The following is a 57671-nucleotide window of genomic DNA, read 5'->3' on the forward strand; positions in this document are numbered from 1 at the left end:
GGCCTGTATCGTCATTCGCAGGGTCTATCGAGCGGGAGGGGCGTTGCCCTCCCGCTTTTTTACACCGGTAGGTCGGGAATGGCGGGTGGCTGTGATGGGCAAGCCTTGGCAAGCAACGTCGAAAAGCATGCGGTATGCGATGTAGCAGACAACAAGTTACCGGAACTGGGATCTCGATCGGGACAACAGGACTTTTGTCCTGCAAGGGGCGAGGGGGCGGGGGCTAGGATGCCCTCATCCACACGAGTCAAACTGGAGCACAACAATAATGACCGCTCATATCAATGCCAACCCGGGCGATTTCGCCGAGACCGTCATCATGCCGGGGGACCCGCTGCGGGCCCGCTATATCGCCGAGACCTTTCTGACCGATGCGCGCGAGGTGACCAATGTGCGCAATATGCTGGGCTACACCGGCTACTACAACGGCCAGCGCATCTCGGTGATGGGCCACGGCATGGGGATCCCCTCCATGGTGCTCTACGCCCACGAGCTGGTGAACGACTTCGGGGTCAAGCGGATCATCCGCATCGGCAGTCTGGGGGCGACCCAGCGCCACGTGCAGATGCGTGACGTCATTCTGGCGCAGGCGGCGGGCACCGACTCCCCGACCAACGCCAAGCGCAGCGCCGGTTACCAGATGGCCACCTCGGCCGACTTCGCCCTGCTGCACAAGGCGTTTACCAAGGCGCAGGAGAAGGCGATTCCGGTCAAGGTGGGCAATATCTTCACCGGCGATCTCTATTACGATCCGGACGAAAACCTCATTCCTGCGCTGGAAAAGTTCGGCGTGCTCGGCATTGACATGGAGGTGGCCGGTCTCTACGGGCTGGCCCATCAGCAGGGGATCGAGGCGCTCGCCATCCTGACGGTCTCCGACCACTGCCTGACCGGTGAAGAGACCACGGCCGAAGAGCGGCAGCTCTCCTTCAACCAGATGATCGAGCTGGCGCTGCACACCGCGCTGTAAGCGCCTCAGCCCGCTCAACCCTGCACGCACCCTGACCCCAAGAGAGATCCAATATGAACAATAAGCTCTCCCTCACTGCCATCAGCTTCCTGGCCAACTTCGTGATGGCCGGTTTTGCGACCCAGTTCGGCATGCTGATCGACCCCATCGCCGCCAAGTTCGGCGCCGACGTCAATCAGGTGGCCTCCATCTTCTCCCTGCTCAACGGCGGGGCGCTGGCGGGCACCATTGCCGCCTTCTTCCTCATCGAGAAGGTGGGGCTCAAGCGGATGACGCTGATCTGCTACGGCTTGATCGCGCTGGCGGCGGCCTCGCTCCATCTGACCGGCTCGCTCTATGTGGTGATGGCGGCCATGACGGTGATTGGCCTGTGCGGCGGGGTGGGGCTCTGCATTGCTGGGACCCTGGTGGTGAGCGTCTGGCAGGCGCGGATGCAGAGCACCATGCTGGTGGTGCAGGATGCCACCTTCAACGTGGCCGGGGTGGTCTTCCCGCTTATCACTACCTACACCCTGACTCACGCCATGGCGTGGAGCTGGAGCTATCTGGCGGTGGGTGTGGTGGCGCTGGTGACCATGCTGGTGGCGGTGCTGACCAACTTCCGCAGCTGCGAGGCGGGCGGCGAGAGCGCCGGCAACGAGCACTCGGAGTGGAACCTCGGCATCATCAGCGGCGGGCTGGGGCTCTTTCTCGGCATGCTGGCGCTCTACACCTTCCTCACCTGGGCGCCCATGTTCGTGAAGAACAAGTTCGGTATCCCCTTCGAGGAGGCGGGCAACATCATCACCCAGTACTGGACGGCGGCCCTGCTCGGCGCGCTGGTCTCGACCGCCATCGTGACCCGCGTTGCGATCCGCACCTTCCTGTTGGTGATCATCACGCTGGCGATGGGGATGACGGCACTGATCGTCACCACCGACAACCTGAGCCAGTTGCCATACCTCACCTACGGTTACGGCTTTGTTTGCGCCGCGCTCTACAACGCCTTTATCGCCTACGGGGTGTCGTTTGTGCGGCAGGCATCGAGCAAGAACGTCTCCTACATCCTCATCAGCGGCAGCGCGGGGGCCATGTTCAGCCCGGCCATCAGCGCCCTGTTCGAGCAGGTGATCGGCTTGCAGGCGGTGATGTACGCCATCCCGCTTATCTACGGCGTGATCCTCGCCATGCTGGTGGCGTCGCTGCGTATGGCACGCCCTCAGCCTTGTCTGGCCTGAGCGGGGGAGTAAACAGCAAGAGGGGCGGTATCGACCGCCCCTCTTTTTTGTTGCTGTTCCACTTGTTGCTGTTCAGGCGGCAACTGATGCCTGCGACTTATGGCTGCTCCAGAAAGGCCTTGAGCCCTGCCAGATCGCGGATCTGCAACCCCTCCTCACCGCGCTCCACCAATCCTTTATCCATCAGCTCCTTCACCGCTCGCCGGTAGACCCGGTCGGTCGTGCCGAAGCGTTCCGCCTCCTGATACCCCTTGCGAAAGCCGCTCACCGGGTTGTCGTGGCAGTGGCTGTGATAGAGGTCGAGGGCGATGTTGTAGCTGATGGGGTAGAGCATGCGGCAGGTGAAGATATCTACCGTGTCCTGATAGTCGATGGCAATGGCGGTGGCAAAGAAGAGCGCCACCTTGGGGTGGGCGACCAGCGCCTGCTCCAGCTGCTCGCCGTCGATGCGGGCCACTTCCAGCGGCTCCTCGGCGATGATGTCGAGCTGGCAGCGGTAGCCGGTGAAGAACTCCATCTCGCCAAACAGCTGGTTGTCGCACTCAAGGGTGCCGAGCTGAAAGCGGCGGCCATTCATGGCGGTGTGGCCCATGGCGATGCGGCCACTGGGCACCAGCACCAGATCCCGCAATAGCTCCCCCTGACGCATCAGGGGCTCCCCCTCGGGGATCAGGCGCCGCTCCGTGATGCAGGAGATGACCACCTGTTCAATGAGATCGTGGCTGGCCTGCCAGTGGGGCTGAAAGCGCCCCTTGAGAAGGGGTTTGAGTTGCATGGGGTTTCGAGTCGTCGCCAAACACAAACGACTATTACACACCCTTGCATACGGATATGCCAGTTTTGTACCGCAAAGTGGGGCTTACAGGTGTAGAAGTACAATTTGGAAGCATAAAAAAGCGCCCGAAGGCGCTTTTTCATTGAGCGGTGGTCAGCAACGATTAGCCAATCAGGCTGGCCCACAGATCATATTCGTCGGATTCGTCGATCCGCACCTTGACCATGTCGCCCGGCTTGAGGCCGGTTTCGCCGTTGAGGTAGACCAGACCGTCGATCTCCGGCGCATCGGCGAAGGAGCGGCCAGTGGCACCCTCTTCGTCCACTTCGTCGATGATAACGGTCATCTCCTGGCCCACTTTGCGGGCCAGCTTGCGGATGGAGACCTGCTGTTGCAGCTCCATAAAGCGCTGGAAGCGCTCTTCCTGAATCTCTTCCGGCACCGGGTCCGGCAGCTCGTTGGCCAGCGCCCCTTCGACCGGGCTGTATTTGAAGCAGCCGACCCGATCCAGCTCCGCCTTGTCGATAAAGTCCAGCAGCATCTGGAAATCTTCCTCGGTCTCGCCCGGGAAGCCAACGATAAAGGTGGAGCGCAGGGTGATCTGCGGGCAGATTTCGCGCCACTTCTGGATCCGCTCCAGGGTGCGCTCGACCGAACCCGGGCGCTTCATCAGTTTGAGGATGCGCGGGCTGGCGTGCTGCAGCGGGATGTCGAGGTAGGGCAGGATCTTGCCATCACGCATCAGCGGGATGACGTCATCCACGTGCGGGTAGGGGTAGACGTAGTGCAGTCGCACCCAGATATCGAGCTTGGCCAGCTCTTCGCACAGGGCGACCATGCTGGTCTTGACCGGCATGCCGTCGTAGAAACCGGTGCGGTGCTTCACATCGACGCCGTAGGCGGAGGTGTCCTGGGAGATCACCAGCAGCTCCTTCACGCCGGCCTCTTTCAGACGCTTGGCTTCGGCCAGCACGTCGCCGATGGGGCGGCTCACCAAATCCCCGCGCATGGAGGGGATGATGCAGAAGGTGCAGCGGTGGTTGCAGCCTTCGGAAATCTTCAGATAGGCGTAGTGGCGCGGGGTCAGCTTGACGCCGTGGGCCGGAACCAGACTGGTGAAGGGGTTGTGCTGCGGCTTCTCCACATATTTGTGGACGTGACCCAGCACCTCTTCATAGGCGTGGGGGCCGGTGATCTCGAGCACCTTGGGGTGGATCTCGCGGATCTGATTCTCTTTGGCGCCAAGGCAGCCGGTGACGATCACCTTGCCGTTCTCGGCCAGCGCTTCGCCGATCGCTTCCAGCGACTCTTGCACCGCGCTGTCGATAAAGCCGCAGGTGTTGACGACGACCAGCTCGGCATCGTCATAGCTGGGCACCACATCGTACCCTTCGGTACGCAGCTGGGTCAGGATGCGTTCTGAATCGACCAGGTTTTTGGGGCAACCCAAGGAGACGAATCCTACTTTGGGGGCCTGTTTTGTGTTGGACATCGCTCAATCACTCTTAGGTGGCTCTTCTTTAAGGGCGCGGATTTTACCGGAATGGTTAACCAAAAACTATACAGCCAGCATGGCAGAACCTAACAATATCTCCGAGTGGGCAGGATTGGGCCGTGCGAATAGCGGCTGATGGTGGAGCCCTGACTGGCGCGCAGTCCCTGCTGCACAGGTTTGTGGCTGGCAATATGCATTGCTGACTTATTAGTCAATTTCGCGGTCTGTGGCTGGGAACCCTGTCACGGGTGCCCCTATACTCCCATCATGGTGATCCGGTGGAGAAGGCAATGGAAAGTTCATTTGGCGAAAGAATGCAGAATCTGCACGCTACGCTACGCGAGCGTTTTGACAAGCTGAGTCGGGTGGCCATTGCGATTTACGATCCCCATACCGATCAGCTCAAGACCTTCGCCCACAGCACCGAGGGGCCCTCGCCGCTGGTGCAGTATGAGGTGAAGCTGAGCGATGTTCCCTCCTTGCGCTATCTGGCGGAGCACAAGCACCCCCGGGTGCTTGGCAATCTCGATGCCCTGCGTGGTTCCGCGTCGGAACACAGCCGCAAGCTGCTGGAGGCGGGCTATGCCTCCAGCTATACCGAGCCGCTGTTGTTCAACAGCAAGCTGTTTGGTTTTCTGTTTTGCGATGCCATGGAGCCGGGATACTTCGATGAGTCGATCCAAAGCGAGCTGTCGGCCTATGCCCAGATGTTGTCCGCCATCATTGCGGTGGAGTTCTTCTCTATTCAGACCCTCGGCGGCGCGCTGACCACGGCACGGGAGTTCAGTCACTATCGGGATGAGGAGACCGCCAACCATCTGCATCGGATGTCGGCCTACTCCCGACTGATCGCCAAGACGCTGGCCCCGACTTGCGGGCTGAGCGACGAGGAGGTGGAGTTTGTCTACCTCTTCTCCGAGCTGCACGACATCGGCAAGATCGCGGTGCCGGATGCCATTTTGCTCAAGCCGGGCAAGCTGACCCCGGAAGAGTTCGAGATCATGAAGATCCACCCCGGCAAGGGACGGGAGATGATCAGCCTGATGATCAACGAGTTTGGTCTCGATGGCATTCATCACACCGATATGCTGACCAATATCATCGCCAGCCATCACGAACGCTTTGACGGCACCGGCTATCCGCTGGGGCTGGCGGGGGAGGCGATCCCGCTGGCGGCGCGCATCGTGGCGGTGGCCGATGTGTTTGATGCCCTGACCAGCGAGCGCCCCTACAAGCAGCCCTGGCCGTTCGAGACGGCCTTTGCCTATCTGGAGGAGCATGCCGGCAGCCAGTTCGATCCCGCTTGTGTCGCCGCGGCCCTGCGCAACAAGGCCGAGTTTTATGCCATCTATCAGCAGTATCAGGATCCAGCCTGCTCTGCGAGTGTGCCGGCCAGCGGCGCAGAGCCGGGTTGAGCGTGTGTGATGAGCGTAAGGGCAAAGTGGCGGAACAAGCATGAATGAAAAGCGTAACAAGAGAGGGGGCACCAGCAGGTGCCCCCTCTCTTTTATGCGCCTCTCGATTCCACGCGCCCTTAATTTTTGCCGACCTTCTATCTGCGGCTATGGCGTTTGCGCTCAGGTTACTTTTTGGGCGTCGGCTCGCTGATTTGATAGAGGTGATCCGCGCAGGCGCTGGAGCAGCCACAGGGGCGCACCTCTTTATCTTCCCGCTTCTGGGCAAGCTGATATTGGCGCCACCAGATGATGGTGCCCATGGCCAGGATCAGTACGAACGAGGCAAGCATGCTCAACAACCAGATGGACATGATCTCTTCTCCTTGATGGTGATGACATGCACTGTGATGACATCAGTGATGATGGCAGCAACCGCCCTGCTGGTTGGCTCCTTCACTGCCGTGGCAACAAGTATGGCCTTGTCGTGAGCTCTCTGCCTGATTGCCACTACTGGCGCAACAGTGATTGGAGCCACTGTTGCAACCACCGTGACAATTCGCATGGCTGTGGCCTGCGCCGACGGGCTGGATGGCACGGATAGTCGCCTTGCTCTGATGACGACGAGATGGGCGGCCCTGACTGGCCTCGGTGAGAGGTTGCAGATTGGCGGGGGCCAGCAGCGCTGGCAGCGGCAGGCGGGCAGAGCGGCACTGCAGTACCCGGATATTGGCCGCCAGCAGGCGACTCAGCATCCGCTCGCCGATATTGCGCACCACCACCTGACCCACCTGATGATGGGCGAGGGCGTCGAGCAGCGCTTGCTTGCCGTGGCAGCCTTCGGCGGCGGCCGGGTTAGCCAGGGTGGCGATAACGTTCCCTTCGGGGTTAAGAATTTGCAGCTGCTCGGCACGGGTAAAGTGGCCAGCCAGCAACCCCTGACTCAGCATCAGGGCGCTGTTGCAGAGGGTGGTGGTCATGGTTGTGACAGCATTCATGTCGGCTCTTCTCCACTGGTTGGGTGGTCGGGCTCGGCGGGTTGCATCATCAATGCCTTGCCCAGACTCAGACACTCCACCACCTTGTAGCGCCCTTTTTTCAGGATATTGGCCAGGGTCTGGCGGGAGACCCCCATCACCAGGGCGGCCTCCTGCTGCTGCATTCCTTGAAGGTCGACGAGGCGCAGTGCCTCGAACTCGTCAGGGGCCAGCGTGACCTGTTCCAGCTGATGCATGGGGCGGCCGTTGGGTTTGAAGCAGCTGTTGGCGGGGCGGCCACAGATCTGGCGGGCAATCTTGGGTCTTGGCATGGTGGCTCCTAATTGGCATAAGCCATTTATACGCTCATATGTGGCATATGCCAATAATTTTGTCTGATGCAGAGGGTAGCGCCAGTGCTGTTTACGGCAGAGGGGGGTAAAGAGGGGGAGGAGGAATACTAACAAAAGCAGGGAAGGTGGCTGAAACGAATCAGGCCCGAACATGGTTCGGGCCTGCGGTTTTGCAGAGGATGGTCGGGCTATCCGGCGAGCTTACGCCTGTTCGGCCTCGGCCACGGGGGCTGCGCTCTCGCTACCGTTGGCGAAGCGATCCGCCCACAGGGCAATCACGCCGTCACCGGTGACGTTGCAGGCGGTGCCGAAGCTGTCCTGGGCCAGGTAGAGGGCGATCATCAGGGCGATGGAGGCTTCACCGAAACCGAGCATGGAGGTGAGCAGGCCCAGCGCCGACATCACGCCACCACCCGGTGCGCCCGGGGCGGCGATCATGATCACCCCCAGCATCATGATGAAGGGGAGCATGGTCTCGATGCCCGGAATGGCCAGATGCTCGGAGAGGAACATCACCGCGGTGGCGCAGGTCACTAGGGTAATGGTGGAGCCACACAGGTGAATGGTGGCGCACAGCGGTACGGTGAAGTTGGCGATGCTGTCGCTCACCCCGTTGTTCTTGCTCGATTGCAGGGCGACCGGAATGGTGGCGGCGCTCGACATGGTCCCCAGTGCGGTGAAGTAGGCGGGCAGCATGTTCTTGATGAGCTGGGCCGGTGAGCGGCCAAGAGCCAGACCTGTGCCGATAAACAGTACGGAGAGCCAGATCCAGTGCATCAGGATCGCCATCACCAGCACCACGCCGAAGGTTTTCAGGGTGGCGAATACGGTGCCTTCTACCGTCATCTCGACAAAGACACCCGCGATATAGAACGGCAGCAGCGGGATGATCACCTTGGCCAGCAGGCGGTCGATGATGTCACGGCCCTGATCGGCGACACGGCGCAGATCGGTGGCCTGGGTGGCGCTGATGCCGATGCCGAACACGAAGGCGGCAGCCAGTGCCGACATCACGCCAAACAGCGGCGGGATCTCGAGATTGACATAGGAGGCGAGCTTGATGGCTGTGGCCGTGGTGGGCTCGGCGGCGGTGGTGAACTGCGGGATCAGGTGGCTCGCCACGGTAAAGGCGAACAGCCCCGCCAGAATGGTAGAGCAGTAGGAGAGGGCCACGGTTTTGCCCAGCAGCTTGCCGGAGTTTTTCGGCAGGCTGGCGATGCCGCTCATGATGAAGAACAGAATGATGAGCGGAATCGTGAAGGTGATCAGCTGACCTATCACTGTCTTGGCCGTAAACAGCACGCGCGCCACCCACTCAGGGGCGTAGAGACCGAGCAAGAGACCGGCAAGGATGCCAGCAATGAGTTTCAGGACAAGTTTCATAAGGAAATCCGGAGTTGGTTGTATTGTCTGTTTTGTTATTAAATTTTGATATTAATCGAGCTTTTTAACACGTAAGCCGTGTTATGTCTGCCTTTTATGCGTTAATGCCGAGTTAAATATTGTCGATAGCCAAGATCGCCGACTAGCAGCCGGCTTGGCATTGAATGGGAAAATCCGTGATGAATTAGCCCGTTAGGTGGCCTGATGATCGCCGCGCAGCAACATGACGTACTGGTTGGCGTGTTGACTTGTGCATGATGGCGTGTTGGTCGAGGCGGTTTCCATCGGCGCCAGTTGCAGCGCTATCCCGGATGTGGTGACCAGTTGCTGTAGCTGAGCGTGACTTATTTTGCCGCTTGGCGGCAGGGGGAAGCAAATCGGAGCGCCCGCTTTGAGCAGGGTCGCCAGCTGTTGCAACTGGGGAACAAGGGCGGCCACGTGGCTATCAAGCGGGCGGCTCAGCCAGATGCCATCGTAAGGGAGCACCGAGTGCATCTTCGCCAGCGGGCAGACCCGCACAGCTTGCCCGGATTGCTGTGAGGCTACTTTGGCGTCAGCCAGTACCGCTTCACAGGCGGTGACCACATACCCTTCTGCACGCAGCCAGCACAGATCCTCCCCCATACCGCACTGACCATTGAGCAGGTGAGCGCCGGGTTTGAGGTGCGCCACAAAGGCAGCTCGAACGTGGGCGTGCTGGTCGTTAAATGGCCGGGAAGCGGGGATGGCGTCAGAGTGTGGCACAGGGGTTACCTCAAGCAGGGGGCGCACAGGGTAACAAATCGGGGCCTGACTGCCAAAACGCGCGGTCAGTCCCCGATTTGGATGTGAGGACGTTGCCGGAGCCTGTTAGCGGCCGCAGGCAGGTCCGTGGGGGTGGGCCAGCATGGTAAACATGCTCTCTATCAGGAAGGTTGATTCGCTCTGCAGGTCGATCCGCTCCGGAAAGTGGAGCCAGTTTATGATGTAGCCATCCAGGGTACAGTGGAGCAGCGTGGCTGCACGCTGCAGGTTGAGGTTGGCAGGCAGCTGCCCCCGGCGTACCGCGTTGGCCAGGGTGGTCTCCAGATCCCGGAAGAAGTTGGCGGACTGGCTGCGGATATGCTCGCGCAGTGAGATGGCCTCCCCCTCCAGCGATTCGAGATTGAACAGGATGGTGAACATCTGCCGTTGGGCCGGATTGTGAATGAAGCTGTGGAGCACCCCTTCGAAGAAGAGGCGCAATTGCCCGAGCGGATCCGGCTCATCTGGATTGAGGCAGGCATCGAGCTGGTGGGCGAGGGGGCTGCAGAGCTCCTGCCAGAGCGAAATGAAGAGTTCATCCTTGTTCTTGAAGTGCCAATAGATGGCCCCGCGGGTCAGGTCTGCCGCCCTGGCGATGTCGGTCAGGCTGGTCTTGGCCAGGCCCTGAGAGCAGAACAGATCCAGCGCCGTGCTCATGATGTGGCAGCGGGTTTGCTGCGCCTCTTCTTTGGTTCGTCTGGCCATCGAAATTTGTGCCTCATGCAAGCAAAAAGTCACTTACATACATTTATGAATGTATGTATATTGCCTCATCTTTCGACTATTTACCAACAGGGCCCATGCGGCCCTGATTGTTCATTGACTGGCAAAGGCTCAGGTGTTTCATGCATAAACATATTCTTGCTCGTTCAGTTGGTCTTGCCTTGCTGGCTACAGGCTTGCTGGCAGGTTGTGGTGACAAGGGGGGCGCCCCCCAGGGACAGGGCGGCATGCCCCCCGCGGCGGTCAACGTGGTGACCCTGCAGAGCGGCCCGTTGATGTTGACCACCGAGTTGACCGGCCGCAGCGCCCCGTTGCGGGTGGCCGAAGTGCGTCCGCAGGTGAGCGGCATCATCCTCAAGCGCCTCTTTACCGAGGGGAGCGATGTGAAGGCGGGCGACCTGCTCTATCAGATCGATCCGGCTGTCTATCAGGCGGCGGTTGCCAGCGCCAAGGCCAATCTGGCCAAGGCAGAGGCCAACGAGCAGAGTGCCCGTCTCAAGGCACAGCGCTATCAGGAGCTGCTAAAGGTCAAATCCATTAGCCGTCAGGACTATGACGACGCCGACGCCAGCTGGAAGCAGGCCAAGGCCGAGATCATGGCGAGCAAGGCGGCCCTGCGCACTGCCGAGATCAATCTAGGTTACACCCGCATCACCGCCCCCATCAGTGGCCGCATCGGTAAATCCGCGGTGACCGAGGGGGCGCTGGTGACAGCCCAGCAGGCTGACAGCCTGACCGCCATCCAGCAGCTCGATCCCATGTATGTGGATGTGCGTCAATCCACCGCCGATCTGCTGCGCCTCAAGCGACTGGTCGCCGAGGGCAAGTTGACCCAGGACGAGCAGAAGGGAGCCAAGGTGACCTTCCAGTTGGAAGATGGCAGCACCTATGGCGAAGAGGGCTCGCTGCAGTTCTCCGATGTGACCGTGGATGAGACCTCCGGCATGGTGACCCTGCGGGTGATTGTGCCCAACCCTCACCAGCTGCTGCTGCCCGGCATGTTTATGCGCGCCACCCTGCAAGAGGGAGAGCGGGCACAAGGACTGCTGGTGCCGCAAACTGCGGTGACTCGCACCCCCAATGGCGGCGCCACCGTGATGGTGGTAACCGCTGACAACAAGGTGGAGCTGCGCAACGTGCAGCTGAGCCGTGTCGTCGGCAGCAACTGGGTGGTGGAGTCAGGGCTCACCTCCGGCGAGCGGGTGATCGTGGCTGGCTTGCAGAAAGTGCGACCGGGCGCCGTGGTCAATCCCGCCGAGCAGGGTGCTGATGCACAGTCTGCTCAAGCTGCGTCCAACACCCCGGCCAACAAGTAGGATGGAGTAGTCGCCTCATGGCTCGATTTTTTATAGACAGACCCATTTTTGCCTGGGTGATCGCGCTGGTGATCATGCTGGCGGGCAGCCTGGCCATCATCAAATTGCCGGTCGCCCAGTATCCGAGCATTGCGCCGCCCGCGGTCGGTATTTCCGCCAGCTATCCAGGGGCCTCTGCCAAAACGGTGGAAGACTCGGTCACCCAGATCATCGAACAGAACATGACCGGGCTGGATCACCTGCTCTACATGTCTTCCCAGTCTGACTCTGCGGGACGGGTGTCGGTGACCCTCACCTTCCAGCCGGGGACCGATCCCGACATCGCCCAGGTGCAGGTGCAGAACAAGCTGCAGCAAGCGATGTCGTTGCTGCCGCAAGAGGTGCAGCAGCAAGGGGTTCGGGTACAGAAGACCTCCAGCAGCTTCCTGATGGTCGCGGCGTTCATCTCCAACGATGGCTCGATGAACAACGACGATCTGGCGGACTATGTGGTCTCCAACATCAAGGAGCCCCTGAGTCGTCTGGACGGGGTAGGGGATATCACCTTGTTCGGCAGCCAGTACTCCATGCGGGTCTGGCTCGATCCCAACAAGCTCAACCGGGTGCAGATGACCCCGGGGGATGTGCAGGCGGCCATCAAGGCGCAGAACGCCCAGGTAGCGTTCGGCAAGCTGGGTGGTACTCCGTCGGTGGAAGATCAGCAGTTCACCGCCACCATCATGGGGCAGACCCGTCTCTCTACCGTGGAGCAGTTCAACGATATCCTGCTGCGGGTGAATCAGGATGGCTCCAAGGTACGGCTCAAAGACGTGGCCCGGGTCGAGCTAGCAGGCGAAAGCTATGACGCAGATGCGCTCTACAACGGTCAGTCCACCGCCGCGGTCGCCATCAAGCTGGCTACCGGCGCCAACGCGCTGGATACCGCCGAGAAGGTACGTGCCAAGCTCAATGAGCTGTCGGATTACTTCCCGGCCAACATGGAGATCGTCTACCCCTACGACACCACGCCGTTTGTGAAGATCTCCATCGAGGAGGTGGTGCAGACCCTGATCGAGGCGATCTTCCTGGTGTTCTGCGTCATGTATCTGTTCCTGCAGAACTTCCGCGCCACCCTGATCCCGACCATTGCGGTGCCTGTGGTACTGCTCGGTACCTTCGGGGTGATGGCGGCGTTCGGCTTCTCCATCAACACCCTCACCATGTTTGGTATGGTGCTGGCCATCGGGTTGCTGGTGGATGACGCCATCGTGGTAGTTGAGAACGTGGAGCGGCTGATGAGCGAGGAGGATCTCTCCCCGCTGGAAGCGACCCGCAAGTCGATGACCCAGATCACCGGCGCGCTGGTGGGGATCGCGTTGGTGCTCTCCGCCGTGTTCGTGCCGATGGCCTTCTTCGGAGGCTCGACTGGTGCCATCTATCGCCAGTTCTCGCTGACCATCGTCTCGGCAATGGTGCTGTCGGTGCTGGTGGCGTTGATCCTGACCCCGGCCCTCTGTGCCACTCTGCTCAAGCCGATGAAACACGGCGAGTTTGGCGCCCAGCGTGGCTTCTTTGGCTGGTTCAACCGCGCCTTTGATGCTGGTACCCAGCGCTATCAGCGCGGTGTGCGCAAGGTGATCAAGCAGGGCGTGCGTTACAGCATTATCTACGGCGCCATGCTGGCGGTGCTGGCAGTGCTCTTTATGCGGATGCCCACCTCCTTCCTGCCGGAAGAGGATCAGGGGGTCATCATGTCCATGGTGCAACTGCCGGTCGGAGCTACCAAGCAGCGTACCGAGGTGGTGCTGGCCCAGATGCGTGACTACTTCCTGGAGAACGAGAAGGATAACGTGGATGCCGTATTGACTGTATCGGGCTTCAGTTTTGCCGGTAGCGGTCAAAATACCGGTATGGCGTTTATCAAACTCAGGGACTGGAGCGAACGCAAGAGTCCTGATCGTAGTGCCAACGCCATTATCGGTCGCGCCATGGGCTATCTGTTCAGCATCAAGGAGGCGCAAGTGTTCGCCTTCAACTTGCCATCAATTCCTGAATTGGGGACGGCGACCGGTTTTGACTTCTTCCTGCAGGATCGCGGCGGTATCGGCCACGACAAGCTGATGGCTGCGCGTAATCAGCTGCTCGGTATGGCGGCGCAGGATCCCACTCTGGTGCGGGTGCGCCCGAACGGGATGGAAGATACGCCGCAACTCGATATCAAGATCGACTATGAGAAGGCGCTGGCGCAGGGGCTATCCATCGCGGATATCAACAACACCCTGGCTACTGCCTGGGGTTCTTCCTACGTCAATGACTTCGTTGACCGTGGCCGGGTCAAGAAGGTTTACATGCAGGCGGATGCCCCCTTCCGGATGAACCCGGAAGATCTGAAACTCTGGTATGTGCGCAACAGCGCCGGTCAGATGGTGCCCTTCTCCGCCTTTGCCAGCACCGAGTGGAGCTTCGGTTCGCCGCGTCTTGAGCGTTACAACGGTGTGCCAGCGATGGAGATCGTCGGTGAAGCTGCGCCCGGCAAGAGTACCGGTGATGCAATGGCTGCCATCGAACAGATGGTGAAACAGCTGCCGGAAGGGGTGGGCATCGAGTGGACCGGGCTCTCCTTCCAGGAGCGTCAGGCCGGTTCACAGGCACCAGCGCTCTACGCCATCTCCTTGCTGGTGGTGTTCCTCTGTCTGGCGGCCCTCTACGAGAGCTGGAGCATTCCGTTCTCGGTGATGCTAGTGGTGCCGCTCGGGGTACTGGGAGCCATTGTGGCCGCAACCCTGCGTGGGCTGGAGAACGACGTCTACTTCCAGGTAGGCCTGCTCACCACCATAGGCTTGTCGGCCAAGAACGCGATTCTGATCGTGGAATTTGCCAAAGAGCTCTATGACAAGGGGATGGGACTGGGTGAAGCCGTAGTGGAGGCGGCGCGCCTGCGCCTGCGTCCGATCCTGATGACTTCGCTCGCCTTTATCCTCGGGGTGTTGCCGCTGGTGATCAGCTCCGGTGCCGGTGCCAGCAGCCGTAACGCCATCGGTACCGGCGTAATGGGGGGAATGATCAGTGCCACCGTGCTGGCCATCTTCTTCGTTCCGCTCTTCTTCGTGCTGGTGATGCGCTACTTCACCAGCCACCAGAGCAAAGAGGCGCGTATGGTTGCAGCAGTTGAGTCAAAAGGTGACTGAGCAAAGTGACCCCTTGAGTTCTGGGGGCAGATCACAATAAGACAAATAAATCAGGTATGAGTGAGTAATAAATAGAGCGACTTGGAATGTCGCTCTATTTTTTTGTTGTAAAAACGGTAACTTGGTCTTGATTATCTGGCTGCGCCCAGATGTGTATGAGGAGTTATTCGCTCTTCCGTCGCCCCTTATCGAATCCTTATCTATGGTAGTTGGCGAACGACTTTTGCGGTGCAGGTTTGTAGGAAACGAGATAGAATCTGCGTCTTATCGGGCTGGTAAGTGGTGAGTCGTCGGACATTGACCTTTTTGGTCTTGAGCCTTGTATGTCTTTGCCAAACACAATCAATACAGAAAAATGCTGGAGGACATGATGACCAACAGCAAACACAATCAGGTCAAAAGCAGCATGGTGGGAGCTGTAACCCAGGGGCGGTAGCCTTGGGGTTATTTGGTGATTTGTGTGAATAATGTTCACTCAGTGTTTTGTTGCTGTTTGAGATGGTTAAATTGCCGTCTATTTAGGTGTTTCAACAGTGCACCAGTGAACAGCCAGCCTCTATCCGATGTCACATCAACGCCTCGCAAGAGATACATATCTATGAAAATCCTCGTGACCGGCGGTGCCGGCTTTATCGGCTCTGCCGTGGTGCGCCATATCATCCGTGATACCCAAGATTCTGTTATCAATCTCGATAAACTCACCTATGCCGGCAATCTGGAATCCCTGGCCGATGTATCGACAAGCGAGCGTTATGCGTTTGAGCAGGTGGATATCTGCAACCGTGCCGAGCTGGATCGGGTGTTTGCCCTGCACCAGCCGGATGCGGTGATGCACCTGGCCGCCGAGAGCCATGTTGATCGCTCCATTACAGGGCCGGCTGACTTTATCGAGACCAATATCGTCGGCACCTATATGTTGCTGGAAGCGGCTCGCGCTTACTGGAATGGTCTTCATGATCAGCGCAAGGCGGCCTTCCGCTTCCACCATATCTCCACTGACGAGGTATATGGGGATCTGCCCCATCCGGATGAAGTGGCTGCCGGTGAGCCATTGCCGCTCTTTACCGAAACCACCCCCTACGCCCCCAGCAGCCCCTATTCTGCCTCCAAGGCTTCCAGTGACCATCTGGTGCGTGCCTGGCGCCGTACCTACGGCCTGCCGACTATCGTCACCAACTGCTCCAATAACTACGGCCCGTACCACTTCCCCGAGAAGCTGATCCCGCTGGTCATTCTTAACGCGCTTGATGGCAAGCCGCTGCCGGTCTATGGCAAGGGCGACCAGATCCGTGACTGGCTCTATGTGGAAGATCACGCGCGTGCGCTCTACAAGGTAGTGACCACAGGCGTGGTCGGGGAGACCTACAACATCGGCGGCCATAACGAGAAACAGAATCTGGAGGTGGTCCACACCATCTGCGATCTGCTGGACGAGATGGTGCCGAAGGCGGGCTCTTATCGTGAGCAAATCACCTATGTGGCGGATCGCCCCGGCCACGATCGCCGCTATGCCATCGATGCCAGCAAGATGAGCAGTGAGCTTGCCTGGCAACCGCAAGAAACGTTCGAGTCGGGTATTCGCAAAACCGTACAGTGGTATCTGGATAACCAGCAGTGGGTCAACAACGTGAAGAGTGGCTCCTATCAGTCCTGGATCGAACAGAACTACGGGGAGCGTGCCTGATGCATATTCTGCTGTTTGGCAAAAACGGTCAGGTAGGCTGGGAGCTACAACGCGCACTGGCGCCGCTGGGGCGTATCACGGCCGTTGATTTTGACTCCACTGACTATTGCGGTGATTTCAGCAACCCGGCCGGGGTGGCCGACACGGTACGTCTGGTCAAGCCGGACGTGATTGTCAATGCCGCAGCCCACACCGCAGTCGACAAGGCCGAAAGCGAGCGGGCGTTTGCCGAGCTGCTCAACGCGACCAGCGTGGCTGCGATTGCCAAAGAAGCGGAAGCCTTGGGTGCCTGGCTGGTGCATTACTCCACCGACTATGTGTTCGATGGCAGCGGCGAGTGTCCCTGGGTGGAAACCGATGCCACCGCCCCGCTCAACGTCTATGGCGAAACTAAGCTGGTTGGGGAACAGGGGGCGGCTCTCTGCGCTCGTCACCTAATTTTTCGCACCAGCTGGGTCTATGCCGCTCGGGGTGCCAACTTTGCCAAGACCATGCTGCGCTTTGGCAAAGAGCGTAGCGAGATGTCGGTCATCAATGACCAGTTTGGCGCTCCGACCGGCGCCGAGTTGCTGGCTGATTGCACCGCCCATGCGATCCGCGTGGCGCAGCGCAACCCCGAGGTCGCCGGGCTGTATCATCTGATTGCCTCCGGCACCACCACCTGGTTTGACTACGCCCAGCTGGTGTTTGCCAAAGCCAGAGAGGCCGGGGTTGAACTGGCTGTGACACAGCTCAATGCGGTGCCGACCAGCGCCTTCCCGACCCCGGCCAAACGCCCTCATAACTCCCGCCTTGATACTGGCAAATTCCAGCGCACCTTCGAGCTGGTGCTGCCGGACTGGACCGTCGGTGTAGAGCGGATGTTGACCGAGATCCTGGGCAAATAAATCACTGGTCAGGGATGTGTTGAACGCCTCTCTGGCTGGCAGGGATAAAACAGAAAGGTGTGGCCGCAAGCCACCCTTTTCTTTTGCAATTTCAAAATAAGAAACAAGCATCATGACCAAACGTAAAGGCATTATTCTGGCCGGTGGCTCTGGCACTCGTCTCTATCCGGTCACCATGGCAGTGAGCAAGCAGCTGCTGCCCATCTATGACAAGCCGATGATTTACTACCCGCTCAGCACCCTGATGCTGGCGGGAATTCGCGATATTTTGATCATCAGCACGCCGCAAGATACCCCCCGTTTTGAGCAACTGCTGGGGGACGGCAGTCAGTGGGGCCTGAATTTGCAGTACAAGGTGCAGCCAAGTCCGGACGGGTTGGCACAAGCCTTTATTCTGGGTGAAGAGTTTATCGGGTCAGACCCCTGTGCGCTGGTGCTGGGGGACAACATCTTCTACGGCCACGACCTGCAGAAACAGTTGGCGGCCGCAGCGGCCAAAGAGAGTGGCGCGACCGTCTTTGCCTACCATGTGCATGACCCCGAGCGTTATGGGGTGGTGGAATTTGATAAGGCGGGCACTGCTATCTCTCTGGAAGAGAAGCCGTTGGAGCCCAAGAGCAACTATGCGGTGACCGGCCTCTATTTCTATGACAACAGCGTGGTGGAGATCGCCAAGAGCCTGAAGCCGTCGCCCCGAGGTGAGCTGGAAATTACCGATGTGAACCGTATCTATCTGGAGCAAGGCAATCTGTCGGTGGCCATGATGGGCCGTGGTTATGCCTGGCTGGATACCGGTACCCATGAAAGCATGATTGAAGCGAGCAACTTTATTCAAACTATCGAGACCCGTCAGGGGTTGAAAGTGGCGTGCCCGGAAGAGATTGCGTATCGCCAGAAGTTTATCAATGCCGACCAGGTGCGTGAACTTGCAGCGCCGTTGGCAAAGAATGCGTATGGGCAGTATCTGTTTAAAATGATCGCAAAGGTTTAAAGGTAACTTGGGAGTGATAAATAGTATTATGCTCCCGAATCTCGGTACTACATATGAATGTAATCAAGACAGCAATTCCAGATGTGCTTATCTTTGAGCCAAAAGTGTTTGGTGATGAGCGAGGTTTTTTCTTTGAAAGTTTCAACCACAAGTTGTTTGAAGAGGCGGTAGGGTATCCGGTGACGTTTGTGCAGGATAATCACTCCAAATCATCGAAAGGGGTGTTGCGTGGATTGCACTATCAATTACCGCCCCATGCCCAGGGCAAGCTGGTGCGTTGTGTGGCCGGTGAAGTGTTTGATGTAGCGGTAGATATTCGTAAAAGCTCCCCGACCTTCGGGCAATGGGTAGGCGTTCACCTTTCTGGAGAAAACAAGCGACAGCTGTGGATCCCGGAAGGATTTGCGCATGGATTTGTAACCTTGACCGAAACAGCAGATTTTTTATATAAGACAACAAATTATTATTGCAGAGATAGCGATAGAGGTATTCTCTGGAACGATGGGCAACTAGCCATAACATGGTCTGATCAATATATAGATTATCGTCTATCAGACAAAGACCAACAGCAACCTTCATTTATTGATGCTGATCCATTTTTGTAGACATTTGTCATTTTAGTAATTTGGTTAAATGATAAAAATATAAGATTTTTGTATTTTTTATATCTTTCCATAAAACAGCCTTTCGGTAGCTATATATCATTTTGAGGAGATGGGAATTTAAATGGCATTCTTAACAGAAGATCAGCTTAAAAACATTGGATTCAAACATATTGGTGCTAATGTTAAGATAAGTGATAAATGTTCTATTTATAATCCAGAAGAGATCACTATTGATGATAATTCTAGAATAGATGATTTTTGTCTTATTTCTGGTGTAATAAGAATAGGTAAGAATGTTCATATAGCAGCCTATTGTAATTTGGCTGGTGGAATATCAGGTATCACCATGGATGATTTTTCTGGACTTGCATATGGTTGTCATGTTTTCACTCAAAGTGATGACTATTCAGGTGAGACAATGACTAATCCAACTATTCCCAAAAAATTCAAAAAGGAAACATTCAAGGCTGTCTCAATAGGAAAGCATGTAATTGTGGGAACCAAAAGTACTATATTACCAGGTGTTGTTATATCTGAAGGGTGTTCTGTTGGTGCTATGTCGATGGTAACGAAAAGTACTAAGCCATGGGGTATATATTTTGGTATCCCAGCTAAGCGAATCAAAGAGCGAAAAATGGATCTTTTAGAGTTAGAAGAGAAATACATTACTGAGTTGAATAGTAAGTAAAAGGGATTTTTATGAATGTGCTTGTTACTGGTGGTAGTCGAGGGATTGGATTATCCATTGTAAAAAAGATGGCGGCACTAAATCATCGTGTTGTGTACACATATAAAAATACACCTGCACCAGTTGAATTGCCAAATGTGACATCGTATCAGTTGGATCTGACAGAAAAAAAGAGCTGTGATGATCTATATTCATATTTGTCAGATAATGAGTTGATGCCGAATGTGTTGGTAAATAATGCAGGAGTAACTTGCGACAAGCCTTTTCATAAAATGACCAATGATGAATGGCTATCAGTAATTAATGTAAATCTTATATCTTTATTTAATATTACTCAGCCTGTATTTTCTCATATGAGGCTTAACGGATTTGGTAGAATAATAAATATATCTTCTGTTAATGCACATAAAGGACAGTTTGGACAGGTTAATTATTGCGCATCAAAGGCTGGTGTTTTAGGTTTTACAAAAGCCTTAGCTTTAGAAGGTGCCGCTAAAGGGGTAACCGTAAATTCCATATCGCCAGGATATACAGAAACAGATATGATAAATTGTATTAGTGTGGATATCCTTAATAAAATAAAAAAAGATATACCAACTGGACGATTTGCAACACCAGATGAGATTGCAACATTAGTTTGTTTTTTATCTTCAAAAGATGCATCATATATTAATGGCGCTGATTACTCTATTAATGGTGCATTATATTAAATTTATATGACGGTGAGCTAATTATGATTCCATTTAATAAGCCATATTTACATGGTCGAGAAGTAGTTTATATCGCTCAAGCTGTTGCAGCCGGAAAAATTTCTGGCGATGGAGCGTTTACCAAAAAATGTCATGATTTTTTTGAGACGCGTTATGGTTTTAAAAAAGTTTTGATGACTACATCGTGCACAGACGCTTTAGAAATGGCTGCCCTATTGTTAGACATCCAGCCTGGTGATGAAGTTATTGCTCCGTCTTATACGTTTGTCTCGACAGTCAATGCATTCGCGTTGCGAGGAGCGAAAATCATCTTTGCTGATAGCTATGCAGACCACCCAAATATTGATCCTGAACAGCTTGTTAAGCTAATTACTTCCAAAACAAAAGCTATTGTAGTGGTACATTATGCAGGTGTTGCATGTGATATGGATGCAATCATGGCAATTTCTAAGAAATATAATGTTCCTGTGGTGGAAGATGCGGCACAAGCGATAGATAGCTATTACAAAGGGAAACCACTCGGCAGTATTGGTACTTTTGGTACCTTTTCCTTCCATGAAACCAAGAACATAATATCGGGTGAAGGCGGGCTATTAGCTATTAATGATGAGCGGTATATACATCGTGCAGAAATTATCCGTGAGAAAGGAACTAATCGTTCTTCATTCTTTCGTGGTGAAGTTGCTAAATATGGTTGGGTAGACATTGGCTCATCCTTTCTTCCATCTGATATCATTGCTGCTTATCTCTATGCTCAGCTTGAAAATATTGACGCTATTCAGGCAAGGCGAAAAGCGATATGGCAACATTATTATAATAACTTGTCAGTTAAATTGACAAATACTAATATTAAGCTACCTAAAGTGGCTGAGTATGCTACTAATAATGCACATATGTTTTATTTAGTATGTGAAAGCCTTGAGCAACGTACGGCCTTGATAAATCATCTAAAAGATAATGATATACATGCAGTTTTTCATTATTTATCTTTGCATAAAAGTGAATTTTACCAAGACCAATATATAGGCAATGAATTGCCCCATTCGGATTTTTTCACTGACACGTTAGTTCGTCTGCCATTATTCTATGAGTTAACTGATGAACAAGTGACGTATATTTGCAATCAGATTGGTCTTTTTATTGAGCTGAAATGAGAAAAAAAATATTACATCTTGCCTGCTTAGATAAGTTTATCCCCGGATTTATAGATATTCTTAAGCGTAATTTCACTGACGAAACCCATACAGTCATAACTTTTGGCGATATAAGCCAATATCACTATGAACAAACACAGACAATGTTTAATTGTCGAAGAGTTAATAGTTTTAGATCTATATTTAAAATAATAAAGTGTTTGCATAATAGTGATAAGGTCATATTACATGGACTTTTTTCCCCCCATTTAGTTGCAATGCTGTGCTTCATGCCTTGGTTACATCATAAGTGTTTATGGGTAATTTGGGGGGGCGATTTATATTATCATGAGTTACCAGTTAAAAATGCTCGTTATCGTGTTATGGAATTGTTTCGGTATTTTTTGATAAGTCGATTAGATGGGTTTATTACTTATATAGAAGGAGATTACCATAAAGCTCAGCAGTGGTATAATGCTAAGGGTCACCGCTATGACTGCATTATGTATAAGAGTAATATTTACAATGGTGGGTACTTAGATTTATCTCGATTAACAAGGAAATATGCAGAAAATACCACTAAGGTAAGTCTGTTAGTGGGAAACTCTGCAGACGTTACTAATAATCATCAACGAATTTTTGATAAACTAGTAAAGCTTGATGTAAATAATCATGTTGACAAGATATATTGCCCATTATCTTATGGTGATTTCGCTTACGCTGAGCAAGTTAAGCAACAGGGCGAGGCGATGTTTGGCGACAAGTTTCATGCTCTGATGGATTTTATGTCGTTGGATGAATACAATAAAATACTGGATGAAGTTGACATTGCCGTATTTGCTCATAATCGGCAACAGGCAATGGGTAATGCGATTAATCTGCTGGGACGGGGTAAAACTCTTTATATGTGCGCTGATACCAGTTCTTATGATTTATTCACCAAGCTGGATATAAAAGTTTTTTCACTAGATAACTTGGAGCTAAAGCCTCAAGAACCTAAAATATCGATCTCAAATAACGAAAAGATACGCAATTATTTTAGTGAGGATAATTTGGTTAAGCAGCTGAAAGAAATATTTTCGTAACTGTTTGAAGTCAAACACTAACGTAAAAAAGACGGTTATATGACACCTCAAAAAATATTCTTTTTTGCTATTGGCCCCGTTGGTGGAGCATTATTCGGGATCATTTCACTCCCGATAATTGCTTGGATTTTTAGCCAAGAGGATGTGGGTAGGATGGCATTGCTTAATGTCGTGTTGAGTTTTGCGACATTATTTTTTACTCTTGGCTTAGATCAAGCTTATGTTCGTGAATTTCATGAGGCAGATAACAAATCATTATTATTAAAAACTACAGTGGTACCTGGTTTAATATTACTGGTAGCCACCCTGGCTGTAAGCTTGATATTTGGCCCATTATTATCAAAAATTATATTTGGTCTAGACTCTATTGGAGTTAGCTGGTTACTTGCAATCGCATTATTTTGCAGTTTCTTGTCGCGATTTTTGTCACTAGTATTACGAATGAATGAGCGTGGTCTAGCATTCTCAATGAGCCAGCTATTACCTAAAGCTTTCTTACTCGTCATTATTCTTTTTTTTCTATTATTTGATTTTGCCAAAACATTTGAATGTCTTTTGCTGGCTAATACATTGGCAATCATGTTGGCTTTTTCTATTTTTGCTTGGAATACTCGTAGTGAATGGTACCAGAGTTTTTTTGAGAAAGTAAACATATCGCAGTTGCAAAAAATGTTAAGCTTTGGTTTTCCATTAATTCTGGGTGGTCTTGCTTTTTGGGGAATGACCTCACTGGATAGAATCCTATTAAGTCGATGGAGTAGTTATAGTGAGCTGGCTATTTATTCTGTTTCGGTCAGTTTCGCTGCAGCGGCCACAATTCTTCAGTCTGTATTCTCTACGGTATGGGCTCCGATGGTCTACAAGTGGGCAAGTAAAGACGAAGGGTATGATAAGATCACAATGGTCGGCCGTTATACCGTACTGTTTGTTGTCATTATCTTTTGTTTAGCTGGGATGCTGTCATGGGTAATATCTTTTTTCTTACCTGCTCAATACTCTTCGGTACAATGGATATTGGTCGCTTGTCTAGCCTATCCGTTATTTTATACACTATCGGAAACTACCGTTGTTGGGATTGGTATTGCACGTAAATCAGCATATTCAATGTTAGCATGTATCTTGGCACTTTTAGTTAACATAACGTGCAACTTCTTTTTAATTCCTAGTTTTGGTGCAGCTGGTGCAGCCAGTAGTACAGCTGTATCATTTTGGGCATTTCTTGTGTTTAGAACGGAGTTCTCGATCTATGTCTGGAAATCCTTGCCAAGGTTTAGAATGTATATTTATACATTGTTGGCTGTCATAGGTTCTATTATTGGCTCCTTAAAGCAGGCTAGTGCTGCTCCATATATATATTGTTTTTGGTTTGGATTATTATTGTTCTGTATTTTTGATTACAGGCATGAAGTAAAAATGTCAATCAATAAAATTGCTAAAACAATAAGCCCTTATTCATAATGTTTTTTAAAATGCGATATAAAAAACTTCATTGATTAACTATTTCTAATGTTACCAATTGTCACGTTGATGTAAACTTCATTAAATTTGGAACTAAATATGCAATCCGCAAAAATATCGATTATTGGTCTTGGGTATGTGGGATTACCACTGGCTGTAGAATTTGGAAAAAATTTTGATGTTGTAGGCTTTGATATCAATAAAGAGCGCGTACTGCAACTGCAGAAGGGAGTTGATCTTACTAAAGAATGTACCTCCGAAGAATTGAGTGAAGCAACCCGCTTGATATATAGCTACAATATCGAAAGTATTAAAGATTCCAACGTCTATATAGTTACTGTCCCAACACCAGTAGATAAACATTTCAAGCCGGACTTGACGCCATTATTGAAGGCAAGCCAAATGATTGGTTCGGTAATATCAAAAGGGGATATTGTTATCTATGAATCTACGGTTTACCCGGGAGCTACAGAAGATGACTGCATTCCTGAAATTGAACGTGTTTCTGGACTGAAGTTCAATCAAGACTTCTTTGCCGGTTATAGCCCAGAGCGAATCAATCCGGGTGACAAGATAAATCGTCTTACTACAATTAAGAAAATTACCTCAGGCTCCACTCCTGACGTTGCTGAATTTGTTGATAAGTTATATCGTTCTATTATCACTGCAGGTACATTTAAAGCTACATCAATCAGAGTTGCCGAAGCTGCAAAGGTTATCGAAAATACCCAACGTGATGTGAACATCGCCCTGATGAACGAATTCGCCATGATGTTCAACAAGATGAGTATCAACGTATCTGATGTTTTAGATGCGGCAGGTACAAAATGGAACTTCATTAAATTGACCCCTGGCTTGGTAGGCGGACACTGCATTGGGGTTGATCCATATTATTTATTGCAGAAAGCTAACGAGTTCAATTACTCACCGGACATGATCCGTTCTGCACGAGAAATAAATAATGGAATGGCGGGTTTTGTTAGTGACCAAATAATTTCTGGCATGGTGAGAAAAGGAATGATTGTTCCTGGCTCTGACCTTCTCATACTCGGTTTTACATTCAAAGAAAATTGCCCTGATATTAGAAATACTAAAGTGATCGATGTTTATAATACATTGCAAAAATATAACCTGAATATAGATGTTTTCGATCCCGTAGCTAATTCAGATGAAGTATATACTGAATATGGCATTCGAATGATTGATAAACTGGAGCCAGAGAAAAAATACGATGTAGTTGCTCTAATGGTGCCTCATGATATATTTATTCATGATCATGAACTCTATCATTGTGTTAAACCTTGTGGTTTCGTATATGACTTGAAATCAAAGCTAATGAATCTTAATAGCATTGATAAAATCGTATTATAGCAATAATTTTTTGGGGTATATGATTATACCCCACTTTTTATCTCCAAGAGAATGCAGGCTATGTTTGATATACTGTTTATTCCATATCGTGATCTCTATTTTTGGCATTGCTATGGTTCTGCAGTGCGTGATCTTCAATTTCTAGAAGTGCTATCAGATAATAAACATGTAAATAGTATTACTGTTCTAAACAGGCCCGTCAGTTTATATGAAAGAATCTTGAATAAAAGAAAACAAAAATTTAATTATGACAGTGTTAACGTAATTGATGTTACTAGCTTTGACTTACTTGGGCCACTGAAGAAACGAGCATGGACAGTTGGTTGTTATAATGAGCATGTTGATTTGTTTGTTAGTAACTATTGCCAACATGGTAACAATACTCTACTGGTTATAGACTTCACACCCTTTGCGATATTTCCTTTGGTTCAGTCTGACAGAGTTATGTATTGGTACGATATGATAGACAATTTCACCAAACATAACTGTTTTAGCGAGCAAGAGAAAAGATTGGTTGATCTGAAATATCAGTATGTTGCCGCCAATTATAATTTTATGACAGCTGTCAGTGGCGCCGCAGCCTATGCCATCACCAAGCATCGTATGCTTAACTTTGATATTGTACCAAATGGCGTTTTCACGAGTAAATTTTCCGATCGTGTTCAGTGTAATAAAGCGGCAGAGTATGATTTTGGGTTTGTTGGTTTTGTGACTGACAAGTTTGATGTGGATTTTGTCTGTTCTTTGGCTAAACGATATAGCGTTGTTGTATACGGTGAAGTATATGATAAAAGTGTGTCCAATAAATTACGCAGTAATGGCGTACATATTAAAGGACGTTTTACATATAATGAATTACCACGTTTAATATCCTCGTTCAAAATTGGATTATTACCGTACTTGGCTGAGAAAAGTCATGATGGTTCCCCGCTTAAACTATATGAATACCTGAAGAATAATACACCATGTATAACATCAATAAATTACGAATATAATTCGATGTTTATAGTTAATTACAATGAGTCAACAGATCTTGATGCTGATATAAAATTGCTAGAGAAAACAAGTGGCGATAATTCCATCTCTCATAGCATCCCAGATGAGGCCTATTTTTCTACGCGTCTTGAGAATTCGATGAATATATTAATGAATGAGGGTTCTCGTGATAAATAAAAGTCACTTTGAAATAATATTCACTATTTCTTTTATTTTGAGCTGTGTATTTCCTATATTCCCTACTTATACCAATGGTATGATGTATCATGTGCTTGGAATAAGCTTGCTACCAGTATTGACTCTGCCATTTTTTTTAAAAGTAAAGCTCAGTGACTTTATAGCTTTTTTGATTTTTTTCCTAATTTTTTTAGTGGCTACATGTATCACATTCATAAATTCTAATAATGATGCATCAGATGTGTTTTCTGGATTGAAAATCATTTATTTTTTGTTATATTCAATAGTCGGTTATGTGTATGGTTATATTGTTGAGTCACCTAATGAAAAATTTAAAAAAGTATATGTTTGTGTATTGATCATATCTATGTTAGTTTCATTTGTTGAAATTTACATTCCAGGAATAAGTTTCTTTTTATATAAAAGAGAATCACTAGATATCTTATCTGATAAGCTGACTTCTCTGTTTAATACAACGTATCACTACGCATTCTTTCTTTTTTGGGGACTTTGTTTTTATTTTACTAGATTTTGCTATCTAGTAGAAAAACGAGTTGAAGTTAAATCATACTTTGTGAATTTCATGATTGCTGTAGTAATATTTGTTCTGATTTTTTTGACACAAAGTAGAAATTTTATATTGGTCTCATCCATTCTTATTTCAATTAAGGTGTTCAATCTCTTTGTGAAAAGAGTTTATGACTTCAAAGTTATATTCTTCATATTAATGGCTTTGGTAGTAGGTAGCTCATTCTTAAATTATTTTTCAACTGAAATTGAAACTCGATTTTTATATGTAGTGTCCGGTATAAATTATTTAATTTCTGGCGGTTTGGATTTTTCTGGTGGTGGTTCTGGTTCTTTTAATACAAGAATTAATCAGATTTTATTCGCATGGGATGCGATATCATCCAATCCATTGTTTGGGGTTGGGGTTGGGAAAGATATTTATTTAGAATCGATATATGCTTATTTACTGTATAAGTATGGGATTGTGGGCTTAGTAACATTTATAACTATTATTATTATTCTGTCATGTATATCAAAGAGAGCTGAACTCATAGTTAATAATTTAGATGATAAAGTATTTTTCAATTCTTGTTTCTGGTTCTTTTCTCTTTCGCCAATATATTTCTTAAGCGGTCCACTGTTTGAAGTGCCTAAGCTATCTATGTTTTTCTATTGTTTGATTGGTCTTTTGGTTGGATCTTATCGGAAATATAGAATAATTAATGGTGCTTTCCTCTCCAAAACGCTTTCCCAAAAATATTGATTTCAAAGTTATAGGGTGTGCAATGAAATGAAAAGAGTCTATATTGTTGGTACTGTAGGTGTCCCGGCGTGCTATGGTGGCTTTGAGTCTTTAGTGCAGAACCTTGTTGATTATCAGTCGGAAAGTATAAATTATCATATTTTTTGCTCTTCTCACTCCTATCAGACAAAATCTGAAAATTATAAAGATGCTTCGTTGTTATATCTCCCGATCAAGGCTAATGGGGTCTCTAGTATACCTTATGATATATTAAGTCTGATAATTTGCCTTAAGAAAAAACCTGATGTCACATTGATATTGGGGGTCTCTGGTTGTTTGTTTTTACCCATCTATCGGTTGTTTAGTTCGTCACGTATTGTTACGAATATTGATGGACTGGAGTGGCGGCGCGACAAGTGGGGATGGCTGACGAAAAAATTTTTGAAATTTTCGGAAAAACTTGCCGTTCGTTTTTCAGATGCTGTCGTATCAGATAATCAGGGTATCGCTGATTATGTAATGGATGAATATGGTGTTGTCAGTGAGGTCATAGCTTATGGTGGAGACCATGCATTACAAGTCGAACACCAGGAAAATTATGTCAAAGATGATTTTTATCTTTCACTTTGTCGGATAGAGCCTGAGAATAATATTGAATTGATCCTGACTGCCTTTTCTAAATCTAGAGAGAAATTGTGCTTCATTGGTAACTGGGAGGCAAGTGAATATGGTCGTGCGCTTAAAAGCAGGTTTTCGCATTATGAAAATATAGAGATTGTTGATCCTATTTATGATATCTCCGTACTCTATAAGATGAGAAGGCAATGTAAGGGATACGTGCATGGTCATTCTGCTGGTGGTACCAATCCTTCTTTGGTTGAAGCCATGCAATTTGGCATGCCAATATATGCATTTGATTGTATTTTCAATCGCTATACTACAGATAACAGTGCTCTATATTTTAATAGCATAGAAACGTTACGCCAGCTTATTGAAAAGTATGATGAACATGTAGTTCATTCCGGGGAGAGGATGAGGCAAATTGCAAGTGATAAATATCAATGGCGTAGTGTAGTCGATAAATATGAACAGCTTTTCGTTTAATCGTTTTATTGATGCTGATTTTAATTGCTTAATTTATTAGGGGCTGGCTTTTATTTTTGATTGAATTGATTTTATTTCTAACCATATATTTATATCTTTATTTGGTGGCATAGAATGGAATATGCAATTTTTTTCATTACAGCATTTATATGCTTGTTTTTTTTACGAAAGATGGCAAAACAAATAAATCTAGTTGACCGGCCTAATGAGCGAAAACTACACCAAGGTGCAGTTCCTTTGGTTGGTGGGATTTCTATCTATTTGACTTTGATGTTGGCGTTATGGTTCAAACCTGATTTATTAACTAGTTCAGATATCTATGTCTTATGTGCTTCCGTCTTGGTTATCATGGGAGCAATAGACGATAAATATGATGTTGACTATCGTATCCGCTTGGTCGTGCAGATATTAATATCTTGTACCATGATCTTTGGTGCTGGACTTTCTCTAAAAAGTTTGGGGGGGTTAGCCTTTGGCCATGAAATTGTATTAGGGCCTCTTGGTTATATTGTGACTGTTTTTGCCGTTCTGGGCGCCATCAATGCTTTTAATATGGTTGATGGTATCGATGGCTTGCTAGGTGGGCTAACTCTAGTCACCTTTGGTGGGTTAGCGTACCTTAATTATATTGACGAACAGTTATTATTAGCTCGGTTTTGTCTATTGATGATGATCGTTGTCATCCCCTATGTCATTCTTAATCTGGGATTTCCTTTTGGAACGCGTCGCAAGGTTTTTATGGGGGATGCTGGAAGTATGCTGATAGGCTTTACAGTTATCTGGACCTTGCTACAAGGTACGCAAGGTCCTAAAGCACAGATGTATCCTGTCACAGCATTATGGTTAATTGCTATACCGTTGATTGATATGGTAGCGATTATGATTAGGCGCATTCGTAAAGGACACTCCCCCTTTAAACCTGACAGAGAACATTTACATCATATATGTATGCGTGCGGGGTTATCTCCTAATCAGGCATTGTGCTTTATTTGTTTTTTGGCAACAGTATGTGCTGTACTTGGTATTTACTTCGAGTCAATACGAGCTCCTGAATTATTAAGCTTTATTCTTTTTTTATGTTTTTTTATGCTCTATTTGTGGGGGTTGAATTCAATATGGCGTTTTTTAGCTTGGATTAGACGGAAACAATGAGTTTTAGTTAACTGGTCACTCATGTTATTTTTTGACCAGTCCTTGTGCATATATCGAATTGTTTGAGTTGCTACATACTGAAATGCCTGTATCTTTTGTTTTAACCTAACGTGAGACAGTGATGAAAGAAAAAAGTCCAGATGTACCGGCACAGTGGGTAGTACCAGCTGCCTCTGATGAGATTGATTTTCGTGAGCTGATGCTGGTGTTGTGGCGCCAGAAGCTGCTGATAGTGCTTATTGCTGGCGTATTTGCAGTGTGTGGTATCTCTTATGCGTTGTTGGCTCCGCAGCAGTGGTCAGCTTCGGCAGTGGTTGCAGAGCCTAAGCTGGAGGACATGACTCCGATGCTGAAAGTGGCAAAGCATGCAACTGCATTGGGTCTTGGCGGTTTTCCCAGTGGAAAAGATCTATACCAGGAATTTATTCTGGAGTTCAACAGTTACGAGAATCGCCGTAACTATCTCAAAGCCAGCCCTTTATTTGCAGAGGTTGTAAAAAACCATGGGTTGGATAGCAAGGCGCAGGTGCGTTGGCTGCGCGACTGGAGTAAATCCGTCACGGCTCAGCCCGTAGATAAGAAGGGGGAGGTGCCGGGTGTTGAGCTCAAGTTTGCGGCCCCCACTTCCGAAAGGTCGCTGGCAATGTTGAAGGGGTATGTTGACTACATTGTCAAGCTGCAACAAAAGCAGTTGACACACCGGCTCACTGAACAGCGTGATCTGCAGTTGGATGGCATGAAAACTGAGTACCTGATCATGCAGGAGGACACTAAACGTGCCCTGCAACAGGAAATAGTAGAATTGGCGATGGCTAACAAAGTAGCCAAAGCGGCTGGAGTCAGTGCTCCATTGGAAAATTATAACGTTCGGGATCGTCTCCTCATTTCTTTGGGTTCGAAAGGTTTGGAGGAAAAACTGTCATTACTGAAATCCATCGACCTTGAGGTTTATCAACCCAAATTGCAGTCTCTGCAGGTAAAGATGGCACGTTTAAAAAGCATATCTTTGGACGGTATTTCATTTCGTCCTTTCTCCTATCTTGATGCTCCAGATGAAGCACTTAGCCGTGACAAGCCGAAACGTCCCTTGATTGTGGTGTTGGCGACCCTGCTTGGAGGAATGGTTGGTATTGGTATTGTTCTGATTCGCCATGCATTTCGCCGACCAGAAGAGGCATAATAGGAATCGTTGATGTAATCGAGGGGGCAATGTGCCCCCTCTCTTTTTGTCTGTATCTTGTATGCCCTTTCAATAATGGGTGGGCCTAAGGAGCTGGGCTGTGATGTTAACGCGAATCATGATGGTTTTATGTGCGCTCTATTGGTTGCTGGGGATGCATTTTTTTATGCATAACCCGGGAGGCGCTGGGCTCTATCTGCCGTTTAACGCATGGGGATGGATATTTGCCTCGCTGGCAATTGGGTTGGGGTTGTGGCAAGTGACTTTACGCCAACGTTTGGTCTTTTCTCGACTACAAGCGGCTTTATGGATTGGTGCACTTTTGCTTCTGCTTCCCATGTTCTATCCAGGATTTCCACTCAAGGATTATGCTATGCCCAGATTATTGGGGCTATTTGCTGGTCTCTTGTTTTTATTCGGTCTGTATCAATGGCGCTTTAAACGGTTACAGCGTGATCGCTTGCTCTATCTCGTCTTGATTGCGATCGCAATGGAAGCTGCTCTTGGTCTTGTACAGTTCTATTTGTTGACGCCAGGTAACTGGATTGGCTACGACACCAACGCAAATCGTCCATACGGGATCTTTCAACAGCCAAATGTGATGGCGACCTTTATGGCCACCGGGATTGCGTTGGCCATTTGGCTGGCGCTACGTGGCAATGATCATGTTTGGTTGCGAAGGGTTAGCTATGGGGTGATTTTGGCCGCAAGCCTGTTGTTGATTGTGCTGCAGTCTCGCGTGGGGCAGCTTGGGGGATTGCTAGCATTTATCCTGCTTGGACCCCAGTTGCATCGTCAACGTTTATTGGTACGAATGCTCGGCCTGGTCTTGCTGGGAGCAGTTCTTGGATTCGCTTCTCAGTATTGGGTGTCAGGTGTGAGTCGGGGGATGAATGAATATCTTTCGGGTGGTGCCCGGTCAGATATCTGGCCTTTTACGTTTCGTTTACTTTTTCAGAACTGGTTACTGGGAGTCGGATATGGTGGATTTGAATCTGCATTCTTCCACGCATACACAGAGGCTCGGCAGGTAGATCCAAATATTGGAATGGTAATTTACAACCTCGACCACCCCCACAACGAGTTTCTCTATTGGGCTGTGGAGGGGGGAATTTCCCCCATGGTTGGCATAGTGATCATGGGAGGTGCATTGTTGTGGCGTCTGGCGAAGGTTCGTTGGGTAAATGCCATGGCACTGCTTGCCCTGGTTACACCGATATTGCTCCATACCCAGACGGAATATCCCTTTTACCATGCGATCGTATTGTGGTGGTTGTTGCTGACGCTGATTTATGTCGTTGACAGCGAGATTGAAGAAACCTGTCTTGTGCGTTGTGGTAGATCATCGTGGTGGGATATGGGGTATCGTCCCTGGTTGTTGTTGCGATTTATTGCAATAGCCATTCCTTTATTGGTTGTCCCATTTATGCTGACTGCCCTTCATACCGCTTGGGTCGTCACCAAATACGAGCGAGGAGGTTATAAAGAGCCGACGCTGTTGCTGGAGATTATCAATCCTATGGCATGGCTGACACGAGTAGAGTTTGATGTAAACGCTGTCCGTCTAATGGTCGGTTTGCAGACAGACAACAAGGCTGAACTGGAGGCTTATCTGGAGTGGGGGCAGGCCTTTGTACGTCATACTCCACGTGCCAACATATACGCCAATATGGTGATCGCACTTAACGCACTAGGTCGCAAAGAGGCTGCTAATGCGATGCGTCTAGAAGCTCTCAAACTCTATCCTTCTGAGCCTCTTCTCACTGGTTCTGTAGCGACATCGGTGACCAGTAGTGTTGAGCAATCGGTACAAAGTAATGCTCTCGCTAATTAGCGTAATCTAACAAAAGGTTAAAGCCTGTTATGTTCAAATGCAGGCTTTTCATGTTTCTTCAGACATATGAAATCATTATCGAAAGCATTCTAACACTATGATTTCAATGGTTAAATTTTATGGTTGCTTGAGTTTTTTCTGCAAACAAGTTACTTGCTAGTTTTAGTATTTCACCTGATGAATATCAAGGTTGCTGTGGTTTGACATATTTGGACCTACTATAACGGGAGTCTTCTGATAGAGCGTAATGGGGTATTAATGAGCCCTATGATATTTGAGGTCATAATCCATCAGAGGGAGGGGGGATTGCGATCACAACGGAGCATTGATTTGTTATCACGCTTCGTGTCAAGAGAGCATAGTGAGTACAAAATAAAAATAATACAAATACAGAAAAACAGTATGTTGTTATCAATTGTCCATGCTATTCTGACACGGTAATCCCTGTGATCGATTTTTTGTGAGGAAATAATGAACGAGTTTCTGAAAGTTCTGCTGAACATTCGCAGTCTGCGTGCGGCTATTCGTGAGCTGCCGTTTGAGCAACTGCTGGAAGCTAAAGAGAAGTTTGACCTGGTTTACCAAGAGCGCGCCGATTCTGTCGAACAGGAGCGTGCTGAACAGGAAGAGCGTCAGCGCAAGCTGAATGAATTCACCGAAATGTTGCAGCAGGCTGGTATTGATCCTCGCGAGCTGCTGGCGACTGCCGCTGCTCCGGCTGCTGCGACTGGCGCAGCCAAGAGCAAGCGTGCTCCGCGTCCGGCTAAATACAAGTACGAAGAAGATGGCCAGGAAAAAACCTGGACCGGTCAAGGCCGTATGCCGAAAGCCATTGCTGCTCAAGTAGCTCTGGGTAAAGACTTGAACGATTTCCTGATCTAATTCGTCAGGTTTAGAGATTGAATAATGCCGCCCTTGGGCGGCATTATTTTTGCCGTTTTACTCGTGGTTATCCAATCTGCCCCTTCGCCCCACTGTTATCTACATCCTCGCTTGTATCCTTTTTACCGTCGTTTCACTTCACTGTTACTTTGCTCAATATCACTCATTGTTCGCGATTAACTTTGTCGTGCAGGATTAACTGCGTGATATCGCTATTTGTATGCGTCGCGCAGATATGCGCTTCGGATATGTCTCTCACGATTCACGGGGCGCCGCTCGGCAAGAGCCAAGCTCTCTGCTGATTGAATATCCGGTAACCGTTATCTCTGGTCAGGGAGCGTGAGGGATAGAGATAGCTGTAAGGTATGGCCGGTATATTCTGGGTCACCGATGCATGTAATTGACTGCGCTGCCATGACTGCCCCTGATAATGGGCAATGAAGTTCGGCTGCAGTGTGGGAGAGGAAATTCTGTATGGTCTATGGCGATGATATTCCCCACTCTGCCGGCAGAGTGGGGAATGGCTAGGTGAAGCGCTATCGGGGCGTCACGCTATCGCTGCCACCCAGGGCGCGATAGATTTTGGCTGTGGTGGTGAGCTGCTCTTTTTGCTGGGCCAGCAGGCTCTGCTGGGCATCCCACAGTCGGTTCTGCTCATCAAGCCAGGCTTGCACGCCGGTCGCTCCTGCCTGAAAGCGAGCTTTGGCCAGCCGTTCGGCCTCCCGGGCATAACTCAGCTGCTCCTGCAGATAATCGAGTCGCTGCTGGCCATAGTGGCGTGCGGCCAGATTGTCTTCCACCTCCACTAGTGCGGTGTAGAGCTGTTTGCGAAACTCGGTTTCAGCAATCTGGTAATCCAGCTCTGAGCTTGCGATGGCGAGCTGGGTGCGGTTGTATTCAAGGAAGGGGAGGGCGAGGCTGGCTCCCAGCGTACCTACCGGATTTTGCAGCACCTGCGCCAATCTATCGGATGCGGTGCTGGCGCTGCCGGTCAGGGTCAGGCTGGGGTAGAAGCTGGTGCGGATCTCGTCCCCCTTTGCCAGCGTCTTGCGCAGCCGCAATTCGGCCGCTTTGACATCAGGGCGGCGCGCCAGCACATCAGCCGGGATACCCACCGCAAGTTCAGGGATGGTCTGGTTTGCAAGGGAAGCGGGTGCATACTCCAGTGGCCCGCTGCTGCGTCCCAGCAGCAGACGCAGGGCATTGCGAGCCTGCTCCTGCTGCGCCTTGAGGGAGGCCAGCTCAGCCTGTTTTCCGGCCAACTGTTGGCGTGCCTGCGCCAGATCGAGCCGGGTAATGGCGCCAGCCTGGTATTTGGTCTGGGTCAGCTGCTCGGTTCGGGTCAGGTTGGCCAGCTGCTGTTCTCCGAGCGCGATGGCAGAGCCGAGATAGCCGAGCTGCCAATACTGCTCCAGAGTATTGCCGATCAACAGCAGTCGGGTGCTAGCGAGGTCCTGTTCGCTTGCCGCCGCCTCCCAGCTTGCCTGATCTCGCACCGAGGCAAGCTTGCCCCACAAATCCACTTCGTAACTGAGGCTCAGCGAGGGGCCTAGACTGTTGGTGCCCTTGCCGGTTTTCAGATCCTTGTTGCCACTGGCTGCGATAGTGCCATTGACCGAGGGGGTGAGGTTGGTATCGGCCTGCTCGGCGCCCAGTCGGGCGCTTTTGAGCTTGAGGGCCGCCACACGCATGTCAGGGTTGGCGGCCAGTACAGCGTCGACCAGCTTGTCGAGCCGGGGATCATGAAATTCCTGCCACCAGGGGCCAGCCTGCGCAGCCAGTTGGGCGCCCTCTGCTTGTTGCCATGCTGGAGCGATCGCCAGCTCGGGCCTTTGATAGGTGCTGTGCTGACTACAGCCGCTGAGGGCCATAGAGAGAGCCAGCCAGGAGAGTTTGTGCATTGTTATTCCCTCGCCAGTGCGACAACAGGGTCGAGCCGCGCCGCATTGCGTGCCGGCAGGTAACCAAACAGGATCCCGATGAGTGACGAGCAGCCAAAGGCCATCAGGATGGAGAAGAGCGAGAACTGCATCTTGATGGAGTCCACCAGCAGTGAAAAGAGCGCACCAATACCGAGCGAGAGGCCGACGCCGAAGATCCCCCCCAGCAGGCTCACCATCACAGCCTCAATCAGAAATTGCTGCAGAATATCCGACTGGCGGGCGCCCACGGCCATGCGAATGCCGATCTCGCGGGTGCGCTCGACCACCGACACCAGCATGATGTTCATCACGCCCACCCCGCCGACGATCAGCGAGATCACCGCGATGGCCGAGACCATCAGGGTCATGGTGGCGGTGGTTTTCTCCACCGATTTGATGATGCTGTCGCTGCTGAAGGTGAAGAAATCCTTCACCCCGTGGCGCTTGGTGATCAGCTCGATCACCGCTTGTTCGGCCAGTGCCGGTTGTACCCCGTCCTTGACCCGGATGGTGATCTGGCTGAAGTGGTGCTGCGAGATGAGGCGACTCATCACCGCGCTGTAGGGCAGCCAGATATTGACCGACTGGCTGGTGGGGCCGAAGCCAGTCTCCTGCGAAACCACACCGACAATCCGCACCGGCAAGGTGCCGACCAGTACCACCTTGCCGACCGGATCCTCCTTGCCAAGCAGGCTGGTGATGCTCTTTTTGTCCACCACGGCGACGGCAGCCCGCTGCTGAATATCTTGCCACTCCAGTAAGCGACCACTGACCAGCGTCATCCCCTTTACCTTGAAATAGTCGTTACCGACCCCGGTCACGTTGCCGCTGTTGGTCTTGTTGCGATAGCGCAACTGGCCTGAGCTGCCGATCTCGGGGCTGGCGCCCGCAAGATAGGGTTGCCCCAGCAGAGCATCGAGATCCCCCTTGTTGAGGGTCTGGATGCTGGCCATCTTCTCATCGCCCCATCCTTTACCCGGGAAGATTTCGATGGTGTTGGTGCCCATCGCATTGATCTGGTCGATCACCTTGGCGCGTGCCCCTTGCCCAAGAGCGACCACACTCACCACGGCGGCGATGCCGATGATGATGCCAAGCATGGTGAGGAAGGTGCGCATCCGGTGGGCGAGCATGGCATGCATCGCCATCCGTCCCGCTTCCCGATAACGATCCCAGTCGTGGCCCACGGCACCTTTAGTGGGCACTATTTTTTGAGGGGCTACGGTGGTAGCTGGAACCAACACGGCCGTTTGGCTGGGGCCGCTATCTTGTTCAATCCGACCATCCTTGAGAGTGATGATCCGGTCGGCATGGCTGGCCACGTTCATATCGTGGGTGACCAGAATGATGGTGTGGCCCTGAGCGTGCAGCTCCTTGAGGATCGCCATCACCTCCTTGCCGCTCTGGCTATCAAGTGCGCCGGTCGGTTCATCGGCGAGGATCACTTCGCCGCCATTGGCCAGCGCCCGGGCGATACTGACCCGCTGCTGCTGACCGCCGGAGAGCTGACCCGGGGTGTGGTGACTGCGATCGCGCAGTCCCAGTCTGCCCAGCAGCTGACGCGCGCGCGCCTGGCGATCCGGACGGCTGGTGCCGGCATAGACAGCTGGGATCTCCACGTTGGCGGCGGCATCGAGATGGGGCAGCAGGTGGTAGCGCTGAAAGATAAAACCGAAGTGGTGGCAGCGCAGCCGGGCCAGCGCCAACGCATCCATGGTGGCGGTGTCCTGACCGCGAAACAGATACTGGCCGCCGCTCGGGCTATCGAGACACCCCAGCAGGTTCATCAGGGTCGACTTGCCAGAGCCGGACGCGCCGACAATGGCGATCATCTCTCCTGCCGTGATGGTGAGGTCAAGAGGGTGGAGCACGGTGACTTCGCTGTCGCCGCTCTGGTAGCGTCGCTCGACCCCTTTCAGCTGGATCAACGGCAGCTGGTTCAGGGGCTCACTCATAGCATTACCGCCATCTCATCATTGGCGGCGGGGGTACCGTGATTGAGCTGCACCTCCTCCTTCTCACTCAGCCCGCTGATCACCTCAATACGGATCTCGTCTTTCATACCGGTCTTGATATGACGGGTTTCGGTCGTCTCATCGTCCTTGATCACGGTGACTTCGTACTCGTTGTCACCCAGCGACTTGCCGAGGGCGGTTTGCGGCACAGTGAGTACCTGCTTGCGCTCACCGAGCACTATGGTCACCTGGGTGGTCATTGCCACCCGCAGGGTGTGGTCGGGGTTGGGCACATCGAACAGGGCGTAGTAGTAGACGGCCGCATTGCTGGTAGTGGTACCGGTTGCAGCCTGATCGTTGATGTTAGTGGGCGCCAACTCCACGGCGCGAAGCGTACCCTGATAGCGGGTATCCGGATCGCCGATCAGGGTGAAGTAGACCGGCATGCCGGCTTTGACCTTGGTGACATCGGCTTCGGAGATCTGCGCCTTGACCGTCATGGTCTCGAGGTTGGCCAGCTTGAGTACGGTCGGTACCGTCTGGCTGGCAGCCAGGGTTTGGCCCTGACGGGTCACAATGCTGATGACGGTGCCATCCATCGGCGCCAGGATCTTGGTATAGCCCAGCTCGGTCTTGGCCCGCTCAACCTTGATCAGGGCGTTGTCGATATTGGCCTGGCTGTTTTGCAGTTCGGCTCGGGTGACCGCCAACAGGGCCTCGGCACTCTCCAGATCGGCCCGTGAGCTCGCCTCCTGCTTGAACATCTGCTGCTGGCGCCGCCAGGCGAGCTCGTTCTGTTTGAGTTGAGCCTGCTTGATCTTGAGCTGGGCGCGGTTGCTGGCAAGCTCCGCCTCGGCCGTCTTGAGGTTGTTCTGGGCAATCAGGGGATCGATCTCGGCCAGCAGGTCTCCCTGTTTGACCTGATCACCGGCCTCGACCGCCAGCTTGGTAACCTGACCGGAGACCTGAGCCCCCACATCCACCTGCTCCACGGCCTGAAGCACGCCACTGGCCAGTACGGTCTGGGCAATATCCTCGCGGGTCACTTGAGCGGTCAGCATCGCCTTGGGGGGTTGACTGGGCCAGATTAGCCAGCCGAGGAGCACCACGGCGATCAGCATGGTGATGGCCAGGGTTCTCTGCTTGGGGGTTATGTTCATCGATCACCTGAATGGAAACTGAAAAGATTGTGCGCGGCGATTATCCTGCAGCAAAGCCCTGATAAATAACAGCCGCAAATATGTAAGCAAAGTTATGGCGTTAACTGTCAATAAGCCGTGAAAGGAGTAAGCGAGAGACTGCAGTGGTGAGCAAGATGGTCAGCAAGAGGGGGGAGTGCGACTGGCGGTTGCGATGAAAAAGCCCTGCGCAGTGGCAGGGCTTGGGAATAGGTAATGACGAGTGAGGATCAGGCCTTGGCCAGCAGATCCATCACCCAGGGCAGACCCTGCTTCTTGCGGCTGACAAAGCCCGGGTGGTAGCTGGACCCGGCCGGTACTTTGGCGTGCTCGGTAAAGTAGATACGGCTGGCTGCGGCTGTCAGGTCAGTCACCATCAGCACGAAGAAGTCGAGCCCTTCGCTTTCAACACGGTGTGCCATCTCTTGCTGCAGAGTTTCGATCTGGTCGGCAAGCTGTTGTTCGCTGCCCACTTCGATCTGGCTCATGATGAAGTTCAGACCTTCGGCCTGGAATGCTTTCTCATCCTGCTGCAGCAACTGCGCAGGAGTGAGACCGCTCAGGTCGGTTTTTGCCATCAGCAGCTGTTGACCAAACTCGGCCAGCGATACTTCGGCCAGCGGTGCCAGACGCTCACAAGCGATCTTGTCCTGCTCGGTGGTGGTCGGCGAGGTGAGACAGAGGGTGTCGCTCATGATGGCACCCAGCATCAGGCGAGCCTGGCTGCGGGTTACAGTGCCTTGCTGGCTCAGCAGATCGAAGGCGATGGTGCAGGTGCAACCGACGGCCCGGATCCAGGCATCCAGCGGGGACTGGGTGACCAGAGTGCCGAGACGGTGGTGATCCACCAGGCCCAGTACATTGGCTTGTGCCAGTGTGGCAGGGCCCTGTTCCAGATCACTGAAATCCACCAGCCAGACATCTTCACCGGTCAGATCTTTGGTCAGCAACTCGGGTTCGCTGACGCCTGCCTGCTCCAGAATAAAACGGGTTTCGGTGCGCAGGTCACCCAGACGCCATGGGGTGGCCTGATGGCCCTGGCCATTGAGCCAGTCGGTGATAACCAGCGCACTGCAGATACTGTCGCTATCAGGATTCTTGTGACCAAAAACGTGGATCATAGACAAAGCCTCACAATTGGATACCCATAAAGGGGGGCAACACTATGCGAAATCCGCTACATGAAGGCAACCGGATCCACGCCCATGTTGCTGCCAGCTTCGCCTAACTCGCCATTTTATTGATCTGGGTCGGTAATCCTGACGCGAGTTCAGTTATCACAGTTGGCTATTGGCTATTGGCTATTGGCTATTGGCTATTGGCTATTGGCTATTGGCTATTGCTGACTGTGCAGGCTATGGCACTCGTTCTTGCCTGCGCAGTCAGCATGTTCTGTCAGCGTTATCAGTCGCCATCGCTGCAAGTGGGCTTTATTGCCTGATTCAGCGACGCAGCAGCTCGCGGGCATTGGCCAATGTGTTGTCGGTGATCTGGTCGCCACCGAGCAGGCGTGCCAGCTCATTGAGGCGGGCATTCTGGTCGAGTGCATCCATCCGGGTTTCGGTGGTTTTGCCATCGGTATGCTTGCTCACCACCATATGCTGGTGGCCGTTGCCAGCCACCTGAGGCAAGTGAGTGACCACCATCACCTGAGTGGACTCCCCGAGCTGGCGCAGCAGGCGACCTACCACGGCGGCAGTCGGGCCGCTGATCCCCACATCCACTTCGTCGAAAATCAGGGTCGGGGTGGAGATCTTGCGAGCACTGATCACCACGATGGCGAGACTGATGCGTGACAGTTCACCGCCTGAGGCCACCTTGCCAAGCGGCTGGATCGGTTGGCCCGGGTTGGTGGTGACCATAAATTCCACCCGATCTATACCCAGCGGAGAGAGGCTGCTCTGGGCATCGGGGCGCACCTCGATGGCAAAGCGGCCATCGGGCATCGCCAGTTCGTGCATGCTGCTGGTTACCTTGGCACCCAGCTCCTGGGCGTAACGCTGACGGCTCTGACTCAGGGCTTCGGCGGCCTGGACAAAAGCCTGACGGGCCTCGGCCAGCTCATCTTCCATCCCCTCTAACCGCTCTTCATCAGAGTTGAGGCGAGCAAGATCAGAGGCCAGCTCCTGATGGTACTGAGCCAGATCTGCCGGTTTGACATGGTGCTTGCGGGCCAGATTGATCGCCTTGGAGAGGCGAGCTTCCAGCTCGTTGAAGCGCTCGGGATCAAGCTCCAGCCGATCGAGGTAGCTGCGAAGTTCGCTGTGGCTCTCCTGCACCCCGATCAGCGCTTCATTCAGCATCTCCAGTACCGGGGTGAGGCGGCTGTCCATGCTGACCAGTCCCTCGGCCCGATCGACGGCCGATTGCAGCAGCCCTGCGATAGTGGTCTCTTCGTTGTCATAGAGCAGATCGAGGCAAGCCCCACACTCCTGCATCAACTCGGTACCGTTGGCGAGACGCTGGTGCTCCTCTTCTATCTCTTCGAACTCCCCTGGTTGCAGGGCAAATTCGTCCAGCTCCTGCACCTGATACTCGATCAGTTGGCGACGGGCCTCCCGCTGCTGCTGCTCGGCCTTGAGCCGGTTGAGCTCGTTTTGCAGTTGGCGCCACTGCTGATAGTGCTGGCGCACCTCGTCGAGCAGCAGATGGTGGCCGGCGTAGCCGTCGAGCAGGGCGAGCTGGTAGTCGGGTTTGAGCAGCATCTGGTGGGCATGCTGACCGTGCACGTTGACCAGCAGCTGACCCAGATTCTTGAGCTGGGTGAGGGGGACGGGCACGCCGTTGATATAGCTGCGTGAGCGGCCCTCGGCGGAGATGACTCGCCGGACGATACACTCACCTTCGTTTTCCAGTTCGTTGGTGGCGAGCCAGGCGCGGGCGGCCGGGTTGTTGTCCAGCAGGAAGCGGGCGCTGACCTCGCTTTTGTCGCTATCGGGTCGCACCATGCCGGCTTCTGCACGCTCTCCGAGGCAGAGACCGAGAGCGTCGATGGCGATGGATTTACCGGCACCGGTCTCACCTGTGATGCAGGTCATCCCCGGTTGCAGATCGAGTTCTAGAAACTTGACGATGGCGAAGTTGTTGACGGTCAGCTGGGTCAGCATGGTCTCATCCTGTATAGGTCAACATTACTGTGTATGCATCCAGTATATACTGGTCTTATATACAGTAAAGAGGGCTCCGTTATTTTTAACAAAGGAAAGCCGCGCCAGTGCGGTATAGCTATGAGCATGCTGTGCTGACTATTGGCGCGCGGTACTGATAGGAGAGTGCAGGGGACGTTGCCACAAAAGAAAAGAGAAGGGCGCCAATTCAGGCGCCCTCTGTGGCAATGCCGTTGTCGGTCAGCGCCGATTAAAACAGCTTGCTGCCCCAGCCGAGCTTGTTGCGCAGCACGTGGAAGTAGCTGTAGTCGAGCGGGTGAACCAGATGGAGCTGGTGGTGGCTCTTCTTGATGAGGATCTCGTCCCCCGGGTGGACCGCCAGGGTCACCTGACCGTCACAGCTGACCTGCATGGCATCGTCCTGATTATCCGGCGAGACCAGCAGCCGTACTTCGCTGTCGGCATCGAGTACGATGGGGCGACTGCTCAGGGTATGCGGGAACATGGGCACCAGCGTGATAGCGTTGAGCTTGGGGGTGAGGATGGCGCCACCTGCCGACAGGGAGTAGGCGGTTGAGCCGGTCGGTGTGGCGACGATGATGCCGTCCGAGCGCTGGCTATACATAAAGCTGCCATCGATATAGACCTCGAACTCGATCATATGGGCGATCTTGCCCGGGTGTAGTACCGCCTCGTTGACCGCCAGATTGCTCGATTTGCGCTCGCCGTGGCGATAGACCGAGGCCTCCAGCAGGAAGCGGTGTTCGCTCTTGTAGTGGCCGGAGAGCACCTGCTCCAGTGGCAATAGATAATCTTGCGGCGAGAGGTCGGTCAGAAAGCCGAGGTTACCCCGGTTGACCCCGATCACCGCCACATCAAAGCGCGACAGCACCCGTGCCGCCCCCAGCATGTTGCCGTCACCGCCCACCACGATGGCGAGATCGGCCTGCTGGCCCAGTTGCACCAGATCCATCACGTTTTCATCGAGGATGCTCAGGGTCTGGGCGACCCGGCTCTCCACCAGTACCCGAAAGCCGCGGGCGGTCAGGTATTGATGCAGGCCGGTCAGCGTCTGGTTGGCCCCCTCATGGTGGGGTTTGCCAATCAGGGCGATGGTTTTGAACGGAGAATCCATAGTCTGTCGGGTCTGGGATGAGTATTGCGGGCCAGTATACAGTGCTTTGCTCCGCTTGTGACGCTCTCCCGTGTCACGGGGGCAGCTATCCCCTTGAGTCAGCTGGCTAAAGGGTGAGCGGCAACGCCAAGAAACAGCTGCTTGCGGCAGAGCATCCACCCTGATTGGCCTTTTACCCCTTGAAAGCCGGGGATGCATCCCCATAATAGCGCCAACATAGTCGGTCTGTGGTCGTCCGGTCGCTCAACCAGACGTCAGGGCCCTCATAAGTAACCCCGGAATTGGAGATGTCATGAACCACGAAGAGCAAAAGGTTGAAGCGATGGAGCAAGTGGAAGCCCAGCCAGTCGAGCCGACCGATGTAGACAGTGAAGTGACAGCTGAGCAAGCCCGCATTGCCGAACTGGAAGCGCAGCTTGAGACCGCCCTCCAGAAGGCGTCGGAAGAGCGTGAACGCGCTCTGCGCACCGCTGCTGAAATGGAGAATCTGCGTCGTCGTACCGAGCTGGACGTGGAGAAGGCGCACAAGTTCGCTTTGGAGAAGTTCGCTGCCGAGTTGCTGCCGGTGCTGGACAACATGGAGCGTGCCATCGAGCTCGCCGACAAGGAGAATGAGGCGCTCAAGCCGATGATCGAAGGCGTCGAGCTGACGCTGAAATCCATGCAGAGCGGTGTGGCCAAGTTCGGTCTGGTTGCGCTGGATCCGGCCAACCAGCCGTTTGACCCGAATGCCCATCAGGCGATGAGCATGGTGCCGAGTGCAGATGTGGCGCCAAACACCGTGATCGCCGTGATGCAGAAAGGTTATGAGCTGAACGGTCGCGTGATCCGTCCGGCCATGGTCATGGTATCCAAGGCCGCCGACTGAGTCGGCACTTGATGCCCAGGCCCGCCGCTTGGCGGGCTTTTTGTTTCGCAGTGCAACACCTGTTCATCTTGCACGGTTTCACGGCTCAACGTGATCGCGCAACCATGACAAAGGGTGTGGTTTTTTTAGGTTGGGGCTTGAAGCTGCGTCTGGCGACCCCATATAGGGTGCAAGGCCGCGGCGGCACAAAAAATTTGATGCCGGGAGCTTGAAAGCCAGATTGGCAGCCCCCACCTAGCCGTTAACGCATTAAGGCGAGTTCCTCGCCAGTTTATTCAAAGTATTTGGAGATTCGTCAAATGGGTAAAATCATCGGTATTGACCTGGGTACTACCAACTCCTGCGTCGCTATTCTGGATGGCGACACTGCTCGCGTGATCGAGAACGCAGAAGGCGATCGTACTACTCCGTCCATCATTGCCTATGCCGATGATGGCGAAATCCTGGTTGGTCAGCCGGCCAAGCGTCAGGCCATCACCAACCCGAAAAACACCCTGTTCGCCATCAAGCGTCTGATCGGCCGTCGTTTTGAAGATGACGAAGTGCAGCGTGACCTGAAAATCATGCCGTACGCCATTGCCAAGGCCGACAACGGTGACGCCTGGGTTGAGGTGAAGGGCAAGAAAATGGCACCGCCGCAGATCTCTGCCGAAGTGCTGAAAAAGATGAAAAAGACCGCCGAAGACTACCTGGGCGAGCCGGTAACCGAAGCAGTTATCACTGTTCCGGCATACTTCAACGACGCCCAGCGTCAGGCCACCAAGGATGCCGGTCGCATCGCCGGTCTGGATGTTAAGCGCATCATCAACGAACCGACTGCAGCTGCTTTCGCTTACGGCGTAAACAAGGTCAAGGGCGAGCGCAAGGTTGCCGTGTATGACCTGGGTGGCGGTACTTTCGATATCTCCATCATCGAGATCGACGAAGTGGAAGGTGAAACCACCTTCGAAGTACTGGCGACCAACGGTAACACCCACCTGGGTGGTGAAGACTTCGACAACCGCGTCATCAACTACCTGGTTGACGAGTTCAAGCGTGAGCAGGGCATCGACCTGCGCAACGACCAGCTGGCTCTGCAGCGTCTGAAAGATGCCGCCGAGAAAGCCAAAATCGAGCTCTCTTCTGCCCAGCAGACCGACGTCAACCTGCCGTACATCACTGCAGATGCCACCGGTCCGAAGCACATGAACATCAAGGTGACCCGCGCCAAGCTGGAATCCCTGGTAGAAGACATGGTGAAGGACTCTCTGGAGCCGGTTCGTGTTGCCCTGAAAGACTCCGGTCTGGCAGTTGGCGAGATCGACGACGTGATTCTGGTTGGTGGTCAGACCCGTATGCCGCTGGTTCAGAAGACCGTTGCCGAGTTCTTTGGCAAAGAGCCGCGTAAAGACGTCAACCCGGACGAAGCCGTGGCCATGGGTGCTGCCATCCAGGGCGCCGTACTGTCCGGTGACAAGACTGACGTACTGCTGCTGGACGTCACCCCGCTCTCCCTGGGTATCGAAACCATGGGTAGCGTGATGACTGCACTGATCGAGAAGAACACCACCATTCCGACCAAGAAGTCCCAGGTGTTCTCCACTGCCGAAGACAACCAGTCTGCCGTGACCATTCACGTGCTGCAGGGTGAGCGCAAGCGCGCCAGCGACAACAAGTCTCTGGGCCAGTTCAACCTGGAAGGCATCCGTCCTGCACCGCGTGGTCTGCCGCAGATCGAAGTGACCTTCGACATCGATGCCAACGGTATCCTGCACGTCTCCGCGAAAGACAAAGAGACCAACAAAGAGCAGAAGATCACCATCCAGGCCTCCTCTGGTCTGTCTGATGACGAGATCGAGCGCATGGTACGCGAAGCCGAAGCCAATGCGGCCGAGGACAAGAAGTTTGAAGAGCTGGTACAGGCTCGCAACCAGGCTGATGGTCTGGTCCACTCCGTACGCAAGCAGATCACCGAAGCCGGTGAGGCCCTGCCTGCTGACGACAAGACCAAGATCGAAGCCGCGCTGAGCGAGCTGGAAGTTGCCATCAAGGGTGACGACAAGGCTGCTATCGAAGCCAAACAGCAGGCTCTGCTGGAAGCGTCCCAGAAGCTGATGGAAATTGCCCAGCAGCAGGCTCAGGCCCAGGGTGCAGCCGGTGCTGATGCCGGTCAGTCCTCCTCTTCTGCCAAGGCTGACGACGACGTAGTCGACGCCGAGTTCGAAGAAGTGAAAGACGACAAGAAGTAAGCCCTACCCAGATGGGCGGAGTCCGCTTCGCCCATCGGCTTGGTCAATGAATTCACGGGCGTTGGGTAACCAACGCCCGTCTGCGTAACCACAGGATGAGTATGTCGAAGCGCGATTTCTACGAAGTACTGGGTGTGGCGAAAGATGCCGACGATCGCGAGATCAAGAAGGCGTACAAGCGCCTGGCCATGAAGTATCACCCGGATCGTAATCAGGGTGATGCCGCATCCGAAGAGAAGTTCAAAGAGGTCAAGGAAGCCTACGAGGTCCTGACCGATGCCAACCTGCGTGCCCGTTACGACCAGTACGGCCATGCCGGTGTCGACCCGAGCCAGGGTGGCGGTGGCCACGGTGGCTTTGGCGGCGGTGCCGACTTCGCCGACATGTTTGGTGACGTATTCGGTGACATCTTCGGCGGTGGCCGTGGTGGTGCCCGTCGTGGCCCGGCCCGTGGCTCCGACCTGCGTTACACCATGGAGCTGACGCTGGAAGAGGCGGTGCGCGGGGTCTCCAAGGAGATCAAGGTGCCGACCCTGGTTCACTGTGAAGTCTGTAACGGCTCCGGTGCCCACACCGGCAGCAGTGCCCAGACCTGCCCGACCTGCCACGGCTCCGGCCAGGTGCAGATGCGTCAGGGCTTCTTTGCGGTGCAGCAGGCGTGTCCGCACTGTCACGGTCGCGGCAAGATCATCAAAGATCCGTGCCGCAAGTGCCACGGTGAAGGTCGCTACCAGCGCACCAAGACCCTGTCGGTGAAAATTCCGGCGGGCGTCGATACCGGCGATCGCATCCGTCTCTCCGGTGAAGGGGAAGCGGGGGAGGCAGGGGCTCCGGCAGGGGATCTCTACGTACAGGTGCACGTCAAAGAGCACGAAATTTTCGTGCGTGACGGCAACAACCTCTACTGCGAAGTGCCCATCAGCTTCACCGCAGCTGCCCTGGGTGGCGAGATCGAAGTGCCGACCCTGGATGGCCGGGTCAAGCTCAAGGTCACTCCGGAGACCCAGACCGGCAAGATGTTCCGCATGCGCGGCAAGGGCGTGAAGTCCGTGCGCTCCGGCCAGGTAGGGGATCTGATGTGCAAGGTGGTGATCGAGACTCCGGTCAACCTCACCGAGCAGCAGAAAGAGCTGTTGCGCCAGCTGGACGAATCCTTCAGCGGCGCCGCTGCCAAGACCCACAAGCCGAAATCGGAAGGCTTCTTCGAAGGGGTGAAACGCTTCTTCGACGATCTGACCAAGTGATGGCATAGACCCGTGTCGATATAAAGAGAGAGGGAGGCGTGATGCCTCCCTCTCTCTCTCTCTCTCTCTTATCTTGAACTATCGGAGATGGCGGTGGTTTGGCTGCCCCCATCTGCTGTGCGCTGTCAGGCAGCAGCCAGTGACCCACCGAGGAAGGCATAGGCGAAACCAAAATAGATCAGCACGCCCAACAGATCCATGATCGAGGTGAGCATGGGGGAGCTGAGGGTTGCCGGATCAGTCCCCATCTTCCGTGCGGCAAACGGCAGGACCAGACCAAGCAGGCTGCCAACCACAGTCACCGTCATGGCAGAGAGGCTGACAATCATGACGATGTCCCAGCCGATGCTCTTGCTCCAGAATGCCATCACCCCTTCCAGCAGGGCGACACCCAGCCCCAGAGCCATTGCGACGGGCAGATCGCGCCGCAGCACGAAAAAGAAGTCACGCATGCTCAGCTTGATCTGACCCATGCCCATTGCCCGGATCACCAAGGTGGCCGACTGGCTGCCCGAGTTGCCCCCCATGTCGATAATAGGGGCAATAAAGGCTGCGAGGATCAGTACTTCGCTGATGAGTTCTTCCTGAGCGGCGACCAGATTGCTGGTCAGTATGCCGAATACGGTCAAGACCGCCAGCCAGAAGAATCGGGCGCTGAACATGTTAAAGGTGCTGGATGCGCGAAGATCAAGTTCGGGACCTCCCAGCGCAGCCGTACCACCGAAGCGGGCAATCCGGTTGGCATCTTCCTCTTCGGCAACATCCATTGCATCATCCACGGTCACCATGCCGAGCAACTGCTGATCCTGATTCAATACGGGGAGGGCCAGCAGGTTGTAACGGGCGATCATCTCCGCGGCTTCGCCTTTGGGGGCATCGGCCTGAATACTCACCAGCTCGCGCTGCATAATGGCCGAGATGGGGGTTTTGCTGTCGGCGAGAAACAGTTCGCGCAGGGAGACAACCCCGATGAGGCGGCGCATTTCATCCACGACATACAGGGTATAGATGCTCTCCCTGTCGGCAGCAGTGCTGCGCAGCCGTTGCAGCCCCTCTCCCACAGTGATGTCAGCCGTCAGGCTGGCACAATCCGAGCTCATGATGGAGCCGACGAGGTTTTCCGGGTAAGAGGCCAACCGTTGCGTATCCTCACGTTCTTCATCTGTCATCGCATCGAGCAGGGTCTGGCGCAAGGCTGCGGGCAGACGATTGTAGAGATCGGCTCTGTCATCGGGGGATAGGCGGGTACACAACTCCTCCAATTGGGGCTTGGCCATGGAACGTACCAGGCTGGCCTGAATATCGCTGGGCAGATGGCGGAAGATGCGTGCGGCACGCAATGCAGGAACCAGATTGAGAAAGGTATGAATATGTTTATCTGTCAGGCGGTTTATCGCTTGTGCCAGATCGACCTCATGAATATTCAGGCTGAGGCTCTGGATCCCCATACGATCCTTGTTTTGCAGCAGTACATACAGTTGTTGGTGAATATCTTGGTATTGCATTTATATATCCTTTAATACATCAGCCTGGAAAATAGAAAATAGAATTCCGACTGACATCACATCAGCAAAAATAGATAAGGAAATAACGCCCGAAAATTAATCCGGACTAGTCGCCGATACCGGCTCCAGGGTCAGGGTCCATGACACACCTCCTGATTGATGTAAAGAATCGTCATATGCTTACCCGTCAATAGCCACGCATGGGGAATGAACAGGTGTTGCACTCGGCACAAGTAAATGAAGGTGGAGCGGATCGCGGGACGGTCGTCGCCCGGCTAGCGGCTGTTGCCATCTCCCATGCCACCTTGTCAAAAGCCTTGTGGCTACTGACCTGCAGCGATAGAGGTTCGCCATCATTGACGCACGCCAGAGGCGGAAAAACATGGCGTGATGAGGTAACAGTGGTAATGACATGGTGACCCTGATATCAGGAGAAGACCCATGCAGGCATTATTTACGCATCCAGTCTGTAGCATTGGATGGCGTCAGTAACAGACATCGAGTGAATACAGGGAAGGAATTGCACTCAGGTGCAAATAAACCGCTCTCCGCATAGTGCGAGATAGCGGCAGAACAATCTGCGGGGATCTCGCGACTCAGGTATTGGCTGACGAGCTCAACAACCTACTGTCATCTGATGAATTGCCCACTGATGGTCTCCGTTATTAATCAATGCTGCGATGCTACTGGAATGGTTCTTATTGGTAAATAATTAATCCACCGCCAGAAACATTTAGAAACATCTTTATTGATATTTTGGTAATTGAACGACATGAATGTCGCGTATTCAGCCATATCGCATGCGTGATCGGTATTATTTACGCTGCTTTGTAGCCGAACCTGATGGTGTAATGCGTGTAACAATCTCCACCAACAGAATGACGCATAGGGTATGCCGATACCTGGCAGACCCATCGCCAGCACCCTGATCCGGTTGGTGGTGAGGTGCCCCCCTTCCTATTCACATTGTCAGGGTCGCTGCTCGCAGAATCGGGATCCGCCTTATTGAGTGGATCCTGATGAGGGATCCTCCTCACAACTCCCGCCAATTCCTGCTGTACAAATGTTATCCCGCTCACACTGTTGCTGAAACGGTTTAGTTGTCGTATTGAGTTAGCTAAATTGGTTTAGCTATGCTCTGGCTGTCGATAACAACAGCGCCCGTCCGGGCCACAGATGACAGGTGAGGAAGATGATGATGTTCAAGAGCAAGTTGGCGCTGGCGGTAGCGCTGGGATTGGGGATGAGCAGCCCGCTGTGGGCGGCGCAGGCGAGTATTGCAGGTGAGAGTGTCGAGGCCAGATTGGCGGCGCTGGAGGCGCGGGTACAGGCAGCCGAAGCGAGAGCCGAGGCGGCAGAGAGCCGTGCCAGTCAGGCGGAAGTGAAGGCGAGCGCGGCGAGCGAGCAGGCTCAGGTGGCCGACAACCGCAGCCAGCAGGTGGATGAGAAGACCGCTGGTGCCCAGGGCTTCGAGTTTCACGGCTACGCCCGCTCGGGCCTGTTGGTCAACGGCAATGGCAACGGCGGGCGCGGCGGCCCCTACATCACGCCAGCCGGTTCGGTGGGCGGGGCCGTCGGTCGCCTTGGCAATGAGGATGACACCTATATGGAGGCCAACCTGCTGAAAACCCAGACCTTCGAGGATGGCAGCTGGGCCCGCTACAAGCTGATGCTGGCAGACGGGGTGGAGACCAGCAACGACTGGACCGCCAGCGATTCGAGCCTCAATACCCGTCAGGTGTTTGCCGAGATCGGCAATCTGGCGAGCTTCGACGGCCCCTTCAAGAATGCGGTGCTGTGGGCGGGCAAGCGCTTTGATCGCGACAACTTTGACATCCACTGGCTCGATTCCGACGTGGTGTTCCTGGCCGGTACCGGCGGCGGTGTCTACGACGTGCAGCTGGCCGATAGCTGGAAGGCCAACTTCTCTCTCTATGGCCGCGATTACGGCGACATCAGCGCCAGCGGTCTCTCCGATATCGAGAGCTACATCCTCACCATGAACAACCGCGTCGGTAACTGGCAGTGGATGGTGAACGGTCTTTCGGCAAAGGACAATGACGCCCGCATCAATGACAAGGGGGCGGGCAGCGAGGCGGCGGACAAGGGGGCACACACCCTGCTGGCCTACCACGGCGAGAGCTTCTTTGGCCTCAACCCCGGTTTTGCCAAGGCGGCGGTGCTGTACGGTCATGGGCTGGGGGCCGAGGTCAAGGGGCTGGGCTCTGACAGCGAGCTGTTGCCGGACGCCGATGCGGTGCGGGTCGCCGTGTTTGGCGCTACCGATCTTAATCCGCGCTGGCGTTTTGCCCCGGCCCTGCTGGCCGAGCAGAGTCAGGATCGCTACGTGAAAGGGGACGAGTACCGCTGGCTCACCTTCAATACCCGGGTAGCGCAGGTGCTGAGCCAGAACGTCGAGCTGGTCTACGAGGCAGCCTGGCAGTACATGGATCTCGATCCCAAGGGTTACAAGGGCCGCCAGGCGGTGAACGGCAACTTCACCAAGCTCACCTTCGCCCCCACCTTCAAGGCGCAGACCGCCGGTTTCTTCGAGCGGCCCGAACTGCGGGTGTTCGCCAGCTGGATGGACTGGTCCTCCGAGCTCGACAACTACGCCAGCGACGATGCCATGGGCCAGAGCAACTTCACCGCCGGTGGCGAGTGGAACTTTGGCGTGCAGATGGAAACCTGGTTCTAGTTCGTTATCCCGATCACAAAAATGGCAGCCGGTGCCGAGATCTGTTGGTTGGCTAAAACGGTTTAGCTGATAATGCCAGCCAACAGAACAGAGTCCGGGTTTGGCAGTCGATCCGATGCAGCAGTGGAGTAGCAAGGTGACGAATCGTGTGTGGGTAATGGGGGATGCGGTGGTGGACTTGATCCCGGAAGGGGCGTTGCACTACCTCAAGTGTCCGGGTGGCGCGCCCGCCAATGTGGCGGTTGGCGTGGCACGGCTGGGTGGCGATGCGGCCTTTATCGGCCGGGTCGGATCCGATCCGTTCGGCCGCTTTATGGCCGAGACCCTGAGCGGGGAGGGGGTGGATATCGGTACGCTGCGGTTCGATCCAGACCATCGCACCTCTACCGTGCTGGTAGAACTGGATGACGAGGGGGAGCGCAGCTTCACCTTTATGGTGCGTCCCAGCGCCGACCAGTTCCTCACCCCAAATGAGTTGCCCCGCTTCGACGCCGGTCAGTGGCTGCTCACCTGCTCCATCGCGCTCGCCAACGAGCCGGTGCGCACCAGCTGCCTGCAGGCCATGGCGGCTATCAAGGCGGCAGGCGGGCGGGTCTGTTTCGACCCCAACCTGCGCCCCGAGGTGTGGGGCAACCCCGCCGAGATGCTGCCGCTGGTGCGTCAGGCAATTGCACAGGCGGATGTGGTCAAGCTCTCCATTGAGGAGCTGCAACTGCTGAGTGGCGAGGATGAACTGGTCGCCGGGCTTGCAACTCTCTCTGGCCCGGCGCTGGTGCTGGTGACCCGGGGCGCGGCCGGGGTGGTGGCTCGCCTTGATGGCGAGTTGCTGGAGTGGGTAGGGCAGAAAGTGACGCCCATCGACACCACGGGGGCGGGGGACGCCTTCGTCGCCGGTCTGCTGGCGGCGCTGGCCGGGCGCTCGTCGCTGCCGACGCTGGCCGAGTTGCCCGCCATTCTGGCTCAGGCTCACGGCTGCGGGGCGCTCGCCACCACCGCCAAGGGGGCCATGACGGCGCTGCCGACACGCTCCGAACTGGATGCCTTTTTGCGATCAGACGCAAGCGGCTGTTGAGCTGAGGCTAGAAGCCCGGCTCGACAGCCCCTACTCTCATGTGACAAGGGCCCGCCAGCGTGGCGGGTCATAAGAGGAAGAATATGAATATCAGTGCGATAGCCAAGAATCTGGTGCCCCTGCTCGGGGGCAAGGAGAACATCGTCAGCGCAGCCCACTGCGCCACCCGGCTGCGGCTGGTGCTGGCCGACGACAGCAAGGTGAACAAGGCCGCCATCGACAAGCTGGAGGGGGTCAAGGGGTGCTTTAGCAACGCGGGCCAAATTCAGGTGATCTTCGGCACCGGTCTGGTCAACAAGGTCTATGCGGAGTTTGTGACGCTGACCGGTACCGGCACCGCCAGCAAGGCGGAGCTGACCGACATGGCGGCGGCCAAGCTCAACGTGGCCCAGCGGTTGGCGCGAACCCTCTCCAACATCTTCGTGCCGATCATTCCGGCCATCGTCGCCTCGGGCTTGCTGATGGGGCTGCTTGGCATGGTGCGCACCTACGGTTGGGTCAATGCCGACAGCGCCCTGTTTGTGATGCTCGACATGTTCAGCTCGGCGGCCTTTATCATACTGCCGATCCTCATCGGCTTTACGGCAGCACGTGAGTTTGGTGGCAATCCGTACCTCGGGGCGACCCTTGGCGGCATCCTCACCCACCCGGCGTTGACCAACGCCTGGGGCGTAGCCGGTGGCTTCAAGACCATGGACTTCTTCGGGCTGGATGTGGCGATGATCGGCTATCAGGGCACCGTCTTCCCGGTGCTCTTGGCGGTCTGGTTTATGTCCCATCTGGAGAAACAGCTGCGCAAGCGCATTCCGGACGCGCTGGATCTGATCCTCACGCCGTTTCTCACCGTCATCATCACCGGTTTCGTGGCGCTGCTCTTTATCGGCCCGGCGGGTCGGGTGTTGGGGGATGGCATCTCGTTCGGTCTGAGTGCCCTCTATGAGCAGGCGGGCTGGTTGGCGGGGCTGGTGTTTGGCGGCACTTACTCGCTGATCGTCATCACCGGCATCCATCACAGCTTCCACGCCATCGAGGCGGGGCTGCTGGCGAATCCGCAAATTGGCGTCAACTTCCTGCTGCCCATCTGGGCCATGGCCAACGTGGCACAGGGTGGGGCTTGCCTCGCGGTCTACTTCAAGACTCGTGATGTGAAGATCAAGGCCATTACCGTGCCGGCTGCCATGTCCTGCCTGCTGGGTATCACGGAAGCGGCCATCTTTGGCGTCAACCTGCGCTACATCAAACCCTTCCTCGCCGGTCTGTTTGGCGGGGCCTGCGGCGGCGCCTACGTGGTGGCGGCCAAGGTGGGGATGACGGCGGTGGGGCTGACCGGTATTCCCGGTATGGCCATCGTCCAGCCCATGAGCCTTATTCACTACATCATCGGGCTGGTGATCGCCTTTGGTGCCGCCTTCGCCGCATCCTACCTGCTCAAGTACAAGGTGGAGTGATGAAGGAAAGCGATCTTCTCAACCAGATTGTCCGGTCGCTGCTGGCCGGACAGCTCAAGGCGGCGGCCGATCCCCATCGGCCCTGCTGGCATCTGGCAGCCCCGGTGGGGCTGCTTAACGATCCCAACGGCTTTATCGAGCACGATGGGCGTTACCACCTTTTCTACCAGTGGAATCCGCTTGGCTGCGAGCACCGCAACAAGGGCTGGGGCCATGTCACCTCCACCGATCTGCTGCACTGGCACCACGAGCCGGTGGCGCTGTTGCCCACCGAAGCCTATGAGAGCCACGGCTGCTATTCGGGCTCTGCGGTGAGCGACGAGCAGGGGCGCCTGACCCTCATCTACACCGGCAATGTCAAATACCCGGATGGCGGCCGCACCGCCTATCAGTGTCTGGCCCGCGCCGACGGTGAGGCCGGTTTTGCCAAGCTGGGGCCTGTGCTGGATCTGCCCGAAGGCTACAGCGGCCATGTGCGCGACCCCAAGGTGTGGCACGACGGCCAGCAGTGGCTGATGGTACTGGGGGCTCGCACTCTGGATGACAAGGGGGAAGTGCTGCTCTATCGCGGCGAGACCCTGCAAAGCTGGCAGCGGGTGGGCCCCATCACCGGTAGCGGGCGCGGGGGGCTGGGCGAGTTTGGCTATATGTGGGAGTGCCCGGATCTCTTCCCGCTAGGTGAGTGCCATGTGCTGATCAGCTGCCCGCAGGGGATTGCCCCGGCAGGCGAGGATTATCGCAACCTCTACCAGTGCGGCTGGCTGGCGGGGGATTTCGACGGCGAGCACTTCGCGCACGGGGCTTTCCACGAGCTGGATCGGGGCTTCGAGTTCTATGCGCCGCAAACCACCCGAGACAGTCAGGGGCGCCGCCTCTTGTTCGGTTGGCTGGGGCTGCCGGAGGAGAACGAGATGAGCCAGCCTACGGTCGCTTACGGCTGGCTCCACCAGATGAGCTGCCCGCGGGAGCTGTTCTGGCAGGATGAGTGGCTCTGCCAGCGGCCGGTGGCGGAGCTCGCGGCATTGAAGGGAGAGTTGACCCGTTTCGAGGGGACGCTTGGCGAGTTTCCGGGGCTGGCCATCGACTCGGCCTGGCTCGAGCTGGATCTCTGCGGTGAGGGGAGCCTCTGGTTCGGTGCCGTGGCCGAGCTGGTGTGGCAGCCGGGGCGCATCACCTTGCGGCGCCAGAACTGGCAGAGCGGGGTATGGGAGACCCGCAGCAGCCCATGGGCTGGCGGGCGGATCACCGTGCTGTGTGATCGCTCCAGTCTGGAGTGTTTCATCGATGGGGGGCGTCACAGCCTGTCGGCGCGCTACTTCCCCTGGGAAAAGCCGCAACTTTCATCAGGTCACGACGATGATGGCTGCAAAATTTGCCTCAATCACTGGCCGCTGTCGGCGTGCCTAGTACAATAGCCCGGTTCTAGTCAGCCGGGAGGCCAGGTGGAGAAGAAGAAACGGATCACGATTGCCCAGATCGCCGAACTGGCGGGGGTGTCCAAGGCGACCGCCAGTCTGGTGCTCAACGGGAAGAGTGCGGAGTACCGGATTGCCGACGATACCCGCAAGCGCATTCAGGCGGTGGCGGAGGAGTGTCACTACCTGCCGAGCTTTCACGCCCGCTCCCTGCGCGAGACCCGCAGTTACACTTGGGGGCTGGTGATCCCCGATCTCACCAACTTCGGTTTTGCCCGCATTGCCCGTGCCCTCGAGGCGCACTGCCGGGAGGCGGGCATCCAGCTGCTGATCGCCTGCTCCGAGGATGATCCCGCCCTCGAGCAGCGGGTGGTGGACAACCTCATCAGCCGTCAGGTGGATGGGCTGATTGTCGCCTCCAGTGGCCACAGTGATGACATCTATGCCCGCATCCACGACCGCCTGCCGGTGGTGCAGCTCGACCGCCATATTGGCGAGTCGCGCCTGCCCATGGTGATCTCCGATGCCTGCAAGGCCACCGCCGAGCTGGTTCGGGACATGGCCAGCGAGTGCGGCGAGCAGATCTACTACTTCGGCGGCCTGCTGGATCTCTCCCCCAGCCGTCACCGGCTGGCGGGCTATGAGCTGGGGCTCCATCGCGCCGGTTTTGAAGCCGATGCAGCCCGGGTACGCCATCGTGACTACCAGCCGATCTCCGGTTATCAGCTGATGGCCGAGTTGGTGGCCGAACTGGGGGCGCCCCCCAAGGGGCTCTTTACCGCCTCCTTTACCCTGCTGGAAGGGGTGCTGCGCTACCTCAACGAGGCGGGGTTGATGGAGACGGGGATGCGGCTGTGCACCTTCGATGATCACGACCTGCTCGACTGCATTCCCATGCGCATCGACTCGGTGGCGCAGGATTGTCCGGCGCTGGCCCACGCCGCTTTCGAGCTGATGCAGCAACTGATTGCGGGTAATCTCCCTGCGCAGACGGCCCAGGTGATCGCCCCCAAGGTGCGCTGGCGCAGTCGTCGCTAGCCACTCTTCGCTCATCCATATGAGAAAGCCCCGCCATTGCTGGCGGGGCTTTTTGCCGTTGGTGGATGGAGCCATTCAATCCGTGGTGCTGGCGCGCCAGAATATCTGCTTGATATGGGGATGAATGCCGAGTTTCACCATCAGGGCGTCGAGCTCGTCACCATCGATGGAGGTAGCGAGCAGCACCGCCGAGATCTCCAGATCCCTCTCGCCAAATGGCTCGATGTCGAGCTCGCTCATGGGATAGTTGGCCTGCTCCAGCATCTCTTCGAGCCAGTGCAGCACCTCCTTTTGATGCTCACGGGGGGTCAGGGCAGTCACCTTGTAGGTGACTTCAGTATCCAGATTGTCTACCGGGCGACGGTTGATCTGGTTGACCAGTGGTCGCAGCAGGGTGTTGGCGGCCAGCACGAATAACGCGCCCAGGATTGCTTCCATGGCGAGCCCTGCGCCACAGGCGGCGCCGACCGCTGCCACGCCCCAGAGGGTGGCGGCGGTGTTGATGCCGCGGATATTGCCTGACTCGCGCATGATGACACCGGCGCCGAGAAAGCCGATGCCGGAGACAATATAGGCCACCACATGGACCACGTTGTAGTTGCCGCCGTGCAGGTCATAGATTCGCTGGGCCAAGCTGACGAACAGGGCTGCCCCCACGGCGACCAGCACGTTGGTGCGAAGGCCCGCGGTACGTTGGCGGTACTGGCGCTCCAGCCCGACCAGACTGCCGAGCACAAAGGCGAGCAGCAGGCTGGCCAGAGTGTCGAGCAGGGAGATCATGTCTAGTTGTTGCCACATCTTCATGGCGTACTCCTTCTTATGAAGGCTGGCTTGGCACAATCCATGATGAAACGCCTGATGGCGGATGGATCAGAGTGGGATTGAGCGGATGACCAGCAGGAAAAAACGCAGCGTCCCGGGTTTGGCTTCCGGGGCGCGGGCATCATCAGATGCCCTGACGCTCGGAGAGGACGCAACAAGCGGGGCCAGCGTGACTGGCCCCTTGAACGGTTGTTAGTGCAGCAGGATGTGCGTCAGTTGAGCTCGGGAGCCGTGTCGATGCGCGGATGCAGCTCCCAGCGCACCGGATGTGCTACCCCGACCTGATGGACAAAC

Annotated in this window: 47 protein-coding genes (1 of these 47 running past the window's edge); 30 read left to right on the forward strand and 17 right to left on the reverse strand. The window is 54.0% G+C overall.

Features of this window, described 5'->3' with window-relative positions; all coding sequences use genetic code 11:
• Nucleotides 1-268 precede the first annotated feature (268 nt).
• Both deoD and tsgA read left to right on the forward strand, forming a co-directional pair.
• Nucleotides 269-970, forward strand: a complete 702-nt coding sequence (gene deoD, locus G5149_RS04045; RefSeq protein WP_005303072.1) for a purine-nucleoside phosphorylase — start codon at nt 269-271, stop codon at nt 968-970.
• Between the two features lie 53 nt (nt 971-1023).
• Nucleotides 1024-2187, forward strand: coding sequence for an MFS transporter TsgA (tsgA, locus tag G5149_RS04050; protein WP_421211679.1), 1164 nt, complete (start codon nt 1024-1026; stop codon nt 2185-2187).
• A 97-nt stretch (nt 2188-2284) separates the two neighbouring features.
• Here tsgA and G5149_RS04055 read toward each other — a convergent pair whose 3' ends face one another.
• Both G5149_RS04055 and rimO read right to left on the reverse strand, forming a co-directional pair.
• A complete protein-coding gene (locus tag G5149_RS04055; protein WP_323066288.1) occupies nt 2285-2962 on the reverse strand; it encodes a Crp/Fnr family transcriptional regulator in 678 nt (225 codons plus the stop codon).
• Nucleotides 2963-3125: 163 nt separating this feature from the next.
• Nucleotides 3126-4454 (reverse strand): 30S ribosomal protein S12 methylthiotransferase RimO, encoded by a 1329-nt coding sequence (rimO, locus tag G5149_RS04060; protein ID WP_104015314.1) that lies wholly within the window; start codon nt 4452-4454, stop codon nt 3126-3128.
• A gap of 293 nt (nt 4455-4747) precedes the next feature.
• Here rimO and G5149_RS04065 point away from each other — a divergent pair, with 293 nt between their 5' ends.
• Nucleotides 4748-5872: an HD-GYP domain-containing protein gene (locus tag G5149_RS04065; RefSeq protein ID WP_421211682.1), complete on the forward strand. Its 1125-nt coding sequence runs from the start codon at nt 4748-4750 to the stop codon at nt 5870-5872.
• Nucleotides 5873-6039: 167 nt separating this feature from the next.
• Here G5149_RS04065 and G5149_RS04070 read toward each other — a convergent pair whose 3' ends face one another.
• The 6 genes from G5149_RS04070 to G5149_RS04095 all read right to left on the reverse strand — a co-directional run bounded on the left by G5149_RS04070 (nt 6040) and on the right by G5149_RS04095 (nt 10052).
• Nucleotides 6040-6225, reverse strand: coding sequence for a hypothetical protein (locus G5149_RS04070; RefSeq protein ID WP_337072709.1), 186 nt, complete (start codon nt 6223-6225; stop codon nt 6040-6042).
• 42 nt (nt 6226-6267) lie between these two features.
• Complete coding sequence (locus G5149_RS04075; protein WP_421211684.1) at nt 6268-6849, reverse strand: NifB/NifX family molybdenum-iron cluster-binding protein; 582 nt, start codon at nt 6847-6849, stop codon at nt 6268-6270.
• Complete coding sequence (locus G5149_RS04080; protein WP_005338107.1) at nt 6846-7160, reverse strand: DUF134 domain-containing protein; 315 nt, start codon at nt 7158-7160, stop codon at nt 6846-6848. Before G5149_RS04080 ends, G5149_RS04075 begins: the two co-directional genes overlap by 4 nt.
• Before the next feature lie 222 nt (nt 7161-7382).
• Entirely contained in the window at nt 7383-8564 is a 1182-nt protein-coding gene (locus tag G5149_RS04085; RefSeq protein ID WP_216951700.1) for a dicarboxylate/amino acid:cation symporter, read from the reverse strand.
• Between the two features lie 192 nt (nt 8565-8756).
• A complete protein-coding gene (locus G5149_RS04090) occupies nt 8757-9308 on the reverse strand; it encodes a hypothetical protein (RefSeq protein WP_421211686.1) in 552 nt (183 codons plus the stop codon).
• A gap of 105 nt (nt 9309-9413) precedes the next feature.
• On the reverse strand, nt 9414-10052 hold the full coding sequence (locus tag G5149_RS04095) for a TetR family transcriptional regulator (RefSeq protein ID WP_421211688.1): 639 nt from the start codon (nt 10050-10052) through the stop codon (nt 9414-9416).
• A 140-nt stretch (nt 10053-10192) separates the two neighbouring features.
• Between G5149_RS04095 and G5149_RS04100 the strand changes: the two genes are divergently transcribed.
• The 19 genes from G5149_RS04100 (at nt 10193) to G5149_RS04190 (ending at nt 33742) form a co-directional block, all read left to right on the forward strand.
• Nucleotides 10193-11386 (forward strand): efflux RND transporter periplasmic adaptor subunit, encoded by a 1194-nt coding sequence (locus tag G5149_RS04100; protein WP_216979174.1) that lies wholly within the window; start codon nt 10193-10195, stop codon nt 11384-11386.
• Between the two features lie 17 nt (nt 11387-11403).
• On the forward strand, nt 11404-14553 hold the full coding sequence (locus tag G5149_RS04105) for an efflux RND transporter permease subunit (protein ID WP_421211690.1): 3150 nt from the start codon (nt 11404-11406) through the stop codon (nt 14551-14553).
• A 598-nt stretch (nt 14554-15151) separates the two neighbouring features.
• On the forward strand, nt 15152-16237 hold the full coding sequence (gene rfbB / locus G5149_RS04110; RefSeq protein WP_421211691.1) for a dTDP-glucose 4,6-dehydratase: 1086 nt from the start codon (nt 15152-15154) through the stop codon (nt 16235-16237).
• Nucleotides 16237-17124, forward strand: coding sequence for a dTDP-4-dehydrorhamnose reductase (rfbD, locus tag G5149_RS04115; RefSeq protein WP_421211693.1), 888 nt, complete (start codon nt 16237-16239; stop codon nt 17122-17124). Before rfbB ends, rfbD begins: the two co-directional genes overlap by 1 nt.
• Before the next feature lie 112 nt (nt 17125-17236).
• The gene (rfbA, locus tag G5149_RS04120; RefSeq protein ID WP_421211695.1) at nt 17237-18115 is read left to right on the forward strand and encodes a glucose-1-phosphate thymidylyltransferase RfbA; all 879 of its coding nucleotides are present in this window, start codon (nt 17237-17239) and stop codon (nt 18113-18115) included.
• 53 nt (nt 18116-18168) lie between these two features.
• Nucleotides 18169-18720: a dTDP-4-dehydrorhamnose 3,5-epimerase gene (gene rfbC / locus G5149_RS04125; RefSeq protein WP_421211697.1), complete on the forward strand. Its 552-nt coding sequence runs from the start codon at nt 18169-18171 to the stop codon at nt 18718-18720.
• A 121-nt stretch (nt 18721-18841) separates the two neighbouring features.
• Nucleotides 18842-19408 carry an acyltransferase gene (locus G5149_RS04130; RefSeq protein WP_421211699.1) on the forward strand — a complete coding sequence of 189 codons (567 nt, stop codon included), beginning with the start codon at nt 18842-18844 and terminating at the stop codon, nt 19406-19408.
• An 11-nt stretch (nt 19409-19419) separates the two neighbouring features.
• A complete protein-coding gene (locus tag G5149_RS04135) occupies nt 19420-20118 on the forward strand; it encodes an SDR family NAD(P)-dependent oxidoreductase (RefSeq protein WP_421211700.1) in 699 nt (232 codons plus the stop codon).
• Between the two features lie 23 nt (nt 20119-20141).
• Nucleotides 20142-21272: a dTDP-4-amino-4,6-dideoxygalactose transaminase gene (gene rffA / locus G5149_RS04140; protein WP_421211702.1), complete on the forward strand. Its 1131-nt coding sequence runs from the start codon at nt 20142-20144 to the stop codon at nt 21270-21272.
• A complete protein-coding gene (locus tag G5149_RS04145; RefSeq protein WP_421211704.1) occupies nt 21269-22336 on the forward strand; it encodes a TDP-N-acetylfucosamine:lipid II N-acetylfucosaminyltransferase in 1068 nt (355 codons plus the stop codon). Before rffA ends, G5149_RS04145 begins: the two co-directional genes overlap by 4 nt.
• Before the next feature lie 39 nt (nt 22337-22375).
• Entirely contained in the window at nt 22376-23794 is a 1419-nt protein-coding gene (locus tag G5149_RS04150) for a lipopolysaccharide biosynthesis protein (protein WP_421211706.1), read from the forward strand.
• Between the two features lie 99 nt (nt 23795-23893).
• Nucleotides 23894-25165 carry a nucleotide sugar dehydrogenase gene (locus G5149_RS04155; protein WP_421211708.1) on the forward strand — a complete coding sequence of 424 codons (1272 nt, stop codon included), beginning with the start codon at nt 23894-23896 and terminating at the stop codon, nt 25163-25165.
• A gap of 60 nt (nt 25166-25225) precedes the next feature.
• Complete coding sequence (locus G5149_RS04160) at nt 25226-26338, forward strand: hypothetical protein (protein ID WP_421211710.1); 1113 nt, start codon at nt 25226-25228, stop codon at nt 26336-26338.
• Nucleotides 26328-27611, forward strand: coding sequence for an O-antigen ligase family protein (locus G5149_RS04165; RefSeq protein WP_421211712.1), 1284 nt, complete (start codon nt 26328-26330; stop codon nt 27609-27611). The genes G5149_RS04160 and G5149_RS04165 overlap by 11 nt, the downstream gene beginning before the upstream one ends.
• 27 nt (nt 27612-27638) lie before the next feature.
• Nucleotides 27639-28694: a DUF1972 domain-containing protein gene (locus G5149_RS04170; protein ID WP_421211714.1), complete on the forward strand. Its 1056-nt coding sequence runs from the start codon at nt 27639-27641 to the stop codon at nt 28692-28694.
• Between the two features lie 114 nt (nt 28695-28808).
• Nucleotides 28809-29846 (forward strand): UDP-N-acetylglucosamine--undecaprenyl-phosphate N-acetylglucosaminephosphotransferase, encoded by a 1038-nt coding sequence (gene wecA, locus G5149_RS04175; RefSeq protein WP_421211716.1) that lies wholly within the window; start codon nt 28809-28811, stop codon nt 29844-29846.
• 121 nt (nt 29847-29967) lie between these two features.
• Nucleotides 29968-31026, forward strand: a complete 1059-nt coding sequence (locus tag G5149_RS04180; protein ID WP_421211718.1) for an LPS O-antigen chain length determinant protein WzzB — start codon at nt 29968-29970, stop codon at nt 31024-31026.
• A gap of 103 nt (nt 31027-31129) precedes the next feature.
• Nucleotides 31130-32860 carry a Wzy polymerase domain-containing protein gene (locus G5149_RS04185; RefSeq protein WP_421211720.1) on the forward strand — a complete coding sequence of 577 codons (1731 nt, stop codon included), beginning with the start codon at nt 31130-31132 and terminating at the stop codon, nt 32858-32860.
• Between the two features lie 471 nt (nt 32861-33331).
• Nucleotides 33332-33742, forward strand: coding sequence for an H-NS family nucleoid-associated regulatory protein (locus G5149_RS04190; protein WP_005344269.1), 411 nt, complete (start codon nt 33332-33334; stop codon nt 33740-33742).
• A gap of 536 nt (nt 33743-34278) precedes the next feature.
• Here G5149_RS04190 and G5149_RS04195 read toward each other — a convergent pair.
• The 6 genes from G5149_RS04195 to nadK form a co-directional block, all read right to left on the reverse strand.
• Entirely contained in the window at nt 34279-35643 is a 1365-nt protein-coding gene (locus tag G5149_RS04195; protein ID WP_421211722.1) for an efflux transporter outer membrane subunit, read from the reverse strand.
• Between the two features lie 2 nt (nt 35644-35645).
• Nucleotides 35646-37619, reverse strand: a complete 1974-nt coding sequence (locus tag G5149_RS04200; protein ID WP_163128074.1) for a MacB family efflux pump subunit — start codon at nt 37617-37619, stop codon at nt 35646-35648.
• Entirely contained in the window at nt 37616-38779 is a 1164-nt protein-coding gene (macA, locus tag G5149_RS04205; RefSeq protein WP_335855151.1) for a macrolide transporter subunit MacA, read from the reverse strand. The genes G5149_RS04200 and macA overlap by 4 nt, the downstream gene beginning before the upstream one ends.
• 248 nt (nt 38780-39027) lie before the next feature.
• Nucleotides 39028-39918, reverse strand: coding sequence for a manganese-dependent inorganic pyrophosphatase (locus G5149_RS04210; RefSeq protein ID WP_421211725.1), 891 nt, complete (start codon nt 39916-39918; stop codon nt 39028-39030).
• A 321-nt stretch (nt 39919-40239) separates the two neighbouring features.
• Nucleotides 40240-41904 carry a DNA repair protein RecN gene (gene recN, locus G5149_RS04215; protein ID WP_058057368.1) on the reverse strand — a complete coding sequence of 555 codons (1665 nt, stop codon included), beginning with the start codon at nt 41902-41904 and terminating at the stop codon, nt 40240-40242.
• A 250-nt stretch (nt 41905-42154) separates the two neighbouring features.
• A complete protein-coding gene (gene nadK, locus G5149_RS04220; RefSeq protein WP_005338038.1) occupies nt 42155-43039 on the reverse strand; it encodes an NAD(+) kinase in 885 nt (294 codons plus the stop codon).
• Between the two features lie 292 nt (nt 43040-43331).
• Between nadK and grpE the strand changes: the two genes are divergently transcribed.
• The 3 genes from grpE to dnaJ all read left to right on the forward strand — a co-directional run bounded on the left by grpE (nt 43332) and on the right by dnaJ (nt 47379).
• The gene (grpE, locus tag G5149_RS04225) at nt 43332-43907 is read left to right on the forward strand and encodes a nucleotide exchange factor GrpE (protein WP_005344280.1); all 576 of its coding nucleotides are present in this window, start codon (nt 43332-43334) and stop codon (nt 43905-43907) included.
• 299 nt (nt 43908-44206) lie between these two features.
• Nucleotides 44207-46135 carry a molecular chaperone DnaK gene (gene dnaK / locus G5149_RS04230; protein WP_128836140.1) on the forward strand — a complete coding sequence of 643 codons (1929 nt, stop codon included), beginning with the start codon at nt 44207-44209 and terminating at the stop codon, nt 46133-46135.
• Between the two features lie 101 nt (nt 46136-46236).
• A complete protein-coding gene (dnaJ, locus tag G5149_RS04235) occupies nt 46237-47379 on the forward strand; it encodes a molecular chaperone DnaJ (protein WP_216954258.1) in 1143 nt (380 codons plus the stop codon).
• 125 nt (nt 47380-47504) lie between these two features.
• Here the strand turns inward: dnaJ and mgtE are convergent, their stop codons facing one another.
• Nucleotides 47505-48884: a magnesium transporter gene (mgtE, locus tag G5149_RS04240; protein WP_216954257.1), complete on the reverse strand. Its 1380-nt coding sequence runs from the start codon at nt 48882-48884 to the stop codon at nt 47505-47507.
• A 1192-nt stretch (nt 48885-50076) separates the two neighbouring features.
• Here mgtE and G5149_RS04245 point away from each other — a divergent pair.
• The 5 genes from G5149_RS04245 (at nt 50077) to G5149_RS04265 (ending at nt 56555) form a co-directional block, all read left to right on the forward strand.
• Nucleotides 50077-51582: a carbohydrate porin gene (locus G5149_RS04245; RefSeq protein ID WP_216979157.1), complete on the forward strand. Its 1506-nt coding sequence runs from the start codon at nt 50077-50079 to the stop codon at nt 51580-51582.
• A gap of 115 nt (nt 51583-51697) precedes the next feature.
• Complete coding sequence (locus tag G5149_RS04250; protein ID WP_421211804.1) at nt 51698-52654, forward strand: aminoimidazole riboside kinase; 957 nt, start codon at nt 51698-51700, stop codon at nt 52652-52654.
• 83 nt (nt 52655-52737) lie between these two features.
• On the forward strand, nt 52738-54102 hold the full coding sequence (locus G5149_RS04255; RefSeq protein WP_421211729.1) for a sucrose-specific PTS transporter subunit IIBC: 1365 nt from the start codon (nt 52738-52740) through the stop codon (nt 54100-54102).
• Complete coding sequence (locus tag G5149_RS04260; RefSeq protein WP_421211731.1) at nt 54102-55517, forward strand: glycoside hydrolase family 32 protein; 1416 nt, start codon at nt 54102-54104, stop codon at nt 55515-55517. The genes G5149_RS04255 and G5149_RS04260 overlap by 1 nt, the downstream gene beginning before the upstream one ends.
• 27 nt (nt 55518-55544) lie before the next feature.
• Nucleotides 55545-56555: a substrate-binding domain-containing protein gene (locus G5149_RS04265; protein WP_421211733.1), complete on the forward strand. Its 1011-nt coding sequence runs from the start codon at nt 55545-55547 to the stop codon at nt 56553-56555.
• Between the two features lie 75 nt (nt 56556-56630).
• On the opposite strand, the gene G5149_RS04270 is transcribed toward G5149_RS04265, so the two are convergent.
• Nucleotides 56631-57359 (reverse strand): MgtC/SapB family protein, encoded by a 729-nt coding sequence (locus tag G5149_RS04270; RefSeq protein ID WP_118854062.1) that lies wholly within the window; start codon nt 57357-57359, stop codon nt 56631-56633.
• Nucleotides 57360-57589: 230 nt separating this feature from the next.
• On the reverse strand, nt 57590-57671 hold the final stretch of the coding sequence (locus tag G5149_RS04275; RefSeq protein ID WP_216979154.1) for a hypothetical protein. It continues 293 nt past the right edge of the window; the window shows 82 of its 375 coding nt (coding positions 294-375); its start codon lies beyond the right edge, outside the window — the gene reads right to left on this strand; the stop codon is at nt 57590-57592.

It is taken from the genome of Aeromonas sp. 600479, assembly GCF_049175515.1.
GTDB lineage: Bacteria > Pseudomonadota > Gammaproteobacteria > Enterobacterales > Aeromonadaceae > Aeromonas > Aeromonas veronii_A.

What these genes read in the sequence shown, in the direction of transcription:
- G5149_RS04150 (WP_421211706.1), top strand. Translation starts at nt 22,376, where the DNA reads ATGACACCTCAAAAAATATTCTTTTTTGCTATTGGCCCCGTTGGTGGA.
- nadK (WP_005338038.1), bottom strand. Translation starts at nt 43,039, where the DNA reads ATGGATTCTCCGTTCAAAACCATCGCCCTGATTGGCAAACCCCACCAT.
- G5149_RS04190 (WP_005344269.1), top strand. Translation starts at nt 33,332, where the DNA reads ATGAACGAGTTTCTGAAAGTTCTGCTGAACATTCGCAGTCTGCGTGCG.
- macA (WP_335855151.1), bottom strand. Translation starts at nt 38,779, where the DNA reads ATGAACATAACCCCCAAGCAGAGAACCCTGGCCATCACCATGCTGATC.
- rfbD (WP_421211693.1), top strand. Translation starts at nt 16,237, where the DNA reads ATGCATATTCTGCTGTTTGGCAAAAACGGTCAGGTAGGCTGGGAGCTA.
- G5149_RS04105 (WP_421211690.1), top strand. Translation starts at nt 11,404, where the DNA reads ATGGCTCGATTTTTTATAGACAGACCCATTTTTGCCTGGGTGATCGCG.
- G5149_RS04055 (WP_323066288.1), bottom strand. Translation starts at nt 2,962, where the DNA reads ATGCAACTCAAACCCCTTCTCAAGGGGCGCTTTCAGCCCCACTGGCAG.
- rffA (WP_421211702.1), top strand. Translation starts at nt 20,142, where the DNA reads ATGATTCCATTTAATAAGCCATATTTACATGGTCGAGAAGTAGTTTAT.
- G5149_RS04130 (WP_421211699.1), top strand. Translation starts at nt 18,842, where the DNA reads ATGGCATTCTTAACAGAAGATCAGCTTAAAAACATTGGATTCAAACAT.
- G5149_RS04080 (WP_005338107.1), bottom strand. Translation starts at nt 7,160, where the DNA reads ATGCCAAGACCCAAGATTGCCCGCCAGATCTGTGGCCGCCCCGCCAAC.
- G5149_RS04070 (WP_337072709.1), bottom strand. Translation starts at nt 6,225, where the DNA reads ATGTCCATCTGGTTGTTGAGCATGCTTGCCTCGTTCGTACTGATCCTG.
- G5149_RS04185 (WP_421211720.1), top strand. Translation starts at nt 31,130, where the DNA reads ATGTTAACGCGAATCATGATGGTTTTATGTGCGCTCTATTGGTTGCTG.
- rfbB (WP_421211691.1), top strand. Translation starts at nt 15,152, where the DNA reads ATGAAAATCCTCGTGACCGGCGGTGCCGGCTTTATCGGCTCTGCCGTG.
- G5149_RS04145 (WP_421211704.1), top strand. Translation starts at nt 21,269, where the DNA reads ATGAGAAAAAAAATATTACATCTTGCCTGCTTAGATAAGTTTATCCCC.
- G5149_RS04065 (WP_421211682.1), top strand. Translation starts at nt 4,748, where the DNA reads ATGGAAAGTTCATTTGGCGAAAGAATGCAGAATCTGCACGCTACGCTA.
- rimO (WP_104015314.1), bottom strand. Translation starts at nt 4,454, where the DNA reads ATGTCCAACACAAAACAGGCCCCCAAAGTAGGATTCGTCTCCTTGGGT.
- dnaJ (WP_216954258.1), top strand. Translation starts at nt 46,237, where the DNA reads ATGTCGAAGCGCGATTTCTACGAAGTACTGGGTGTGGCGAAAGATGCC.
- G5149_RS04270 (WP_118854062.1), bottom strand. Translation starts at nt 57,359, where the DNA reads ATGAAGATGTGGCAACAACTAGACATGATCTCCCTGCTCGACACTCTG.
- G5149_RS04250 (WP_421211804.1), top strand. Translation starts at nt 51,698, where the DNA reads ATGCAGCAGTGGAGTAGCAAGGTGACGAATCGTGTGTGGGTAATGGGG.
- G5149_RS04100 (WP_216979174.1), top strand. Translation starts at nt 10,193, where the DNA reads ATGCATAAACATATTCTTGCTCGTTCAGTTGGTCTTGCCTTGCTGGCT.
- G5149_RS04195 (WP_421211722.1), bottom strand. Translation starts at nt 35,643, where the DNA reads ATGCACAAACTCTCCTGGCTGGCTCTCTCTATGGCCCTCAGCGGCTGT.
- deoD (WP_005303072.1), top strand. Translation starts at nt 269, where the DNA reads ATGACCGCTCATATCAATGCCAACCCGGGCGATTTCGCCGAGACCGTC.
- G5149_RS04095 (WP_421211688.1), bottom strand. Translation starts at nt 10,052, where the DNA reads ATGGCCAGACGAACCAAAGAAGAGGCGCAGCAAACCCGCTGCCACATC.
- G5149_RS04160 (WP_421211710.1), top strand. Translation starts at nt 25,226, where the DNA reads ATGTTTGATATACTGTTTATTCCATATCGTGATCTCTATTTTTGGCAT.
- G5149_RS04255 (WP_421211729.1), top strand. Translation starts at nt 52,738, where the DNA reads ATGAATATCAGTGCGATAGCCAAGAATCTGGTGCCCCTGCTCGGGGGC.
- G5149_RS04245 (WP_216979157.1), top strand. Translation starts at nt 50,077, where the DNA reads ATGATGATGTTCAAGAGCAAGTTGGCGCTGGCGGTAGCGCTGGGATTG.
- G5149_RS04200 (WP_163128074.1), bottom strand. Translation starts at nt 37,619, where the DNA reads ATGAGTGAGCCCCTGAACCAGCTGCCGTTGATCCAGCTGAAAGGGGTC.
- G5149_RS04210 (WP_421211725.1), bottom strand. Translation starts at nt 39,918, where the DNA reads ATGATCCACGTTTTTGGTCACAAGAATCCTGATAGCGACAGTATCTGC.
- G5149_RS04085 (WP_216951700.1), bottom strand. Translation starts at nt 8,564, where the DNA reads ATGAAACTTGTCCTGAAACTCATTGCTGGCATCCTTGCCGGTCTCTTG.
- G5149_RS04180 (WP_421211718.1), top strand. Translation starts at nt 29,968, where the DNA reads ATGAAAGAAAAAAGTCCAGATGTACCGGCACAGTGGGTAGTACCAGCT.
- wecA (WP_421211716.1), top strand. Translation starts at nt 28,809, where the DNA reads ATGGAATATGCAATTTTTTTCATTACAGCATTTATATGCTTGTTTTTT.
- G5149_RS04155 (WP_421211708.1), top strand. Translation starts at nt 23,894, where the DNA reads ATGCAATCCGCAAAAATATCGATTATTGGTCTTGGGTATGTGGGATTA.
- tsgA (WP_421211679.1), top strand. Translation starts at nt 1,024, where the DNA reads ATGAACAATAAGCTCTCCCTCACTGCCATCAGCTTCCTGGCCAACTTC.
- mgtE (WP_216954257.1), bottom strand. Translation starts at nt 48,884, where the DNA reads ATGCAATACCAAGATATTCACCAACAACTGTATGTACTGCTGCAAAAC.
- G5149_RS04170 (WP_421211714.1), top strand. Translation starts at nt 27,639, where the DNA reads ATGAAAAGAGTCTATATTGTTGGTACTGTAGGTGTCCCGGCGTGCTAT.
- recN (WP_058057368.1), bottom strand. Translation starts at nt 41,904, where the DNA reads ATGCTGACCCAGCTGACCGTCAACAACTTCGCCATCGTCAAGTTTCTA.
- G5149_RS04135 (WP_421211700.1), top strand. Translation starts at nt 19,420, where the DNA reads ATGAATGTGCTTGTTACTGGTGGTAGTCGAGGGATTGGATTATCCATT.
- G5149_RS04260 (WP_421211731.1), top strand. Translation starts at nt 54,102, where the DNA reads ATGAAGGAAAGCGATCTTCTCAACCAGATTGTCCGGTCGCTGCTGGCC.
- rfbC (WP_421211697.1), top strand. Translation starts at nt 18,169, where the DNA reads ATGAATGTAATCAAGACAGCAATTCCAGATGTGCTTATCTTTGAGCCA.
- grpE (WP_005344280.1), top strand. Translation starts at nt 43,332, where the DNA reads ATGAACCACGAAGAGCAAAAGGTTGAAGCGATGGAGCAAGTGGAAGCC.
- rfbA (WP_421211695.1), top strand. Translation starts at nt 17,237, where the DNA reads ATGACCAAACGTAAAGGCATTATTCTGGCCGGTGGCTCTGGCACTCGT.
- G5149_RS04075 (WP_421211684.1), bottom strand. Translation starts at nt 6,849, where the DNA reads ATGAATGCTGTCACAACCATGACCACCACCCTCTGCAACAGCGCCCTG.
- dnaK (WP_128836140.1), top strand. Translation starts at nt 44,207, where the DNA reads ATGGGTAAAATCATCGGTATTGACCTGGGTACTACCAACTCCTGCGTC.